At 66.5% G+C, this 52938-nt stretch carries 50 protein-coding genes, 1 tRNA gene and 2 pseudogenes (1 of these 53 running past the window's edge); 40 read left to right on the forward strand and 13 right to left on the reverse strand.

Features of this window, described 5'->3' with window-relative positions:
* Positions 1 to 117, reverse strand: the 5' portion of a protein-coding gene (locus tag AC5P6S_RS08920; RefSeq protein ID WP_005409392.1) for a DUF1993 domain-containing protein. Its footprint begins 408 nt before the window's first position; 117 of the gene's 525 nt are visible here — the first part of the coding sequence; its start codon is at positions 115 to 117; the stop codon falls past the left edge of the window.
* A 295-nt stretch (positions 118 to 412) separates the two neighbouring features.
* On the reverse strand, positions 413 to 1765 hold the full coding sequence (locus AC5P6S_RS08925; RefSeq protein WP_005409393.1) for an aspartyl protease family protein: 1353 nt from the start codon (positions 1763 to 1765) through the stop codon (positions 413 to 415).
* A gap of 234 nt (positions 1766 to 1999) precedes the next feature.
* On the opposite strand from AC5P6S_RS08925, the gene AC5P6S_RS08930 reads away from it, so the two are divergent.
* The 3 genes from AC5P6S_RS08930 (at position 2000) to AC5P6S_RS08940 (ending at position 3205) form a co-directional block, all read left to right on the forward strand.
* Positions 2000 to 2362, forward strand: a complete 363-nt coding sequence (locus AC5P6S_RS08930; RefSeq protein ID WP_005409394.1) for a hypothetical protein — start codon at positions 2000 to 2002, stop codon at positions 2360 to 2362.
* Positions 2359 to 2616 carry a hypothetical protein gene (locus tag AC5P6S_RS08935; RefSeq protein ID WP_005409395.1) on the forward strand — a complete coding sequence of 86 codons (258 nt, stop codon included), beginning with the start codon at positions 2359 to 2361 and terminating at the stop codon, positions 2614 to 2616. The genes AC5P6S_RS08930 and AC5P6S_RS08935 overlap by 4 nt, the downstream gene beginning before the upstream one ends.
* A gap of 397 nt (positions 2617 to 3013) precedes the next feature.
* Positions 3014 to 3205: a hypothetical protein gene (locus tag AC5P6S_RS08940; protein ID WP_005409397.1), complete on the forward strand. Its 192-nt coding sequence runs from the start codon at positions 3014 to 3016 to the stop codon at positions 3203 to 3205.
* 317 nt (positions 3206 to 3522) lie between these two features.
* Here AC5P6S_RS08940 and AC5P6S_RS08945 read toward each other — a convergent pair whose 3' ends face one another.
* Complete coding sequence (locus tag AC5P6S_RS08945; RefSeq protein WP_005409398.1) at positions 3523 to 3978, reverse strand: hypothetical protein; 456 nt, start codon at positions 3976 to 3978, stop codon at positions 3523 to 3525.
* A gap of 232 nt (positions 3979 to 4210) precedes the next feature.
* Between AC5P6S_RS08945 and AC5P6S_RS08950 the strand changes: the two genes are divergently transcribed.
* The 3 genes from AC5P6S_RS08950 to AC5P6S_RS08960 all read left to right on the forward strand — a co-directional run bounded on the left by AC5P6S_RS08950 (position 4211) and on the right by AC5P6S_RS08960 (position 5660).
* A tRNA-Arg gene (locus AC5P6S_RS08950) sits at positions 4211 to 4286 on the forward strand.
* A 253-nt stretch (positions 4287 to 4539) separates the two neighbouring features.
* Positions 4540 to 5022 carry a hypothetical protein gene (locus tag AC5P6S_RS08955; RefSeq protein WP_005409399.1) on the forward strand — a complete coding sequence of 161 codons (483 nt, stop codon included), beginning with the start codon at positions 4540 to 4542 and terminating at the stop codon, positions 5020 to 5022.
* 173 nt (positions 5023 to 5195) lie between these two features.
* Positions 5196 to 5660 (forward strand): GNAT family N-acetyltransferase, encoded by a 465-nt coding sequence (locus AC5P6S_RS08960; RefSeq protein WP_099497631.1) that lies wholly within the window; start codon positions 5196 to 5198, stop codon positions 5658 to 5660.
* A gap of 7 nt (positions 5661 to 5667) precedes the next feature.
* On the opposite strand, the gene AC5P6S_RS08965 is transcribed toward AC5P6S_RS08960, so the two are convergent.
* Positions 5668 to 6228 carry a GNAT family N-acetyltransferase gene (locus AC5P6S_RS08965; RefSeq protein ID WP_005409401.1) on the reverse strand — a complete coding sequence of 187 codons (561 nt, stop codon included), beginning with the start codon at positions 6226 to 6228 and terminating at the stop codon, positions 5668 to 5670.
* 146 nt (positions 6229 to 6374) lie between these two features.
* Between AC5P6S_RS08965 and AC5P6S_RS08970 the strand changes: the two genes are divergently transcribed.
* The gene (locus tag AC5P6S_RS08970; protein WP_005409402.1) at positions 6375 to 7268 is read left to right on the forward strand and encodes an AraC family transcriptional regulator; all 894 of its coding nucleotides are present in this window, start codon (positions 6375 to 6377) and stop codon (positions 7266 to 7268) included.
* Here the strand turns inward: AC5P6S_RS08970 and AC5P6S_RS08975 are convergent.
* Positions 7216 to 8046 (reverse strand): universal stress protein, encoded by an 831-nt coding sequence (locus tag AC5P6S_RS08975; protein ID WP_005409403.1) that lies wholly within the window; start codon positions 8044 to 8046, stop codon positions 7216 to 7218. The two genes, AC5P6S_RS08970 and AC5P6S_RS08975, sit on opposite strands and share 53 nt — an antisense overlap.
* 172 nt (positions 8047 to 8218) lie before the next feature.
* Here AC5P6S_RS08975 and AC5P6S_RS08980 point away from each other — a divergent pair, with 172 nt between their 5' ends.
* On the forward strand, positions 8219 to 8785 hold the full coding sequence (locus tag AC5P6S_RS08980; RefSeq protein ID WP_005409404.1) for a TetR/AcrR family transcriptional regulator: 567 nt from the start codon (positions 8219 to 8221) through the stop codon (positions 8783 to 8785).
* Between the two features lie 31 nt (positions 8786 to 8816).
* On the opposite strand, the gene AC5P6S_RS08985 is transcribed toward AC5P6S_RS08980, so the two are convergent.
* Together AC5P6S_RS08985 and AC5P6S_RS08990 are read right to left on the reverse strand one after the other, a co-directional pair.
* Positions 8817 to 9176, reverse strand: coding sequence for a response regulator (locus AC5P6S_RS08985; protein ID WP_012480014.1), 360 nt, complete (start codon positions 9174 to 9176; stop codon positions 8817 to 8819).
* Complete coding sequence (locus AC5P6S_RS08990) at positions 9166 to 10329, reverse strand: two-component system sensor histidine kinase NtrB (protein WP_394253808.1); 1164 nt, start codon at positions 10327 to 10329, stop codon at positions 9166 to 9168. The genes AC5P6S_RS08985 and AC5P6S_RS08990 overlap by 11 nt, the downstream gene beginning before the upstream one ends.
* A 151-nt stretch (positions 10330 to 10480) precedes the next feature.
* Between AC5P6S_RS08990 and AC5P6S_RS08995 the strand changes: the two genes are divergently transcribed.
* The 5 genes and pseudogenes from AC5P6S_RS08995 to AC5P6S_RS09015 all read left to right on the forward strand — a co-directional run bounded on the left by AC5P6S_RS08995 (position 10481) and on the right by AC5P6S_RS09015 (position 16614).
* Positions 10481 to 13582 (forward strand): hybrid sensor histidine kinase/response regulator, encoded by a 3102-nt coding sequence (locus AC5P6S_RS08995; RefSeq protein WP_012480016.1) that lies wholly within the window; start codon positions 10481 to 10483, stop codon positions 13580 to 13582.
* Positions 13579 to 14403, forward strand: coding sequence for a CheR family methyltransferase (locus AC5P6S_RS09000; protein ID WP_005409408.1), 825 nt, complete (start codon positions 13579 to 13581; stop codon positions 14401 to 14403). Before AC5P6S_RS08995 ends, AC5P6S_RS09000 begins: the two co-directional genes overlap by 4 nt.
* Positions 14403 to 14978, forward strand: a complete 576-nt coding sequence (locus tag AC5P6S_RS09005; protein WP_005409409.1) for a chemotaxis protein CheB — start codon at positions 14403 to 14405, stop codon at positions 14976 to 14978. Before AC5P6S_RS09000 ends, AC5P6S_RS09005 begins: the two co-directional genes overlap by 1 nt.
* Complete coding sequence (locus AC5P6S_RS09010) at positions 14975 to 16108, forward strand: hybrid sensor histidine kinase/response regulator (protein WP_043035068.1); 1134 nt, start codon at positions 14975 to 14977, stop codon at positions 16106 to 16108. The genes AC5P6S_RS09005 and AC5P6S_RS09010 overlap by 4 nt, the downstream gene beginning before the upstream one ends.
* Before the next feature lie 83 nt (positions 16109 to 16191).
* A pseudogene (locus AC5P6S_RS09015) lies at positions 16192 to 16614 on the forward strand (BLUF domain-containing protein).
* A 15-nt stretch (positions 16615 to 16629) separates the two neighbouring features.
* On the opposite strand, the gene AC5P6S_RS09020 reads toward AC5P6S_RS09015, so the two are convergent.
* Entirely contained in the window at positions 16630 to 16950 is a 321-nt protein-coding gene (locus AC5P6S_RS09020; RefSeq protein WP_043035069.1) for an ArsR/SmtB family transcription factor, read from the reverse strand.
* Between the two features lie 86 nt (positions 16951 to 17036).
* Here AC5P6S_RS09020 and AC5P6S_RS09025 point away from each other — a divergent pair, with 86 nt between their 5' ends.
* The 3 genes from AC5P6S_RS09025 to AC5P6S_RS09035 all read left to right on the forward strand — a co-directional run bounded on the left by AC5P6S_RS09025 (position 17037) and on the right by AC5P6S_RS09035 (position 19006).
* Positions 17037 to 17474: a YeeE/YedE family protein gene (locus AC5P6S_RS09025; RefSeq protein ID WP_043035070.1), complete on the forward strand. Its 438-nt coding sequence runs from the start codon at positions 17037 to 17039 to the stop codon at positions 17472 to 17474.
* Complete coding sequence (locus tag AC5P6S_RS09030) at positions 17471 to 17884, forward strand: DUF6691 family protein (protein ID WP_005409414.1); 414 nt, start codon at positions 17471 to 17473, stop codon at positions 17882 to 17884. The genes AC5P6S_RS09025 and AC5P6S_RS09030 overlap by 4 nt, the downstream gene beginning before the upstream one ends.
* Before the next feature lie 69 nt (positions 17885 to 17953).
* The gene (locus AC5P6S_RS09035) at positions 17954 to 19006 is read left to right on the forward strand and encodes a linear amide C-N hydrolase (RefSeq protein WP_012480021.1); all 1053 of its coding nucleotides are present in this window, start codon (positions 17954 to 17956) and stop codon (positions 19004 to 19006) included.
* On the opposite strand, the gene AC5P6S_RS09040 is transcribed toward AC5P6S_RS09035, so the two are convergent.
* Positions 19003 to 19782, reverse strand: coding sequence for a DUF6491 family protein (locus AC5P6S_RS09040; RefSeq protein WP_414489474.1), 780 nt, complete (start codon positions 19780 to 19782; stop codon positions 19003 to 19005). The two genes, AC5P6S_RS09035 and AC5P6S_RS09040, sit on opposite strands and share 4 nt — an antisense overlap.
* 81 nt (positions 19783 to 19863) lie before the next feature.
* On the opposite strand from AC5P6S_RS09040, the gene AC5P6S_RS09045 reads away from it, so the two are divergent.
* Together AC5P6S_RS09045 and AC5P6S_RS09050 are read left to right on the forward strand one after the other, a co-directional pair.
* Complete coding sequence (locus AC5P6S_RS09045) at positions 19864 to 20562, forward strand: helix-turn-helix transcriptional regulator (protein ID WP_065183931.1); 699 nt, start codon at positions 19864 to 19866, stop codon at positions 20560 to 20562.
* A 119-nt stretch (positions 20563 to 20681) separates the two neighbouring features.
* Entirely contained in the window at positions 20682 to 21632 is a 951-nt protein-coding gene (locus tag AC5P6S_RS09050) for a DMT family transporter (protein WP_414489475.1), read from the forward strand.
* A gap of 9 nt (positions 21633 to 21641) precedes the next feature.
* On the opposite strand, the gene AC5P6S_RS09055 is transcribed toward AC5P6S_RS09050, so the two are convergent.
* Complete coding sequence (locus tag AC5P6S_RS09055; protein WP_181501337.1) at positions 21642 to 21962, reverse strand: hypothetical protein; 321 nt, start codon at positions 21960 to 21962, stop codon at positions 21642 to 21644.
* A gap of 27 nt (positions 21963 to 21989) precedes the next feature.
* Here AC5P6S_RS09055 and thrA point away from each other — a divergent pair, with 27 nt between their 5' ends.
* The 3 genes from thrA to thrC are packed head-to-tail and all read left to right on the forward strand — an operon-like array spanning position 21990 to position 26721.
* Positions 21990 to 24494, forward strand: a complete 2505-nt coding sequence (thrA, locus tag AC5P6S_RS09060; RefSeq protein WP_111196607.1) for a bifunctional aspartate kinase/homoserine dehydrogenase I — start codon at positions 21990 to 21992, stop codon at positions 24492 to 24494.
* Positions 24491 to 25405, forward strand: a complete 915-nt coding sequence (locus tag AC5P6S_RS09065; RefSeq protein ID WP_111196605.1) for a homoserine kinase — start codon at positions 24491 to 24493, stop codon at positions 25403 to 25405. The genes thrA and AC5P6S_RS09065 overlap by 4 nt, the downstream gene beginning before the upstream one ends.
* Before the next feature lie 29 nt (positions 25406 to 25434).
* Complete coding sequence (gene thrC, locus AC5P6S_RS09070) at positions 25435 to 26721, forward strand: threonine synthase (RefSeq protein ID WP_065183927.1); 1287 nt, start codon at positions 25435 to 25437, stop codon at positions 26719 to 26721.
* A 15-nt stretch (positions 26722 to 26736) separates the two neighbouring features.
* Here the strand turns inward: thrC and AC5P6S_RS09075 are convergent.
* A pseudogene (locus AC5P6S_RS09075) lies at positions 26737 to 27477 on the reverse strand (Crp/Fnr family transcriptional regulator); the annotation flags it as partial.
* A 126-nt stretch (positions 27478 to 27603) separates the two neighbouring features.
* Between AC5P6S_RS09075 and hisS the strand changes: the two are divergent.
* The 19 genes from hisS to cueR all read left to right on the forward strand — a co-directional run bounded on the left by hisS (position 27604) and on the right by cueR (position 48833).
* Positions 27604 to 28998: a histidine--tRNA ligase gene (hisS, locus tag AC5P6S_RS09080; protein ID WP_065183925.1), complete on the forward strand. Its 1395-nt coding sequence runs from the start codon at positions 27604 to 27606 to the stop codon at positions 28996 to 28998.
* A gap of 311 nt (positions 28999 to 29309) precedes the next feature.
* A complete protein-coding gene (locus tag AC5P6S_RS09085; protein WP_005416326.1) occupies positions 29310 to 29618 on the forward strand; it encodes a YerC/YecD family TrpR-related protein in 309 nt (102 codons plus the stop codon).
* 34 nt (positions 29619 to 29652) lie between these two features.
* Positions 29653 to 30564, forward strand: a complete 912-nt coding sequence (gene hisG, locus AC5P6S_RS09090) for an ATP phosphoribosyltransferase (RefSeq protein WP_012480030.1) — start codon at positions 29653 to 29655, stop codon at positions 30562 to 30564.
* Positions 30561 to 31856, forward strand: a complete 1296-nt coding sequence (hisD, locus tag AC5P6S_RS09095) for a histidinol dehydrogenase (RefSeq protein WP_012480031.1) — start codon at positions 30561 to 30563, stop codon at positions 31854 to 31856. The genes hisG and hisD overlap by 4 nt, the downstream gene beginning before the upstream one ends.
* Positions 31853 to 32947: a histidinol-phosphate transaminase gene (gene hisC, locus AC5P6S_RS09100; RefSeq protein ID WP_005409427.1), complete on the forward strand. Its 1095-nt coding sequence runs from the start codon at positions 31853 to 31855 to the stop codon at positions 32945 to 32947. Before hisD ends, hisC begins: the two co-directional genes overlap by 4 nt.
* Positions 32944 to 34017: a bifunctional histidinol-phosphatase/imidazoleglycerol-phosphate dehydratase HisB gene (hisB, locus tag AC5P6S_RS09105; protein ID WP_005409428.1), complete on the forward strand. Its 1074-nt coding sequence runs from the start codon at positions 32944 to 32946 to the stop codon at positions 34015 to 34017. The genes hisC and hisB overlap by 4 nt, the downstream gene beginning before the upstream one ends.
* Entirely contained in the window at positions 34014 to 34616 is a 603-nt protein-coding gene (gene hisH / locus AC5P6S_RS09110) for an imidazole glycerol phosphate synthase subunit HisH (RefSeq protein WP_087803382.1), read from the forward strand. Before hisB ends, hisH begins: the two co-directional genes overlap by 4 nt.
* The gene (gene hisA / locus AC5P6S_RS09115; protein WP_065183922.1) at positions 34613 to 35347 is read left to right on the forward strand and encodes a 1-(5-phosphoribosyl)-5-[(5-phosphoribosylamino)methylideneamino]imidazole-4-carboxamide isomerase; all 735 of its coding nucleotides are present in this window, start codon (positions 34613 to 34615) and stop codon (positions 35345 to 35347) included. The genes hisH and hisA overlap by 4 nt, the downstream gene beginning before the upstream one ends.
* Positions 35341 to 36117 (forward strand): imidazole glycerol phosphate synthase subunit HisF, encoded by a 777-nt coding sequence (hisF, locus tag AC5P6S_RS09120; RefSeq protein ID WP_005409431.1) that lies wholly within the window; start codon positions 35341 to 35343, stop codon positions 36115 to 36117. The genes hisA and hisF overlap by 7 nt, the downstream gene beginning before the upstream one ends.
* Complete coding sequence (gene hisIE / locus AC5P6S_RS09125) at positions 36107 to 36727, forward strand: bifunctional phosphoribosyl-AMP cyclohydrolase/phosphoribosyl-ATP diphosphatase HisIE (RefSeq protein WP_005409432.1); 621 nt, start codon at positions 36107 to 36109, stop codon at positions 36725 to 36727. Before hisF ends, hisIE begins: the two co-directional genes overlap by 11 nt.
* Positions 36728 to 36881: 154 nt before the next feature.
* The gene (locus AC5P6S_RS09130; RefSeq protein ID WP_005409433.1) at positions 36882 to 38471 is read left to right on the forward strand and encodes a calcineurin-like phosphoesterase C-terminal domain-containing protein; all 1590 of its coding nucleotides are present in this window, start codon (positions 36882 to 36884) and stop codon (positions 38469 to 38471) included.
* A gap of 36 nt (positions 38472 to 38507) precedes the next feature.
* Positions 38508 to 38792: a hypothetical protein gene (locus AC5P6S_RS09135; RefSeq protein WP_065183921.1), complete on the forward strand. Its 285-nt coding sequence runs from the start codon at positions 38508 to 38510 to the stop codon at positions 38790 to 38792.
* A gap of 84 nt (positions 38793 to 38876) precedes the next feature.
* Positions 38877 to 39899: a glucokinase gene (locus tag AC5P6S_RS09140; RefSeq protein WP_065183920.1), complete on the forward strand. Its 1023-nt coding sequence runs from the start codon at positions 38877 to 38879 to the stop codon at positions 39897 to 39899.
* A 51-nt stretch (positions 39900 to 39950) separates the two neighbouring features.
* Positions 39951 to 40949: a glycosylasparaginase gene (locus AC5P6S_RS09145; RefSeq protein ID WP_065183919.1), complete on the forward strand. Its 999-nt coding sequence runs from the start codon at positions 39951 to 39953 to the stop codon at positions 40947 to 40949.
* Positions 40946 to 41677 (forward strand): copper homeostasis protein CutC, encoded by a 732-nt coding sequence (locus AC5P6S_RS09150; protein WP_012480042.1) that lies wholly within the window; start codon positions 40946 to 40948, stop codon positions 41675 to 41677. Before AC5P6S_RS09145 ends, AC5P6S_RS09150 begins: the two co-directional genes overlap by 4 nt.
* 291 nt (positions 41678 to 41968) lie before the next feature.
* The gene (locus tag AC5P6S_RS09155; protein ID WP_065183918.1) at positions 41969 to 42436 is read left to right on the forward strand and encodes a hypothetical protein; all 468 of its coding nucleotides are present in this window, start codon (positions 41969 to 41971) and stop codon (positions 42434 to 42436) included.
* Between the two features lie 297 nt (positions 42437 to 42733).
* Positions 42734 to 45691: a TonB-dependent receptor plug domain-containing protein gene (locus AC5P6S_RS09160; protein WP_495204563.1), complete on the forward strand. Its 2958-nt coding sequence runs from the start codon at positions 42734 to 42736 to the stop codon at positions 45689 to 45691.
* Positions 45692 to 45864: 173 nt separating this feature from the next.
* Positions 45865 to 48366, forward strand: coding sequence for a heavy metal translocating P-type ATPase (locus AC5P6S_RS09165; protein ID WP_495204564.1), 2502 nt, complete (start codon positions 45865 to 45867; stop codon positions 48364 to 48366).
* A gap of 11 nt (positions 48367 to 48377) precedes the next feature.
* Positions 48378 to 48833 carry a Cu(I)-responsive transcriptional regulator gene (gene cueR, locus AC5P6S_RS09170; RefSeq protein ID WP_005409440.1) on the forward strand — a complete coding sequence of 152 codons (456 nt, stop codon included), beginning with the start codon at positions 48378 to 48380 and terminating at the stop codon, positions 48831 to 48833.
* 80 nt (positions 48834 to 48913) lie between these two features.
* Here cueR and AC5P6S_RS09175 read toward each other — a convergent pair whose 3' ends face one another.
* Both AC5P6S_RS09175 and AC5P6S_RS09180 read right to left on the reverse strand, forming a co-directional pair.
* A complete protein-coding gene (locus AC5P6S_RS09175) occupies positions 48914 to 49108 on the reverse strand; it encodes a heavy-metal-associated domain-containing protein (protein ID WP_005409441.1) in 195 nt (64 codons plus the stop codon).
* Between the two features lie 201 nt (positions 49109 to 49309).
* A complete protein-coding gene (locus AC5P6S_RS09180; protein ID WP_495204565.1) occupies positions 49310 to 52387 on the reverse strand; it encodes a TonB-dependent receptor in 3078 nt (1025 codons plus the stop codon).
* Positions 52388 to 52938: the final 551 nt, after the last annotated feature.

The raw sequence follows: 52938 nt of genomic DNA on the forward strand, positions 1-52938 counted from the left end.
CAAGTTGCCCGGATCATATCCGAGGGTCTTGGCGTGGGCCTCGGCCTTTTCCAGTTGACCTCGGAGGGCGCGGAGCATCTGTGCTGAGCCACAAACGTTCAGTTGATGAATGGACATCGGGCTACCTTGTTCGCTGGAAACCTAGGCGGAATCGCTGGACCTTAGCAATTCGACGATCTTCTTGGCTCGGATGCATCGGGTTCACTGGACAGAACGGGCATAGAACATACATTTTTGGCTGACTTGAGGGGTGGCCAGACATCCCTGTATGGGTCTAGCGTTTTTGGTTCGGCGCGGCGCTTGGGGCCGCAGGCCGCTCAACCGGGGCGCGTGAGGAGCGGCTCGCCGACAAAGAGTCGAGCCAGGCTCGACCCTGCGATTTTGGCAAATTGACGATTTCGTCCAGCGCCGATCAGTCGCCGGTGGGCGGCGCGGTAACTGGCTTCGGTGGCAACAGCGGCGGTGCTTCGGGAACGGCAACTGGGCAACCGTAGGTGCCAGCAACATCCATGTACAGGCTGTAACGCTGGGTTGAAGCAAAACCCAAGCGCCACTCGGGATTGAACAACGGCCTAGGCCCAGGTGAAAGGCCTATGTCCATCGGGAGATTCAGAACTTCGTCGCCAATCATCACCGGCGTGGTTGCTTCCACGTACTGGATATCTTCGCTGCCTTCGGTGGTGATCACGTTCTTGCGCCGTATAGCAGCTGCCGGTGGGCGGGCGGGCAGCGTTCCGCGCGCCTGGAAGCCACCGTTGAATCCGGTATCCACCTTGACCAGCACATTCTGCTTGCCGGCACGGATCGGATAGCGGACGTCATACGCATCGCCCCACAGCGAGGATAGTGTCGCCATCCGTCGCGCGCATGGCACCGGGCTGGCAGCGGCCTGGATCACAAGGGCGTTTTGGTTGATACGCACCCGTCCAAGCGCGCGCAACACGTCCAGGCCGATGCGCGGTAGATCGTCCTTGCCCAGCACTGCAAAGGAGATATCGCGCACCAGAACACTTCCGATGTCCAGAGTCACCGGCGACGCCAGCGCATACACCGCCCCAGCCTTTCCATCGGCAACCATGAAACCTTCGGTGAGTTCCAGCCCGAGTTCGGCTGCCAGCGTGCGCCCGATGCGCGAATGCGCTGCGCCACTGTCCACGTGTACGCGCAGCTCGCGCTCACCGGCCTTAGTGCGCATCTTCAGGCTGAGTGTCGGCAGTTCGTTTTGCAATTGGATGGGAACATGGATATCGCTTGGAGGTGTTTGTGCCGCCAAGGCAGTGCGTGGCCAAGCTGTGAAGCGCTCGAAATGCGGCTCGCTGATGCCCGCTAGGTGGATGTCGCCCGCTTGCTGTTTGAGCATTGGGCGGATATCGCGGTCCAGCAGCGTTCGAACTTGGATCATCTGCGTCGCCCATCCGGCAATATCGCCCCGGATGAGCAAGTTGCCTGCCAAGGAGGCTGCACATAGGTACTCGATGCCTTTTACCTGTTCGCGGGGCTCGTTGGCCACCGCCTGAAGACATTGCTCGGCGGCCTTGCTGGAGCGGTCGATTTCGCCGCGGACACGGTAGAAGCCTGTCTGGCCAAGCAGCCCCTTAGCGCCCTGCGTCTTGCCCATCGCCTGCAGCGCGCCCAGTTCAGCACGGCGTACGCTGCGGGTATAGCCGTAGGGATCGCTCAGTTCACCCTCGGGTGTGTCGGCTGTCGCAGCTGAAGCCACTGCCGTAACGAATAATGCACTCACGCCCCACCAGCGTCGATTCATTGAGGTTGCTCCCTTCTACCCGGTTGGAACCTAGCATGGCGGCCATCACGACTTCCATCGCCGCCGCTCGACCCCTGAACGACGGTATATGGGTTGCCTCGTGGATCAGCAGGGACATGGTCCGGGCGGGCCGTTCCGCTGGTGCAGCAGCTACGCAGCGCCGCGCCGGTTCAGATCCAGTGGACACTGGGCAGTGCTCCAGCCATAGTCTCGGCTTGCCAATGGACGCGCCCCATGAGCATCCTCAATGTTCTGATCAGCCGTGACCAGCTTGTCATTGCAGTAGATACGCTTGCGGAGGATGCGCTTACCGGCGCCCACTCTGCTGGTGCCAAGATGCTCCTGATACCGCAGCACAACGTGCTGCTGGCGGCGAGAGGTGCGGCCCAGTTTTTCCTGAAGACCTACGAGCTGGTCCTGCAGGCCAGCTTCCGTGCGGATTTCTCCATTGAGAAGCTGTCCGCCGAGATGGGATCTGTAATGGACCAGCTATGGCTGAACTACGAGAAGGCCGCGGCGGAGGCTGACCTGCCAATCGAACAGCTGGGGGGACCGAGATCATCCTGGGCGGTTGGTCGTCGGGAAGTGGCAGGATGATGGCCACTGCCTATACCAAGAGCGACAGTCGGCGCGCGACCACGGTCCAGCCGATCGGTGGCCAGTTCGCGTCACCAGGTGACCCACTCAAGGGCATCGCGCCCAGCATGCTGCAGGACGATCTGATGACAGCAGGGCGGCTGCAGGCCCACTACCTCAATGAGCAGATTGGTCGGCAAGTGGCCGGCGGCCGTCTGCTGATCGGCTTCTTGCAGCAGGGCCAAGCTGTGGTGAAGGACCTAGGACCGATCTGACGCTTGAGGCTAGGTAGCTGGACGAATCGGCTGCACATGGCCAGACAGTAGCGCCAGTGGCGTGACGGAAGCGGCAGGAATATGCTCTGGTTCAAAAACCGGAGGGCGTATGGGCATCATCGACTCGACTCACTATCGATTGACCTGCAAGGCCTGCGGAACCGTCGACACCCCATCGGCGCATCAAAAGGGTTCTGGTTACTCCGGGGGGAGCTGGAGTGGCCCGGACTCCAAAGTCTTCTCCCTGCGGACCGAACCATCGTACGGCGAGGACGTCATTAAGTCCGCGTCATGCCCCTGCGGTGGCGAGGTAGAAGTGGTCATCACCCGGACTGGTCCCTGACCGGATCCTGTCCCCGTCGCAGGCTTTGCGACGGCCGGCCGTATCCTCCCGGCCATGCGCTCTTCCCACGGCTTCCGCACCACCCCGATCCCCTCTGGCTGGGTCCAGACCGGTGAGCGCTGGGCGCTCTGGTACAACGGCCGCGAGACGGCCAGCGTCACGCCGGATGGCGGTTCTGGGGTCCGGCTATGGATGGAAGGCCAGAAAATGTGGCAGGTGAAGAAAGTGCGCGCCGCCAACGTCTGACAGGCAAAGCGCTACGCCGAGCGCTGGTGTGCCGCCAGGCTGTATCCCGACCTGCCTCTGCGCCAGGCCGTTGCCCGGCTGACCGATAGCAGGCCCATCATGCCGACGGAACCGCTACGGGCATTACCTTCGACCCGCGAGCAACAGCAGCAGGCCCAGCGATTGGACGAGGCGGCAGCGGCTGCGTCCGCCCGAGTGATGGCGGCACTCCAGCCGGTCCGCCCGCAGGCGGAGGCCAATCCCAGGGCGACGGATCCGAGAAAGGGGCGACGGAGTCCGCGCTGGGATCATTACCCAAAGGTGTGAGGGATGTGAGCCTATGGGGCCCGCACTTGGAAATTCATCTCTCTCGCGTAATCAAGTCCCTTGCCCTGGAGGGTGTAGGCGGGTCTAAAGGTCTCTTCGCTGATCTGCCAATGCACCCACCCCTGTTCGTCCAGTTGCTCTAAGGCCTGCTGGACGTCTGAAACGGGGTACTTGTTCTGCATGACCTGGCTTAGCTGCTCGACCGTCAGGTGCCTGTGGTCATGGAATCGCAAGCCCTGAACGCAGTTGCGTTGAATCCCATTCGGCTTGAACTTACGCTCAGTTGCGCGCTTCAAAAGCTTGGCAACTGCGCCTGGCTGCCGAGGGGCGGGTTGTTTCTCTGATGTTAGCTTTCGCCACAGTGCGGACGCTGCCCATCCAGCCGACAACCCGATAACGAAAACCCACAGGAAGTCCCATGGATGCTGCTCGATAACGGGCCAGTGGCCCCTCAATTCGTCGATCATTCATCCCCCTGATGACGCCAGAATCTGAGCGCTTGTCGCTCCGCAATCCTTGGCGTACCCCCAATTCTATAGGCATTTTATGCCCATGGAAATTGCAATTTGCGGAGCGATTTGCATGGTTAAGTTGCTGTATTTAAAGGGGTAGTGCTGGAGCATCCCAAGCTACTGTTTGGAGTGGCTGCAGCCGTCAGGCCCGCCCCGTTTGGCACAGCTTTGGCACAAATTGCCCTTTGACCGTTGGTACGTATAGGTAGATCGCCCCCCTCCTAAGGGGAAGTTCGCCCGTTCGAATCGGGCCGGGGTCACCAGAATCAGTCACTTGCGACGATTGGTGATCGAGTGGCGCTCCTTGTTCCACGGCACCTTCCAGTGCTTTGGTCGCAGTGGTCACAATGGCCAGTCAACAGGCGGCGCTCGCCACGAAGCCGTCTTCCCCTTCAGGCATCGGGTGCGCAGAAGGGCCCAGACTGTCGAGCCTGTCATATTTGCCCGTATACCTGCGGGGTAGACTCGGTTGGCACGCATGAGGCGTGCACTACGCCAATACCGAGGACGATAGTCATGTTGAAGGGATTGAAACCTCTCACCGCTGCTGCCGTGTGCCTGCTCGGCCTGTCCGCCTTTGCCCAGAGCGCTGCTGCGGCACAATGGGTAGACAGCGGCCGCACCGCGTACGTAAAGACCAGTTTCTTCGGCAGTTTCGCCTACCACACCTGCGACTCCAGCGGTGCGCAGATCCAGGGGTACCCGGGTAGCTGCGGCAGCGATGCCGGCAGTGGCTGGACGTCCAACTACACGGCTTCCAGTGACCTTGCCAACAGTCAGCTCATGGCCTGCAACCACAATCCGTTCCAGCTCGGCTCGGCCTGCTACGGCCTGGCGTATGCGATCAATGGCCAAGCGTACGCTGGCGGGCTGCCTGCCGCCTGCAATCTTGGCGCGCGCGCGGTGGTCACCGCGTCCAGCATGGAAACCGTCGAGATCCAATACGAAGAGCTCGACGTGGACACCATCGAGTCGGCACGCGAGTACGTCTGCCGGTAAAGCGCCGACAGGTCGCCGCCGTCGAGTGCGGCGGCTTCCTGCAGGGGACATCCGTCTTACGCACTGTTACCGCAGCCCAGTTCGCGCAAGCACGTCCGCTGCAAGCGCCTGATCATCAGCCTCCAACCCAGGCAGCGGCCGCGGCAGGTTGACGGGACCACACAGGCTTCCATATGCCCGCACAGTTGCAACCGGTTCAACCTCGGCATTATCCGCGTATCGCTGGCTGGCTCGATTCGGTTGCAGCGACGCAACGCTGGGCTGGCCCGGGCGTTGCGTTTCCTCTGCTGCCTGAGGCATTCGCACAGGCTCTTGAACTGGCCGAGCGCCCGGGTTGGGTGCTGTTGGACGGGGAGGGTGCGTGCATGGGGTTCGGCCAGTACTGGTTGACCGCGCCCGGCACTGCCCACCTGGGCCGCATCATTGTCTCGCCGCAGGCGCGTGGGCGCGGCCTGGGCCGGGTGCTGATGCAGTTGTTGTGTGCCGAGGCCCTGCGGTCGCCGGATGTGCAGCGCCTGAGCCTGCGTGTCTATCGTGACAACGTCGCGGCGGTCGCGCTCTACCGCGATTTCGGCTTCCAGCCGGTGGAAGATGCCTCGACGCCGGAACTGTTCTTCATGCAGCGCAGCGACGGCTGAGCCGTGATCATGTGGGTAGTGGTACGGTCTGCTGTGCCTGCCATTCCCTGGCGGTGATGCGGCTGATGTGTTCGGTGCGGTAGTCGGCGAGAAAGCGGTTGAACTGGTTGACCTCGGTGTGGTGATGGCGGAAACCGCATTTGGCCTGCGCGCTCATCGATTGCAGGTTGTCGTCGAAGTAGCCGCACCACAACGCGTCCAGCTGCAGATCCAGGAAGGCATGCCGCATCACCTCACGTACAGCTTCGGGTACCAGGCCACGACCCCAGTACGGTACGCCGATCCAGTAGGCGATCTCTCCCTCGCGCTCGCCCAAGCTGAAGTTGCTGTCTGCACCGATCAGGATGCCGACGCATCCGATGGCACGCCCGTTCTCGCGGCTCTGCAGGGCGTAGACCTCCGGTCGGTTGAACACGGTGCGGATGATGTCGGCACTCTCCTCTACGCTGGCATGCGGTGGCCAACCGGCAATGGGCCCCACACGCGGGTCGCGGGCGTACTCGTACAGATCGGCGGCGTCACTGTCGCGCCAGGGGCGCAGGATCAAGCGTTGGGTGGCCAGTTGCATGGCGGGTCCGTCGGTGGAGAGAGAGTGCACAGGCTAGGTTTCGACGGGCGGGGAGCACAGGGCGGGACCTTGATGGTTTCGGTACTTTTCACAACTTCTTCGTTCGGGCGGATATGCTCTGCCGCGATATCCCAGTGGATCGGCCCATGGATCGCATTCCCCAGCTTCTGGAACAGGACGAATCCATGCGCCTGGAAGTCAGTACGCTGGCTGAAGGCTTGGGTGTTCCGCTGTCGTTCGGGCACGCCTATCTGACGGTGCTGGTGTGCGTGTCCGGGCGTGCGCGGTTCGCACTGAACTTCCGCGAAGTGGCGGTGCAGCGGCACGACGTACTGGTGCTGGCGGAGGATACGCTGGCGCTGCTGCGGCAGCGTTCGCGCGGCTTCCTTGCGGTGGCCTGCCTGGTGCCGAAAGCGCTGGCCTCGGAGGTGGCCTATGTGCTGCCCAATGCACTGTTCAAGTTCCTGCACGAGCACCCTCATTGTGTACCGTCACCGCTGGAGGTGCCGCTGCTGCAGGGTTGGCTGCAGCAGTTGATGGATGCCCAGCACAACGGTGGCCGCCATCGGCACGTGATGCTGCGCAACCTGCTGCAGACCTTTTTCCTGAAGTTCGCCACACTGCTCCCGGCATACTACGAGGCGGCGCCGCAGGTCGGCCGACGCGAGCGCCTGGCCTGGAGCTTCTGGGAACTGGTCGGCCAGCGCAGCACGCGCCAACGCGACGTGCAGTCCTACGCCGAGGCGCTGTGCATTACCCCGTTCTATCTCTCGCAGGTGACCCGGGAATGCTTCGGCGAAACGCCGAAGGCGTTGATCGACCGCCAGGTGGTGCTGGAGATCAAGGCGCTGCTGAGCTACAGCGAACTGCCGATCGGACGCATCGCCGAACGCCTGTGTTTCGAGGACGCGTCCTACCTGTGCCGCTATTTCCGGCGGCACACCGGCCAATCGCTGACCGGCTACCGCCGGGCGGGGCAGGGCGGTATCAGTGCGATACGAACAAGGGCGCCGGTACTTCGGCGAGCAGATCCTCGGTGACCCCGCCGAGCACGCGCTCGACCACGCGACTGCGGCTGTAGGGCCCCAGCACCAGCAGATCGGCTTCGGCATCAAGTACATGCTGGCGAATGGTGGCAGCTACGCCCCCTTGGCTGGAGCTGATCGCCTGGATCTCCACTTCAACGCCGTGCCGCGCCAGATGCTGGGCCATTTCAGCGCCGGGTGCCGCTTCAGCCTTGGGCGTGTCGACCATCAGCAGGTGCACGGCCTGCGCCCGGGCCAGAAGAGGCAGGGCATCTGCCACCGCACGACGTGCCTGCTTGCTGGCATTCCAGGCCACCACGATACGCCGGCCGACCTGCTCGCCCTTCCAGTGCGGCGGCACCAGCAGCATCGGTACCCCGGTCTGGCGAAGCGTGCCCAGTGGATGCCAGCCGGAGGGCGCGCCTGGTGTGTGCGGATAGCCGGCGATGATCAGGTCGCAGTACAGCGACTGCAGCGCCAGGTCGGCGCCACCCAGGTAGTCCGAGACGATGCGCAGTTCGGTGCTGATCTGCAGCGGCTCGGACACGGCACGCAGGTTCTGCATCAGCTGTGCGGTGCAGGCGGCATCCGCGCGGGCCTCGTGGTCCAGCGCGGCGGCGATGCCGGCACCGCGCGCGAAGCCGTTGGCGATGTCGGTGGGATGCAGGGCCGTGGAGACTGCGACCAGATGCGCCTGCTGGGCCTGCGCCAGGTCGGCGGCGATGTTGAGAACGCGGTGCCCGGTGTCGCTGGCGTCGAACAGCACGGCGATATCGCGTAGTGGGTGCAGCATGGCGTTGTCTCCCTCGATGCCTGTGACGCGTTCCCTGCCGTGCACCGACCCGGGTGCACCGGACGCACCCCCGTTGTAGCGCATTCGTGATTCGTGTGAATCATATTTGATTCAATTTATTAATTGATGATTCATGCTAGCGTGAGGGCCAGCCCACACCCCATCGCTTTTCATGCGACCTGCCGCAGCACGTACACGACGCGACCTGCCCCATGCGCTGGCGGCCACCCTGGTCAGCCATCCACGCTGCACCCTCAGCGAACTCGCGCGCGGGGCGGGCATCAGCCGCGCGACCCTGTACCGGTTTGCGCCTACCCGGGAGGCGATCGACGAGGCCCTGTTCGCGGCCGGTTTCGAGCGCGTGGAAGCGGCGGCGGCCTGGTTCGACCAGGGCGGTGATGCACGCCACGTGCTGGAGCAGGTCACCGCCACGCTGCTGGCGGACTGGGAGCTGGTGACGCTGCTGTTCGCACGGATGATGGAAGAACAGCAGCGCCTGGGCGACCTGCACCTGCTGCCGGAGCGCTGGGCGCCGATCGGCGAGCGCTTCGAGGCCTTCTTCCTGCGGGGTCAGGCGGCCGGAGAGTTCAACGTCGGTTTCACCGCGGTGTGGCTCGCGGACTTCTACTGGAGCTGTTTCTACGGCATCACCTGGTCACTGGCACGCGGTCGGCTGGCGCCGGCAGCGGCAGCCTCTACGCTGCTGGCGTCGTTCCAGCGGGGGGCGATGATGGGTTGACCGCAGGGGTTTCCTGCGGGGGCGCCGTGGCTTACGCCTGCCTGAGCAACTGCACCAGCTGGCGCAGGCGATAGGGCTTGGGCAGGAACTCCACCTGCTCGGGCAGCGGCGGCAGCTGCGAACGGGCATAGCCGGACGAGAGGATCATCCGTGCCTGCGGCTGTTCGCGTGCCACATGCTCGCTCAGCTCGATGCCGGACATGCCGTTGGGCATGCTGACGTCGCTGAACACCACGTCGAAACGTGCTTCGCCCTTGAGCAGTTCCGCCGCCTCGTGGCCATCGGCGGTCGTGGCCACATCGATGCCGAGTTCGCGCAGGGCCAGGCCGATCATTTCACGCAGATCGGTCTGGTCTTCCACCATCAGTACGCGGATCGGGTCATCGGTCATCGGCAGGGTCCTCCATTGCGGGTAGCAGCAGGCTGACCGTGGTGCCGACACCGGGCGTGGTGGACACGTCGACGAAGCCGCCGCTCTGGGTAGTGAATCCGAACACCTGGCTCAGGCCCAGGCCGCTGCCTTTGCCGATGTCCTTGGTGGTGAAGAAGGGCTCGGTGGCCCGTTCGGCGATGTCGGCCGCCATCCCGTGGCCTTCATCGCAGACGCTGAGGGTGACATAGCCACGTTGCAGCGTGGAGTCCGCGTCCGGGTCGAGGCGATGCTCCAGCGCGGTGCCGATCAGGATGCGACCGCCTTCAAGGGTAGCATCGGCGGCATTGGCGACCAGATTGGCCAGCGCCGTCTGCAGCTGCGCCGCATCGGTGTTGACCGCAGGCAGGCCGGGTGCCAGCTGGGCATCCAGCATCACCGTGGACGGGCAGGCGCGTTGCAGGTCCGGCAGCCACTGCTGTATCAACACGTTGATATCCAGTGGTTCGCGGATCAGGGTCTGGCCAGTGCTGAACGCCAGCAGCTGGCGGGTCAGCAGCGCACCACGATCGGTCGCGCTCTGCGCAGCATCGAGCAGCTCGGCGGCGCGCGCATCGTCACCGCCAACGCGCAGGGACAGCAGGTCAAGTGCGTTGCCGATGGTGGTCAGCAGGTTGTTGAACTCATGCGACAGGCCGCGGCTGAGTCGGCCGACGGCCTCGAACTGTTGGGTATTGCGCAGCGCTCGTTGGGCATCACGCAGCAGGCGCTGTGCCTGCCACTGCTCGGTGATGTCGCGGGTGATCTTGACGTAGCCGAGCAGCTCACCCGCTTCAATCACCGGCTCGATGACAACACTGGCACGGAACGACGAGCCATCGCGGCGTACCCGCCAGCCCTCATTGGCAACGTGGCCATGCTGCGCTGCATGGCGGAGCAGGCGTTGCGGTTCTCCTGCCTCGCGGTCGGCGGCCAGGTAGAAGCGACCAAAGTGGGTGCCCACCACTTCATCGGCTGAATAGCCCTTGATGCGCTCCGCACCCGGGTTCCAGCTGCAGACGATGCCATCCGGATCAAGCAGGTACAGCGCATGGTCGCGCACGCTGTCGATCAGCAGTCGCAGTTGGCGGGAAGGGTCCGTCAGCACGGACGTCGTAGAGGCGGCAGCGTCCACGTAAAAATAAGTGTTACCCCTGTGAGGGACGTGAAGCTAGGCATTCAAGTGTGAAGGAGGCGTGGAGGCGGGACACGTGCCATTTGTCCTGTGCGGCTGAATACGACACGGAGTACCATCACCCACCCTTTTTGTTCTGGAACCGACCTGCATGCGTCCTGGTGCGACTACGCGTGACCGCTGGATCTGGATGACGTCCGCCGTGCTGCTGGCTGCGACCATCGCATTGGAGCTGGTGGTACCGCTCGGTTATGCGGTATGGCTGGCGTATTTCCTGGCCGTGGGCGTCACGGTGTTCCAGCGCAGTGCGCGCGCGCCGTTCATCGTGGCTGTGCTCGCCTGCGTCCTGCTGGTCATCGGTTTCAACATCGCCCCGGCCAGCTCGAACTCGGCGTTCTCGCTGGTCAACCGAAGCATCGGTGGTTGTGCGTTCCTGATGATCGCGCTGATCGTCTCCCGCGCGATCCAGGCACGCCGGGACGCAATGCGGGCGTTGTGGCTGCAGGAGGCCGAGAACGCGGTAGCGATGAGCCTGCGCGGCGACCTCGGCCCGGAGCAGATTGCCGAGGCGGCAGCCACCAGCCTGGGCGCGCAACTGGAGGCCGACGTCGGCGCCGTGTACCGGCTGGAAGGCGGACGACTGCAGCTGACCGGCGGCCTGGCGTTGCCGTCCGGCATGCCGGCGTCGCTGGCATTGCAGGAGGGCGTGGCCGGGCAGGTGGCGCGGGATGAGTGCATCCGTCACCTGGAGGGCAGCGACGACGCCGTACTTGAACTGCAGACCAGCCTGGGGCGGTTGCCGGTGCGCGAGCGCATCTTGGCGCCGATCAGCAGTGACGGCACCGTGGTAGGCATCGTCGAGCTGGGACGCGCCCGGGCGGGTGCGCAGCGCGACCTGGATCGCGAGCTGCTGGAGCGCTGCGCCGAGACCATCGGCATGGCGCTGCGTGCATCGCTGCTGCGCGCACAACTGGTGGTGCTGCTGGAGGAATCGCAGCGCCAGGGCGAGGAGCTGCAGGCCCAGCAGGAAGAGCTGCGCGTGGCCAATGAGGAACTGGAAGAGCAGAGCCGCAGCCTGCTGCAGTCGCAGAGCCATCTGGAAGAACAGCAGGCCGAGCTGGAACAGAGCAACGTCCAGCTGGAAGAGCGGACCCACGAGCTGGAGGCGCAGAAGCAGGCACTGCTGGTCGCGCAGAGCCAGCTGGTGCGCAACAGCAACGAACTGGCCGCGACATCGCGCTACAAGTCCGAGTTCCTGGCCAACATGTCGCACGAACTGCGCACGCCGCTGAACAGCTCGCTGATCCTGGCCAAGCTGCTGGCCGACAACAAGGACGGCACGCTCACCGAAGAACAGGTGAAGTATGCGCGTGCGATCCTGTCGTCCAACAACGATCTGCTGGCGCTGATCAACGACATCCTGGACCTGTCGCGCATCGAGGCCGGCCACGTCGAGCTGGCTGATGAAGTGGTGGTGACCGACAGCGTGCTGCAGCGCCTGCGCGAGACTTTCGAGCCGATGGCGCGGCAGAAGGGCCTGGCCCTGCAGATCGAGGCCGATGCGCTGGCGCCGAGCCAGCTGGTGGTCGACAGCCAGCGCCTGCAGCAGATCCTGAAGAACCTGCTGGCCAATGCGGTGAAGTTCACCGAGCATGGAAAGGTCAGCCTGCACGTGCGCGCGGCCGGCCAGGGGCGCATCCGTTTCGAGGTCTGCGACAGCGGTATCGGCATTGCCCGCGAGCAGCTGCAGGTCATCTTCGAAGCCTTCCGCCAGGCCGATGGCAGCACCCGTCGCCGCTACGGTGGCACCGGCCTGGGGCTGTCGATCTCGCGCGATCTGGCCGAGCGCATGGGCGGCAGCATCCAGGTCGACAGCGAACCGGGCCGTGGCAGCTGCTTCATTCTGGAACTGCCGTTGCAGGGCGCGCCCGCGTCGAGCGCCGCGGACATCGCCGCAGCCCCCGTGGCCTCGCCGGTCGCGGCCGCTGTGCCGGCGATGCAGGTGCCAGCAAGGGCTCCGGTGGCGCCGACGACGACGGTGCCCAGCGTGGCCGACGACCGCGGTCGTCGCCAGCACCCGGGCCGCCTGATCCTGGCCGTCGAGGACGACGCTACGTTCGCCGAAGCGCTGGTGGCCCTGGCCCATGAACTGGATTTCGACTGCGTGGTGGCCGGGACGGCCGAAGAGGCGCTGGCCCTGGCCGGCGAACTGCGACCGAACGGCATCCTGCTCGATATCGGCCTGCCGGACGTGTCCGGCCTGAGCGTGCTGGAGCGCCTGAAGCGCAACCCCGATACCCGCCATATCCCTGTGCACGTGGTCTCGGCAACGGACCGCAGCCAGGTGGCGCGCGAGCTCGGCGCGATCGGGTTCGCGATCAAGCCGACCACGCGCGAGCGCCTGGTGAGCGCCATCGAGCAGCTGGAACAGACCAGCCAGCGCGACGTGCGGCGCCTGCTGATCGTCGAGGACGACAGCGAGCTGCGCCACAACCTGGAACTGCTGCTGGGCCGTGATCAGCTGCAGATCGTCGCCGTGGGAACGCTTGCTGGCGCGCTGGAGCAGCTCAGCACGGTCACCTTTGATTGCATGGTGATGGACCTGTCACTGCCTGACGGCAGCGGCTACGACCTGCTCGAACACATGGCCGGCAACGATGACGTCGGCTTCCCGCCGGTGATCGTCTATACCGGCCGCGCGCTCGGTCGCGAGGAAGAACAGCGCCTGCGCCGCTATTCCAAGAGCATCATCATCAAGGGCGCGCGTTCGCCCGAGCGCCTGCTGGATGAAGTCACCCTGTTCCTGCACAGCGTGGAAGCCAGCCTGCCCACCGACCAGCAGCGCCTGCTGCGCGAGGCGCGCCGTCGCGACACCGTGCTCGATGGACGCACCGTACTGCTGGCCGAGGACGACGTGCGCAACATCTTTGCGCTGTCCAGCGTGCTCGAGCCGCTGGGTGTGACGCTGGAGATCGCGCGCAATGGGCAGGAGGCAGTGGACCGCCTGGCCGAGCGCGAAGTCGACCTGGTGCTGATGGACATCATGATGCCGGAGAAGGATGGCCTGGCCGCGATGCGCGAGATCCGCGCGCAGCGTCACCTGCAGGACCTGCCGATCATCGCGCTGACTGCCAAGGCCATGCCGGACGACCGTGAGCGTTGCCTGCAGGCGGGCGCCAACGATTACATCGCCAAGCCCATCGACGTCGACAAGCTGGTCTCGCTGTGCCGGGTCTGGTGCTCGCGGCAATGAACGAACAGGCGCTGTTCGACCTCGAACTGAAGGTCCTGCTGGAGGCGCTGTACCAGCGCTACCACTACGATTTCCGCAGCTATGCGGTGTCGTCGCTGCGCCGACGCATGCGCCAGGCGATGCAGCGCTATGAGTGCGAGCGGCTGGTCGACCTGCAGTACCGGCTGCTGCACGAGCCGGACCTGTTCGCCCAGGCCATGCAGTTCTTCACTGTGCAGGTCTCGGAGATGTTCCGTGACCCTGCGTATTTCCGTGAGCTGCGCGAGCAGGTGGTGCCAGTGCTGCGTACCTATCCCTCGGTGAAGCTGTGGGTGGCCGGCTGCAGCACGGGCGAGGAAGTGTGGTCGCTGGCGATCCTGCTGCATGAGGAAGGCCTGCTCGAGCGCAGCATCGTCTATGCCACCGACATCAATCCGGCCGCGCTGGCCACCGCCGAGGCGGGCGCCTATGGCATCGACCGGATGGCCCAGTTCAGCCGCAACTACCTGGCCGCCGGTGGCACCGCGTCGCTGTCGGACTACTACGCCACCGCCTACGATGGTGCGGTGTTCGACCGCCAACTGCGCCGCAACGTGGTGTTCGCCGACCACAGCCTGGCCACCGATACCGTGTTCTCCGAAGTGCACCTGGTGTCGTGCCGCAACGTGCTGATCTATTTCAACCGCGACCTGCAGGATCGTGCCGTCGGCCTGTTCCGCGAAGCGCTGGTGCACCGGGGCTTCCTTGGCCTGGGCAGCAAGGAGTCGCTGCAGTTCGGGTGCCACCACGATGCCTTCGAGGTCTGTTCGCGAGAGCACCGCCTGTACCGGAAGGTGGCCTGATGACGCTGCCGGTGCGTCCGGCCGTGCTGGTGATCGGCGCGTCCGCCGGTGGCGTGGCGGCCCTGCAGGCGGTGCTCGGTGCACTGCCGGCGAAGCTGCCGGTACCGGTACTGGCCGTGCTGCACCTGCCGCGTGACCGTACCAGCCGCATCGCCGAGGTGCTGGCGCCGTACTGCGCGTTGCCGGTGCGCGAAGCCGAAGACAAGCAGCCGTTGCAGCCGGGCACGGTGACGTTCGCGCCGCCGGATTACCACCTGCTGGTGGAGGACGAGGGGGCGGTGGCGTTGTCGGTGGATGCACCGGTGCTGTTTTCCCGTCCGGCCATCGATCCGCTGTTCGACTCCGCTGCGGCGGTGTTCGGCGCGCAGGTATTGGCCCTGCTGCTGACCGGTGCCAGCAGTGATGGCAGCGAGGGCGTTGCCGCCGTGCGCCGTGCCGGTGGCCATGCCTGGCTGCAATGTCCCGAGGAAGCCGAGGCGTCGATGATGCCCGCTTCCGCCCTGCAGTACGCCGGCGCCGATGCCGTGCTGCCCCTTGAACTGATGTGTCGCCGCCTGAAGGAGTTGTTTGCATGAACCTGTTGCCACCGGAACCTGCGCAGTCGCGGACCCCGGTCAACCTGCTGATCGTCGATGACGTGCCGCAGAACCTGGTAGCCATGCAGGCCCTGCTGCAGCGCGAAGGGGTCAACCTGCTGCTGGCCGGCTCGGGCGCGCAGGCGTTGGAGCTGCTGCTCGAGCACGAGGTGGCATTGGCCCTGCTTGACGTGCACATGCCGGAGATCGATGGCTTCACCCTGGCCGAACTGATGCGCGGTTCGCATCGCAGCCGCGACGTGCCGATCATCTTCCTGACCGCCTCTCCGGATGATCCCCTGCGCGTGTTCAAGGGCTACGAAAGCGGTGCGGTCGATTTCCTGCACAAGCCGGTGGCGCCGCAGGTGATCCTGAGCAAGGTCAACGTCTTCATCGAGCTGTACCAGCAGCGGCAGCTGCTGAAGGCGCGCAACGAGGCACTGGAGCGCGCGCTGAAGCTCAACGAGACGATGGCTGCCGTTTTGACCCACGACCTGCGCACGCCGTTGTCGGCGATCCTGCTGTGTGCCGACAAGCTGGCGCTGGAGCTTCCGGAAGACAACGCAGGCGCGCAGCAGACCCTGCAGTACCTGGAAGCCAGCACCCTGCGGATGGCGCGGATGGTCGAGCAGCTGCTGGATTTTTCGCGGATCCGCAGCGGTGGCCTGAGGCTGGAGGCAAGTGCCTGCGATCTGGCCGACGTGACGCGCGCGGTAGTCGCCGAGGCGGGCAGCGCGCATGGGGCGGACCGGATCCACCTGGACCTGCAGGGAGACACGCGGCTGCAGGGCGATCTGGATCGCCTTGGCCAGGTCGCCGCCAACCTGGTCGGCAATGCGCTGACCCATGGCAGCGAGGCGAGGGTGGAGGTGGATGGGCGCGACCCGCGCGGCGTACTGCTGCGGGTCAGCAACGCCGGCCGGATCGATGACGCGCTGTTGCCGCGACTGTTCGAACCGTTCAAGGCCAGCTTCCACCAGAGCAAGGGCCTGGGCCTGGGCCTGTACATCGTCGATCAGTTCGTCCGCGCGCACGGCGGGCGCATTGCGGCCCGCAACGAAGCGGGCCAGGTGGTGTTCGAGGCAATGCTGCCACGACGCTGCGACGGCACGGTCTTGGCGGCAACCTGAACGCTTCGGCCAGCGTTTCGGCGGACTGAGGCGGACTGGTCCGCAACTGCCAGCGTGGGCGCCTATTCTGTCAGGGAAGCGCCATGCCATTGCGCGCCATCGCCTACGTCAGCCGGGCGCTGCCGGACCTGTCCGCCGAGTGCCTGCATCGGCTGGTGGAGGACGCGGCACGATTCAACAAGCTGGCAGGGTGACCGGCGTGCTGCTGCGTGATGGCGAGCGTTTCCTGCAGTACATCGAGGGGCCACCGGATGGCATCGATCTAAGAGTGCATCCTGCAGGCAGGAAGCCACATCGACATCACCGGACTGGGACGCGGCCGCCTGGGCCAGCGCCAGTTTCCCTATTGGCCGATGCGTTCGCTGCCGGTCGACGCGTCAATGCTGCGCCAGCTTTCCTGCAGTGACCGGTCCGGATTCTCCCGGCGCCTGCAGGGCGATCGTTTGGCACCGACGCCAGTGGACCTGCTCGGTCAGGTGGTGCAGCCGGCGCTGCACGCAGGCTGATGGTCTGCGCCGGATTCAGCGCGAAGCAGCACCGCAGTACGCCGCATGCAGCGCCTGCAGCACGCCCAGTGCGGGCCCTTCAAGAACCCGGTAGTGGATCGCCTGCGCTTCGCGCCGGGTCGCCACGATATCCAGTCCGCGCAGCACCGCCAGATGCTGTGACAACGCCGATGCGCTCAGGCCGGTCAGTGCCTGCAGTTCCGGTACCGACGCTTCACCTTCCACCAGGCGGCACAGCACCCGCAGCCGGGCCGGGTGGGCCAGGCTTTTGAGCAGCGTGGCTGCCTGCGACGCGTGTTCGGCCATCGCGGCGCTGTCGAGCTGGGTCCGGGCCATGGTTGACCATTTTGTTTAGAATGATCTAATTTAGAATAATCTAAACAAATGGGCAATCCCATGTACGGCAGCGAAGAGGGCAGGGCATGAACCTGCCATGGAGTGCGGCGGCAGGTGGTGCGTTGATCGGCGCCGCCGCGGTGCTGTTGCTCGCCACCATCGGACGCGTGGCGGGCATCAGCGGCATCACCGCAGGCAGCCTGCGCGCAGGCAAGGGCGAGCGTGCCTGGCGCTGGGCCTTCCTGGCCGGCCTGACCGCATCGGCGGGGCTGGTGCTGTGGTGGCAATCGGTGCCCGAGGCATCGCCGCGTGCGCTGCTGCGTGATGCGCTGCCGGCATGGCAGTTGATGGGAGCCGGCCTGCTGGTCGGCTTCGGTACGCGGCTGGGCAACGGCTGCACCAGCGGTCACGGTGTGTGCGGCATGGCCCGCGCTTCGAAGCGATCGCTGGCGGCCGTGCTGGTGTTCATGGCCTGCGCGATGCTGACCACCTTCCTGGTCCGTCATGGCGGAGGCCCAACATGAGCCGCGCAGTCTGGGCCGCCGGCGCGGCGGGCGCATTGTTTGGCATGGGGTTGGCACTTTCGGGAATGACCGACGCGCGTCGTGTCCTCGGCTTCCTCGACATCACCGGTGACTTCGATCCCACGCTGCTGTGGGTGCTGGGCTCGGCGCTGCTGGTCAGCGCGATCGGGCAGCGGTGGGTGTTGCGGCGACAGCAGCCGCTGTACGCAGACCGCTTCCGGCTGCCTGTTACCCGGCGTGTGGATGCTCGCCTGCTGCTGGGTGCCGCGCTGTTCGGGATCGGCTGGGGCTGGGCGGGCTATTGCCCAGGCCCGGCCATCGCCGGGGTGGCCGTGGCGTCGCGCGAAGCCCTGTGGTTCGTGCCTTCGATGCTTGCAGGATTCTGGCTGCACGACCGCTTCGTCCGTTGAGGCTTTCACCCCTGTCTCACCCTGCCTGGGGTCCTATCTTCGGATCACGGGGAAAAGGAGTGCAACGACATGGCACGGATGAAGTGGATGGGAAGGGGAATGCTGGCGGTCGCGCTGGCCGCAGCCGTGGCACCGGCACTGGCCTGCACGCGCGCGGTGTACCTGGGTGACAACGGCGATGTGATCACCGCGCGCTCGATGGACTGGAAGGTCGATGTGGCGACCAACCTCTACATACTGCCGCGCGGCATTGCGCGCACCGGCCAGGCCGGCCCGAAGTCGCTGGCGTGGACCGCGCGCTACGGCTCGGTGGTGGCCACCGGCTACGACGTGTCGACCACCGATGGCATGAACGAAAAGGGCCTGGTGGCCAACCTGCTGTGGCTGGTCGAATCGGAGTATCCGCAGCAGCGTGGCAACAAGCCGGGCCTGGCGATTTCGCTGTGGGCGCAGTATGTGCTGGACAACTTCGCTACCGTGGAAGAGGCGGTCGCCGCGTTGAAGCGCGAGCCGTACTCGATCGTCACCGACAAGGTGCCCGGTGAAGATCGGCAGGCGACGCTGCACCTTTCGCTGTCCGATGCCAGCGGCGACAGTGCCATCGTCGAGTACATCGGCGGCCGCCAGGTGATCCACCATGACCGGCGCTACCAGGTGATGACCAATTCGCCGATCTTCGAGCAGCAGCTGGCGCTCAACAGCTACTGGCAGCAGATCGGCGGCACGGTGATGCTGCCGGGCACCAACCGCTCTGCTGACCGTTTCGCGCGCGCCTCGTTCTACATCAACGCCATTCCCAAGGCCGAGGATCCGGTGGAGGCCCTGGCCAGCGTGTTCAGCGTGATCCGCAACGCGTCGGTGCCGTATGGCATCACCACGCCGGGTGAGCCGAACATCTCATCCACGCGCTGGCGCACCGTGGCCGACCACAAGCGGCGGCTGTACTTCTTCGAATCGGCATTGACCCCGAACACCTTCTGGGTCGATCTGAACAAGGTCGATTTCGCCGGCAAGGTACTCAAGCTCGACCTCGGCAAGGACCAGCGCAATACCTTCGCCGGTGATGCACTGGGCCAGTTCGTGCCCAGCGCACCGTTCGCCTTCCTCGGCGTCGACGGTTAGTTCGACGCCTGGCTGGAGGCCGGGTAGACCGCCTGGATCGTGCAGCTGCCGCGCGTGTACTGCGGCAGCGGGGCGATGCTTTCACCGCGCAGATCGTCTGTCTCGAATTCGGCAGTCATGATCCGATCGCCGGGATTGCCACAGATCAGGCCGTTCTGCAGGCCCGAGTGGAAGCTCAGCTGCGGCGCGCGGTCGAGCTGGCGGCAGTGGCTGCCGAGTTCGACCCGGTAGTAGCGATGGCCGCCATTGCGGCGCGGATTGGTCTCCACCAGCATGCCCTGCGGGTCGGATGACCAGGCACGCACGTTGCGCGTGGCAAAGCAGTAGGACGGTGAGCCGCCGAAGCTGCGACGCACCTCCTTGCGTTCGCGGATGGTCACGGCAGGCAGGGTAGCGGTGCGCAGGCGGCCGCTGTCGCGGGCGACGCTGGCATAATCGCGATTCTGCAGCGGGGTGACCGCGCTGATGGTGCATCGGCGGCCGTCGACCACGACGCGTTCGCTGGGGCGGCCGCAGGCCCAGCCGGCGGGGGCTTCCAGTTTCAGTGAGGTGGCACCGCGGACGCCGGGACAATCTTCGTTGAAGTCGATCCGAAAGGGCTGGCCGGAGGCGGCGCGCAGTGCGATCGAGCGCGGTGATGCCTGCTCCACTTCCTGTACGCCGACAGCGTCCATGCAGTGCGGGGCCGGTGGCGTACGCTCCTGTGCGGAGACCGAAGCTGCGAGCGCCAGGCCGAGGCCGGTGGCGAGCGCCAGGGACACCTGCTGATGGGTCATGTCCTGCACTCCCTGCGTTGGATGACGGATCGACTATAGCAACGGTTTGCACGGCCGTTGTTACACGCGCACACTGCAAGGATGGGCGCCATCTTCCATCTGCGGCACTACGGCCAGGCCACCGGCCTGGACCGCCATGACTACGCGCAGTGGGTGCTGCCAGTGCAGGGTGAACTGCAGTTCGAAATGGAAGGCCGCGGAGGTCGGCTGGACGTGCTGCAGGGGGCATTCGTGGCCGCCGGTGAGGCGCATGACCAGATGGCTGATGGTCCCAATGGTTTCGTGATCGTTGACTGTCCTCCGGGCGTACTTGATGACGGCACGCAGGAGCATCTGTGCCGGCAGCGCTGGCTGCATCTGCCGCTGGCATTGCGCCGACGCCTGGCTGAGGTGCAGGCAGGGCAGTCGATGCCGGCGCTGCTGCCGCAGTTGCTGCAGGTATTTGCACCTGCCGGCAGTGGCGCGCGCATGCAGGGTCTGTGTGCGGCGGTCCAGGCCGACCCCGGGCAGGCGTGGCCGGTGGCGCGCATGGCGGCGTTCGTCGGGGTCAGCGAGAGCCGTTTGCATGCGCTGTTCCGGCGGGAGTTCGGGCTCAGCCCGCAGGCCTGGCTCAGCGCAAGCCGGTTGCGTTGGGCCAAGCACCAGCTGCGCACCAGCGTGGCGCCAATCAGCGATATCGCGCTGGCCGCGGGCTATTCCGAGCAGAGCGCACTGACCCGTGCGCTGCGCCGCGAGTGCGGCCAGACTCCCGCAGCGTGGCGCCGGGGCGCCGGACTGTAGGGTCGAGCCACGCTCGGCTTTGCGCACGCGCGGCCGGTCAGGGCAATAGCCTCGGTCAAGAGCGCCCGCTTGCCAGCGCTTACACTGCGCGGCCTGTTCTCTCCCCCCGAAGAACCCGAATGCGCAACAACCCGATGGCCCTGGGCATCGCCAATGGCGTGGCCGCTGGCGCGCTGTGGGGCGTGGTTTTCCTCGCGCCCGCCGTGCTGCAGTCGTTCAACGCCCTGCAATTGTCGGCCGGCCGCTATCTGGTCTACGGCCTGATCGCCGTAGTACTGCTGCTCCCGCGCTGGAAGCGGCTGGCACCGCAGCTGGGTCGCGCCGAATGGATCGGGCTGCTGTGGCTGAGCCTGGCCGGGAACCTGGTGTACTTCCTGCTGCTGGCCACGGCGGTGCAGTGGGCTGGCGGTGCGGCGGCGTCGCTGATTGTCGGCCTGATTCCGGTGGTGGTCACCCTGGTCGGCGTGCGCGAACAGGGTGCAGTGCCTTTGAAACAGCTGCTGCCGGCACTGGGCCTGTGCGTGCTGGGCGTGGCCCTGGTTGGTTGGGAAGCACTGATGTCCGAGCACCTGGCAACCCCGTGGCGGCAGCGCCTGATCGGCCTGCTGTGCGCGTTCGGCGCGCTGTTCTCGTGGGCGTTGTACTCGATCGGCAACAGCCGCTGGCTGGCGCGTCGACCGGACTTGTCCAGCCACGACTGGTCGCTGCTGACCGGCGTCACCACCGGCGGCCTGGCCCTGCTGCTGGTGCCGATGGCCTTCATCGGCCACACCAGCGGGCACACGGCGGCGCAGTGGAGTGGTTTCTGGGCAATCAGTGCCGGTGTGGCGGTGGTGGCCTCGATCCTCGGCAATGCGTTCTGGAACCGCGCCAGCCGCCTGCTGCCGCTGACCCTGACCGGCCAGATGATCGTGTTCGAGACGCTGTTCGCGCTGGCGTATGCCTTCGCCTGGCAGCAGCGCTGGCCTTCGCTGCTGGAAGCGCTGGCGATCGTGTTCCTGGTGGCCGGCGTGATGCTGTGCGCGCATGCCCATCGTACTCCACGGGCGATCGCCGAACATGCCGGCTGAATGCGTGCGTCAAGCGTGCTGATGCTGTCTTGGTCTCAGATGCAACCAAATGCCGGCACGTTGAGCGATGATCGCGGCGCTGGCTTTTTGCATCGCAGCACTTGACAGCAGGCCGGCGCTCAGTGTTTTCTGTGCGTCATGGTTCTTGATGCCGCCCACGCCAGCCTGATCGCTCCCGCCACTGCGGGCCGTTCGACTGCGCCGGTCGCCACCACCACCATTACCACCACCACCGTCACCACTGCCCTGGTGCGGCCCGTCGTCTTCGTGTAACTCCCGAAAACCACGGCCCCGCACCATACAGGTGGCGGGGAAACTCGACACCTGCATGCGACGGGGCCTCCTGCCGAGGTCTGCATGTCTTCCCACGCCCCCGCTCATCCCGTTGCCCCGGCCGATCTGGCTGCACCGTCCATCGTCGTGCACAAGTTCGGTGGCACCTCGGTGGCCGATGCCGAACGCTACCGCCATGTTGCGGGCCTGCTGCTGGCCCGTCCCGAATCGCTGCAGGTCACTGTCGTTTCGGCAATGAAGGGCGTCACTGACGCGCTGATCGAGCTGGCCCAGCTGGCGGCCAAGGGCGACGAAGCCTGGCGCGAGGCCTGGCATGCGCTGCGCGCGCGTCACCGTGGCGCCGCCGTGGCCCTGTTGGGCGAGCAGGTGGGCGAGACCGTCGAATGGATCGACGCCCGCTTCGATCAACTGGCCGAAGTGCTGGCGGCGCTGGCGGTGATCGGCGAGCTGCCGCGCGAAGTACTCGACCGCGTGCAGGGCCTGGGCGAAGTATTCTCCGCGCAACTGCTTGGCACCCACCTGCGTGCCTTGGGCGAAGACTGTGCGGTACTCGATGCACGCGACGTGCTGGTGGTCGGGCATGGCGAACTGGGTGTGGATGTCGACTGGGAGTCCAGCGCGGACCGCCTGGACAAGTGGCGCCTGCGGCATCCGCAGATGCGCCTGGTCGCCACCGGTTTCGTTGCCCGTGACCGCCATGACCGCATCACCACGCTCGGCCGCAATGGCAGCGACTATTCCGGCGCGATCTTCGCCGCGTTGTTCAATGCCGATGAACTGCACATCTGGACCGACGTCGACGGCGTGCTGTCGGCCGACCCGCGGCTGGTGCCCGAGGCGGTGCAGCTGGAGTCACTAAGCTACGACGAGGCCTGCGAGCTCGCTTATTTCGGCGCCAAGGTGGTGCACCCGCAGACGATGTCGCCGGCCATCCGCCTCGGCCTGCCGATCTTCATCCGCAATACCTTCCAGCCGGCGCATCCGGGGACGCGCATCAGCGCCGAGCGCTCGCCGCGCGGGCCGGTGAAGGGCCTGACCCTGAGCCCCGGGCTGTCCCTGTTGAACCTGGAAGGCACCGGCCTGATCGGTGTGCCCGGTACCGCCGAGCGCGTGTTCGCGGCGCTGCGCCAGGCGCAGGTGTCGGTGGTGATGATCTCGCAGGGTTCGTCAGAGCATTCGATCTGCTGCGTGGTGCGCGCTGCCGAAGCGGCGCGTGGCCGTGAGGCACTGCTGCACGCGTTCGCGCATGAACTGTCGGTAGGGCAGGTGCAGCGCGTGCAGGTCAGTGAGGGCGTCAGCGTGCTGGCGGCAGTGGGTGACGGCATGGCCGGCCAGCCCGGTGTGGCGGCGCGCCTGTTCGAGGCGCTGGGACGCGCGCAGGTGAACATCCTGGCGATCGCGCAGGGCTCGTCGGAGCGCAATATTTCTGTGGCGGTGGACAGTGCCGATGCCACCCGCGCATTGCGGGCCGCACATGCGGGCTTCTGGCTGTCGCCGCAGACGTTCGCGGTCGGCGTGATCGGGCCGGGCAACGTCGGCGCGGCACTGCTGGACCAGCTGCTGGCGGCCCGCCCGCAGCTGCTGGCCAAGGCCAATGTGGATCTTCGCCTGCGCGCGCTGGCCTCGCGTTCGCGCATGCGGCTGGAAGTGGATGGCCTGCACGCCGATTGGCGGGAGGCATTGCAGGACGCGGGCGAGCCCAGCGACCTGGATCGCTTCACCGAACATCTGCTGGCCGCGCACCTGCCGCATGCGGTGGTGATCGACTGCAGTGGCAGCGCCGACGTGGCCGAGCGCTATGAGGGCTGGCTGGCTGCCGGCATCCACGTGGTGACCCCGAACAAGCAGGCCGGTGCTGGCCCGCTGCCGCGCTACCAGCGCATCCGTGCTGCTGCGGCGGCCAGTGGTGCGCGCTTCCGCTACGAAGCCACGGTGGGCGCGGGCCTGCCGGTGATCACCACGCTGCGTGATCTGGTCGATACGGGCGACGAGGTGCTGGCGATCGAAGGCATCTTCTCCGGCACGCTGGCGTGGCTGTTCAACCGCTTCGACGGCAGTCAGCCGTTCTCGCAGCTGGTCGCGCAGGCGCGGTCGATGGGCTACACCGAGCCGGACCCGCGCGATGATCTTTCGGGCGTGGACGTGGCGCGCAAGCTGGTGATCCTCGCCCGCGAGGCCGGCCACGCGCTCAGCCTGGAACAGGTACAGGTGGAAAGCCTGGTGCCGGCGCTGCTGCGCGACGGCAGCGTGGATGACTTCATGGCGCGGCTGGGCGAGTCCGATGCCAGCCTGTTGCAGCGGTTGCAGGACGCGCGGGCGCGTGGCGCGGTGCTGCGCTACGTGGCACGGCTGGGCGCTGACGGTGCCTCGGTGGGCCTGCAGGAACTGCCCACCGACCACGCCTTCGCCAACCTTCGGTTGACCGATAACGTGGTGCAGTTCCGTACCCGTCGCTACTGCGACAACCCGTTGGTGGTGCAGGGTCCGGGGGCCGGCCCGGAAGTCACCGCCGCCGGTGTGTTTGCCGACCTGCTGCGGGTCGCGGCCGGTGAAGGAGCGCGCCTGTGATCGCACGTGCGTTCGCGCCGGCCTCGGTGGCCAACGTGGCGGTGGGCTTCGACATTCTTGGTCATGCCATCGCCGGTGTTGGCGATACCGTGAGCGTGGGCCGCATCGAGGAACCGCTGGTGCGCATCGAAGCGATCCGTGGCAGTGCGGTCGAGCTGCCGCTGGAGGCCGCCGGGAACACCGCGGGCGCTGCGCTGATGTCACTGCGCGAAGGCCTGGGCCTGGACTTCGGTTTCGCGGTGGAGATCGACAAGGGCATTCCGTTCGGTTCCGGCATGGGCGGTTCGGCAGCGTCATGCGTTGCGGCGCTGGTTGCCGCCAACGCGCTGCTGGATGTACCGCTGTCGCGCGAGGCGCTGTATCCGTTTGCGCTCGATGGCGAGGCGGTGGCCAGCGGTGGCCGCCACGGCGACAACGTGGGGCCGCTGCTGCTGGGTGGTCTTGCGCTGTGTACGGCCGACCGCCTGCTGCCAATTCCTGTGCCGGCGGCCTGGCACAGCCTGCTGGTGCATCCGCACGCGGTGCTGGAAACACGCCGTGCGCGCCAGGTGCTGCAGGGCAGCTACGCGCTGGGTGAATTCGTGGCACAGAGTGCGAACCTCGCGCTGGTACTCAGTGGTTGCCATCGTAGTGATGCGGCGCTGGTGCGGGCTGGATTGCGCGATGTGCTGGTCGAACCACGGCGGGCCGGCCTGATTGCAGGTTTCGAAGCAGCCCGCGATGCGGCGCTGTCGGCCCATGCAATGGGTGCGGGCATCTCCGGTGCCGGACCCAGCGTGTTCGCCTGGTTCGAGGACGCCGACCAGGCCCGCGCCGCTGCCGCACCGGTGCAGGCGGCATTTGCCGCCGCCGGTTTCGACAGCGATGCCTGGGTGTCGCCGCTGGATGCACCGGGAGCCCGCTTGTGCTGAATCCTTCCCCTTTACTGGATACCGAACCCATGCAATTTGTTTCGACCCGGGGTCAGTCCCCGGCCGTTGGCCTCAGTGCGGCGATCGCTGCAGGATTGGCGCCCGATGGAGGGCTGTATGTTCCGCAGGTGCTGCCGGCGCCACGTGAGCTGCGGGCCGGCGCAACGCTGGCCGATACCGCCGCCGATCTGCTGGCACCGTTCTTCGCAGGTGATGCTCTGGAGGCGGCGCTGCCATCGATCTGCCGCGAGGCGTTCGACTTTCCGGTGCCGCTGCGTCCACTGGGCGGCGGTGACCATGTGCTGGAGCTGTTCCATGGGCCGACGGCGGCGTTCAAGGATATCGGTGCGCGCTTCCTGGCCGGAACACTGTCGCGGCTGCAGGCCGGCAAGGACCGCGACCTGACGATCGTTGTCGCCACCTCTGGCGATACCGGTGCCGCCGTGGCGGCAGCCTTCCACCGCCAGCCGGGCGTGCGTGTGGTGGTGCTGTACCCGGATGGCCGCGTGTCACCGCGCCAGGCGCATCAGCTTGGCTGCTTCGGCGACAACATCCAGGCGCTGCGTGTGGCCGGGGCGTTTGACGATTGCCAGGCCATGGTCAAGCAGGCGCTGGCCGACCGTGACCTGCAGGCGCAGGTGCCGCTCAGCTCGGCCAACAGCATCAGCCTGGGCCGGCTGCTGCCGCAGATGAGTTACTACGCACATGCGGCGTTGACCCATTACGCAGCGCATCGTCGTCGGCTCAACCTGGTGGTGCCGACCGGCAATCTGGGCAATGCGATGGCCGCAGTGCTGGCGCGCGCGCTGGGCGTTCCGATCGGGCAGATCGTGCTGGCGACCAATGCCAATGCGGTGCTGCCGGCGTACTTCAACGGTGGCGACTATCAGCCGCAGGCCAGTGTGGCCACGGTTGCCAACGCAATGGATGTGGGGGCGCCCAGCAACTTCGAACGTCTGCGCTGGCTCTATCACGGTGATGATGCCGAGCTGCGCGCCGCCTTCCGCGCGTTCGCGGTGGATGACGTGACCATCCGCGCGACAATTGCGGCCGCGCATGCCAGTAGTGGCGAGCTGTTCTGCCCGCACACGGCGACGGCGGTGAAGATGTTGCAGGACCTGCGCGCGCGCGGCGCCAAGGGCGACTGGGCGGTGGTGGCTACCGCACATCCGGCCAAGTTCGAGGCAGTGGTGGAGCCCTTGATTGGCGAAGCAGTGGCCGTGCCGCCGGCGCTGGATGCGTTGCTGCAGCGGCCCGCGCACGCGGAACCGTTGGCTGCGGAGTATGCGGCGTTGCGTGAGGTGTTGCTGCGTTGATCGAAGGCATCTGGGGTTGCCGGCCAGCGTGCGCAACCCGTCCTCGTCGAGGATCTCCACTACGTTCAGGTGGGGCAGGGCGATCAACCCCTGCTGGCGCAGCTTGGTGAAGGTACGGCTGACCGTTTCCATGGTCAGGCCCAGATGGTCGGCGATGTCGCCACGCCCCATCGGCAGCGAGACGCGCAGGCCATCGCCACCCAGCTTGGCCTCGCGCGCGGCCAGGCGCAGCAGGAAGTCGGCCACTTTCTCGGCCGGCTGCAGCCGCGCCAGTGCCAGCGCGGCATCCTGCGCGGCGTCCAGCTCCTGGCAGGCACGCTGCAGCAGCTTGCGTTCCAGGTGCGGGAAACGGCTGCGAAGCGCCTTCATCTGCGGCAGCGCGACACGGCATACGCGGCTGTCTGCGATGGCCTCGATATCGTAGCGGTGGTGGTCACTGCCGCTCAGGCCCAGGTAGTCGCCAGGAAGCACGAAGCCATTGATCTGGCGGCGGCCATCGGCCAGGGTGCGCACCAGGCGCAGGGCGCCGCCGGTCAATGTATAGACATGGTCGCGCTCTTCGCCGGTGCGGGCCAGGGTACTGCCCATGCTGACCTGCAGGGAAACGGTGACCTGTTCCAGTGCCTGCACTTCATCGGGCGACAGCGCCGAGCACACCGCGAGGTGGCGAACCGAGCAGTGCAGGCAGTCCAGCGTGTTGCAGGACGGCGAGGCGGGATCGTTGGTGGCGGGCGGAGCGCCGGAAGGCCGTGACATGTTGCGGGGGCGTATCGCGGGCGGGGAGGGCCTTATGATACTTCAAGCGGCCGTTCGACCCTGCCCGAGGCGGGGGCGCTAGAATGTCGCCCCCTCCCACGTCCCGTTCCAGCAGGAGTTCCGCCCGTGATCAAGCCCCGTACCCCGCCCGGCACCCTTGAACTGTTGCCGCGCGAGCAGATTGCGTTCCAGCGCATGCTGGACGTGATCCGTCGCAACTACGAGCGCTTCGGGTTCCTGCCGGTCGAGACGCCGGTGTTCGAGCTGTCCGACGTGCTGCTGACCAAGTCCGGTGGCGAAACCGAGCGCCAGGTGTATTTCGTGCAGTCCACCGGTGCGCTGGCCAACGCCGCCGAATCGGGTGACCGTTCGCTGCCGGAAATGGCGCTGCGCTTCGACCTGACCGTGCCGCTGGCGCGCTACGTGGCCGAGCACGAGCATGAACTGACCTTCCCGTTCCGTCGCTACCAGATGCAGCGGGTGTACCGCGGCGAGCGCGCCCAACGCGGCCGCTTCCGTGAGTTCTACCAGTGCGACATCGACGTGATCGGCAAGGACAGCCTGAGCGTGCGATACGACGCCGAAGTGCTGGCGGTCATCCACGCGGTGTTCTCGGAACTGCGCATCGGTGACTTCAGCATCCAGCTGAACAACCGCAAGCTGATGCGTGGCTTCTTCGAGAGCCTGGGCGTGGCCGAGGGCGAGCGCCAGCTGGCAGTGCTGCGCGAAGTGGACAAGCTGGACAAGCGCGGCGCCGATTACGTGCGCGAGACGCTGGTGGGCGAGGGCTTCGAGATTGCGGCCGAGCAGGTCGAGAAGATCCTGGCGTTCGTGGCCGTGCGTTCGCAGGGCCATGCCGATGCACTGGCGCAGCTGGCCACGCTTGAAGCCGACGCCGGTTCTTCGGAGATCCTGCGTACCGGCGTCGCCGAACTGCGCGAAGTGCTGCAGCTGGTGCAGGCGCTGGGCGTGCCGGAAACCGCGTACTGCCTGAATTTCTCCATTGCGCGCGGCCTGGACTACTACACCGGCACCGTCTACGAGACCACGCTGACCGACCACCCGCAGATCGGTTCGATCTGCTCGGGCGGCCGCTACGAAGACCTGGCCAGCCACTACAGCAAGTCGAAGCTGCCGGGCGTGGGCATCTCCATCGGCCTGTCGCGCCTGTTCTGGCAGCTGCGCGAAGCCGGCCTGATCGATGGCATCGAGGGCAGCAGCGTGCAGGCGCTGGTGGCGCTGATGGACGAGCAGGGCATGCCGCAGTCGCTGGACATCGCGCGCCGCCTGCGCGCCGGTGGCATCAATACCGAAGTGCAGATGGAGCCGAAGAAGATCGGCAAGCAGTTCCAGTACGCCGCCAAGGCCGGCATCCGCTTCGTGGTGCTGGCCGGTGAGGACGAGCTGGCGCGCGGCGTGGTGGCAGTGAAGGACCTGCTGCGCGAGCAGCAGTTCGAGGTCTCCCGCGACGAGCTGGCCAGCACCCTGCAGGTCGAGCTGGAGCAGTCGAAGGTGATGTAACGGCCCCTGGCAGCATGCAGCGCTTCAATGAAACGCCCACCAATTGGTGGGCGTTTTCGTTTCCGGGCCCCGTTCCGGGGTCAGAGCCGTTTCCCTCTGGAAAACAGATCCGACCCCGGCCGTCCCAACAGCTCGCGACCACCTGTCGAGGGCGGGGTCGGTCCGGAACCCAGCTGTGCCGATGCTCCGGCCTCTGCGGGTGCGGGTGCAGGGCAGCAGCCCTGCCGCCCCTCAACCCTCGATTTGACGCACTGCGCAAGAATGCGCTAATGTACTAACGCGCTATTACATTGATGCATGGAAACGACCCCGTGAAAGCCCGCCCCGAAATTGCCGCCAAAGACCCGAAGGCCGACCTTGAGGCCCTGGCCCGGGCCTTTGCCGCCCTGCGCGAGCCGGAACAGGTCGAGGCCTTCCTGCGCGATCTGTGCACACCGGCCGAGCTGGAAGCCATGGCCGACCGCTGGAAGGTGGTGCCGCTGCTGCAGCAGGGCGTGCCGTATCGCGAGATCCACGAGCGCACCGGGGTCAGCGTGACCACCACCGGACGGGTGGCGCGAACGCTCGAGCATGGCCATCGAGGCTATGCCGCCGCCATCGACCGCCTTGCTTCGCGCTGATCCGCGCCCCGTTCCGAACTTCGAGACCTCCCCCATGAGTGCAACCCAGGCAGCGCCGGCACGAGACCGGCTGCGTATCGCCATCCAGAAGAGTGGCCGGCTGGCCGAGCCCGCCCGCAACCTGCTCAGTGCCTGTGGCCTGAGCTGGCGCGAGAGCCGCGACAAGCTGTTCTGCTACGGCGAATCGCTGCCGGTGGACCTGCTGCTGGTGCGCGACGACGACATCCCCGGCCTGATCGCCGACGGCGTTTGCGACCTCGGCATCGTCGGCCGCAACGAGCTGGACGAGCAGGCTGCGGCACGTCGCCAGATCGGCCTGCCGGATGCCTACCAGGCACTGCGCGGACTGGGCTTTGGCCAGTGCCGGCTGATGCTGGCGGTACCCGAGGAGTGGCAGTGGCAGGGACCGGCGCAGCTGGCCGGTGCCCGCATTGCCACCAGCTACCCGGCCATCCTCAAGCAATGGCTGGCCGAACAGGGCGTGGACGCACAGGTGGTCGAGCTGTCCGGGTCGGTGGAAATCGCCCCGCGCCTGGGTACCGCCGACCTGATCTGCGATCTGGTCTCCAGCGGCGCCACGCTGCGCGCCAACCAGCTGACCCCGGTGCACAACCTGCTCGACAGCGAGGCGGTGCTGGCCGGTGCGGTGCGCGTGCCGGATGATGCACGTGCATCGCTGCGCGCGATGCTGCTGCGCCGCCTCGACGGCGTGGTGCAGCGCCAGGACCGCAAGCTGTTGATGTTCCGCGCCAGCGAGGATCGCGTCGACGCGCTGGCGCAGCTGCTGGCCGATGCCGAGCCGCTGGTGCGGCTGCCGGCCGACGGCGGCGCACTGCGCCTGCAGACCATGTGCCCGGGCCCGCTGAGCTGGCAGCGCATGGAGGAACTCGAGCGCGCCGGCGCGCAGGGCTTGATGGTACTGAGCGTGGAGCGGTCGCTGGCATGAACCGTCTGATCTGGTCCCGACTTGATGAGGCCGCGCGCAGTGCGGCACTGACCCGCCCGGTGCAGACCGTGGCGCAGCAGACCCGCGATGCGGTGGCTACGCTGATTGCACAGGTGCGCGGGCAGGGCGATGACGCGCTACGTGCGATTACCGCACGTTTCGACGGCGTCGAGCTGCCATCGTTCGAAGTGAGCGAAGCCGAGTTCGCAGCGGCCGATGCCGCCGTCCCCGCCGAGCTGCGCCAGGCGATGGTCGAAGCTGCCGAACGCATCGCCCGTTTCCACGCCGCCGGCATGGGTACGGGGTATGCCGTGGAAACCGCACCGGGCGTGGTATGCGAACGCATGCTGCGCCCGATCGGCCGGGTGGGCCTGTATGTGCCGGCCGGCAGCGCACCGCTGCCGTCCACCGCGTTGATGCTGGGCGTGCCCGCGCAGCTGGCCGGCTGCCCGCAGGTGGTGCTGTGCACGCCGCCACGCGCCGACGGCACGGCCGATCCTGCGGTGCTGGTGGCCGCACGCCTGACCGGTGTGCAGCGCGTGTTCAAGCTGGGCGGCGCCCAGGCCATCGCTGCGATGGCTTACGGCACGGCCAGCATTCCGGCCTGTGACAAGCTGTTCGGGCCGGGCAACAGCTTCGTCACCGAAGCCAAGCAGCAGGTCGCACAGGACGGCGCCGCCGCCATCGACATGCCGGCCGGTCCCTCCGAAGTGCTGGTGATTGCCGATGCAGGTGCAAACCCGGCGTTCGTTGCAGCCGACCTGCTGTCGCAGGCCGAGCACGGCCCGGATTCGCAGGTGCTGCTGCTGACCGACGATACCGCGATGCTGGCGGCGGTCGAGGCTGAAGTCGAGCGCCAGGTGGCCTTGCTGCCGCGCCAGCAGATCGCACGCCAGGCGCTGTCGGCCTCGCGGCTGATCCAGGTCGATTCGTTGGACGAAGCCTTCGCGATCAGCAACCGCTATGCACCGGAGCACCTGATCCTGGCATTGCGTGATCCGCGTGCGTGGCTGGACAAGGTGCAGGCGGCCGGCTCGGTGTTCCTGGGTGATTACACCCCCGAGGCACTGGGCGACTACTGCAGCGGCACCAACCACGTGCTGCCCACCGCGGGTGCCGCACGTGCCTACAGTGGTGTCAGTGTGGCCAGCTTCCAGAACCTGATCAGCGTGCAGAGCGCCAGCGCCGCCGGCCTGGCAGCGATTGGCGGCTGCGCGCGCATCATCGCCAGTGCCGAAGGCCTGGATGCACATGAACGTGCGGTCGCAGTGCGCATGGAGGTGGCAGCATGAACGCGGCTATCGATGATGTGCTGGCACTGGTTCGCCCGGATCTGCAGGCCTTCGCCGGCTACAGCTCGGCGCGCAGCGCGGCGGTGCAGGGCGAGGTCTGGTTGAACGCCAATGAATCGGCCTGGGCCAATCCCGCTGATGCCGCGGGCAGCAGCCGGCGCTATCCCGAACCGCAGCCGTTGGCATTGCGCGAGGGACTTGCGGCGCTGTACGGCGTGACGCCACAGCAGCTGCTGATCGGTCGCGGCAGCGACGAAGCCATTGATCTGCTGGTGCGTGCCCTGTGCGTGCCGGGCCGCGATGGCGTACTGGTCACGCCGCCGGTGTTCGGCATGTACGCCGTCTGCGCACGCCTGCAGGGCGCCGCATTGATTGAAGTGCCGCTGGTGGACAGCGAGGATGGCCTGCGCGCCGATCTGGATGCGGTGATCGACACCGCCAGGGCGCGCAATGCCAAGCTGGTGTTCCTGTGCGCACCGTCGAACCCGGCCGGCAGTGATATCGCCCTGGACGAGGTCGAACGGGTGGCGGTTGCGTTGCGCGGGCAGGCACTGGTGGTGGTGGACGAGGCCTATGTCGAGTACGCGCAGCGTCCGTCGGCGACCACGTTGCTGGCCGTGCACGCCAACCTGGCGGTGCTGCGCACGCTGTCGAAAGCACACGCACTCGCGGCCGCGCGCATTGGAACGCTGATCGCCGCGCCGGAACTGATTGCCGTGCTGCGCCGCTGCCAGGCGCCGTATCCGGTGCCGACCCCGTGCGCGGAACTGGCCGTGCAGGCCCTGCAGCCGGCCGCGCTGGCACGCACCGCCGAGCGCGTGGCCACGGTCATCGCCGAGCGCGAACGCCTGCGAACGGCACTGGCCAGCCTGCCCGGTGTACGCCGGGTGTACGCCTCGTCCGGCAACTACCTGCTGGTCCGCTTCGCCGATGCGCAGGCGGCGTTCGATACGCTGCTTGCTGCAGGGGTGGTGGTGCGCGACCAGCGCGCCGCGCCGCAGCTGGGCGATGCGCTTCGCATCAGCATCGGCAGCCCGGAAGAGAATGACCGCGTGCTCGCGGCCCTGTCGGCGCGGAGGGCCGCAGCATGACCCCGATCCTGTTCATCGACCGCGACGGCACCCTCATCGAGGAGCCGTCCGATTTCCAGATCGACGCCTACGAGAAGCTGCGCTTCGTGCCGCAGGTGATCCCGGCGCTGCTGAAGCTGCGGGATGCCGGCTACCAGTTCGTGATCGTCACCAACCAGGATGGCCTGGGCAGCGACAGCTACCCGCGTGCCAGCTTCGATGGCCCCAACGAGCTGATGCTGCAGATCTTCGAAAGCCAGGGCATCACTTTCCGTGACGTGCTGATCGACTGCAGCTGGCCGCACGACAATGCGCCGACCCGCAAGCCGGGCATCGGACTGATGACGGCTTATCTGCAGGACCGCAGCATCGACTGGGCGCGTTCGGGCATGGTCGGCGATCGCATCACCGACCTGCAGTTTGCCGACAACCTCAACATCCGCGGTTTCCAGCTGCGCACCGCGCAGTTTGGTGGCGAGTGGGATTGGCCGGGCATTGCCCATGCGCTGGCCGATGCGCCGCGCACCGCCGTGGTCCAGCGCAACACGAAAGAAACGAAGATCCGCGTCGAACTGGACCTGGATTGCGCGGGTGATGCACGCATCTCCACCGGCCTGCCGTTCTTCGACCACATGCTGGAACAGATCGGCAAGCACGGTGGCTTCGCGCTGGACATCCAGGCCGAGGGTGACCTGCACATCGACGAACACCACACCATCGAGGATACGGGGCTGGCCCTGGGCCAGGCGCTGCGCGAGGCGCTGGGCGACAAGCGCGGCATCGGCCGCTACGGTTTCACCCTGCCGATGGACGAGACGCTGGCCAGCGCTGCGCTGGACTTCAGTGGCCGCCCGTACTTCGTGTTCGAGGGCGAGTTCAAGCGCGAACGCGTGGGCGATATGCCGACCGAGCTGGTGCCGCATTTCTTCCGCTCGCTGTGCGATGCCAGCGGCCTGAACCTCAACCTGCAGGTACGCGGCGACAACGATCACCACAAGGTGGAGGCGTGCTTCAAGGCCCTGGCCCGCGCGCTGCGTCCGGCGCTGGCCCGGCAGGGCACGGCACTGCCGAGCACCAAGGGGGCGCTGTGAGTGACGTTGCGCTGATCGATGCCGGCGGCGCCAACCTGGGCTCGGTGCGCTACGCACTGGAGCGCCTGGGTGCGACTGTGCGGCTGGTGCGCGATGCGGACGGTCTGGTCGGTGCGCAGCGGGTGATCCTGCCCGGCGTCGGCGCCGCCGGTCCCGGCATGCAACACCTGCATGCGCAAGGCCTGGTGGAACCGCTGCAGCGACTGGAGGTGCCGCTGATGGGAATCTGCCTGGGCATGCAGCTGCTGTTCGAACGCTCCGAGGAGGCGGGTGTGGAGACACTGGGACTGATTCCCGGCGTGGTGCGCAAGCTGGTGCCGGCCTGCGGCATCCGGGTGCCGCACATGGGCTGGAACCGCCTGCTGCCGCTGCGCGAATCGCTGCTGCTGCGCGGCGTGCCGGAGCGTGCCAGCGCCTACTTCGTGCACAGCTACGCCGCGCCCCTCAATACCCACACCGTCGCTGCCTGCGACCACGGCGGCCTGTTCACTGCCGTGGTGGAGCAGGGGCGTTACTACGGCGCACAGTTCCACCCCGAGCGCTCCGGCGAGACCGGCTCGCTGATGCTGCGCAATTTTCTCGAGGGCACTGCTGCATGAGTTTCATCGTCTACCCCGCGCTGGATATCCGCGACGGCCGCGTGGTGCGGCTGCGCCAGGGCGACTACGCGCAGGAAACCTCGTATGGCGACGATCCGTTGCCACGCGCGCAGGCCTTCGCCGCGCAGGGTGCGCAGTGGATGCATCTGGTCGATCTGGACGCTGCGCGCGCCGGTGGCTATACGCTGGCGCCGCTACTGTCGTCGATCCGCGCGCAGACATCGCTGCAGGTGCAGACCGGCGGTGGCGTGCGCGGCCGCGACGATGTGGCGCGCATCCTCGATGCCGGCGCCGGTCGCGTGGTGGTCGGCTCGCTGGCGGTGCGTCGCCCCGATGAAGTGGTCGGCTGGCTGGAGGAATTCGGCGCCGATCGCATCACGGTTGCGCTGGACGCGCGCCAGGATGCACAGGGGCAGTGGCAATTGCCGGTGCACGGTTGGACCGAGAACGCCGGAGTGACCCTGGATGACCTGGCCCAGCGCTACGCGCGCGCCGGCATGCGCCACCTGCTGTGCACCGACATCGCCCGTGACGGCATGCTGGCCGGGCCCAATATCGACCTCTATTGGCACCTGTCCGGCTTGTTGCCGGGTGTGGCGGTGCAGGCGTCCGGTGGCATCCGTGACGTAGCCGATGTGGCCGAGGCCCGTGCCGCCGGCTGCGGCGGTGCGATTCTCGGCAAGGCACTGCTGGAGCAGCGCATGGACCTGGCGGAGGCACTGGCATGTTGAGCCGCCGCATCATTCCCTGCCTGGACGTGCGCGATGGCCGCGTGGTCAAGGGCGTGCGCTTCCGCGACCACGTCGACATGGGCGACATCGCCGAGCTGGCGCAGCGCTATCGCGACCAGGGGGCGGACGAGCTGGTGTTCTATGACATCGGCGCCAGCCCCGAGGCGCGTTCGGTCGACGTGGCGTGGATCGAGCGCATCGCGCGGCTGATCGACATTCCGTTCTGCGTGGCCGGTGGCATCGACAGTGTGGAAACCGCGCGCCGCGTATTGTTCGCCGGTGCCGACAAGGTGTCGATCAACTCGCCGGCGCTGGGGCGCCCGGAGCTGATCACCGAGCTGGCGGACGAGTTCGGCGTGCAGTGCGTGGTGGTGGGCGTCGATTCGGTGCGCGAGGCCGACGGGCAATGGCGGGTGCGTCGTTTCAGCGGCGATCCGGACAAGACCCAGGCGGTGCCGCTGCGCACCCTGGACTGGATCGTCGAAGCACAACGGCGTGGCGCGGGCGAGATCGTACTGAACTGCATGGACAGCGATGGCGTGCGCCGTGGCTACGATGTCGTGCAGCTGCAACAGGCGCGGGCACTGTGCCAGGTACCGTTGATCGCCTCGGGCGGTGCCGGTGCGATGGAGCACTTCGCCGAAGCCTTCGACCAGGCCGACGTCGACGGCGCGCTGGCCGCCAGCGTGTTCCACAGCGGCGCCATCGCCATTCCAGAATTGAAGCGCTACCTGCGCGGACAGCAGATCGAGGTGCGGGATGTCTATTGAAGTCAGGCCGTCGTTGGACGCATTGCAGGCGCTGGACTGGGCCAAGGGTGACGGCCTGCTGCCGGCGGTGGTTCAGGATGCCGATACCCTGCAGGTACTGATGCTCGGTTATGTCAGCGCCGAATCGCTGGCGGCCACGCTGGCCATCGGCCACATGACCTTCTTCAGCCGCAGCAAGCAACGGTTGTGGACCAAGGGCGAGCAGTCCGGCAACGTGCTGGTGGTGCAGTCGATCAGCGTCGACTGCGATGCCGATACTTTGCTGGTGATGGCACGGCCGGCGGGGCCAACCTGCCACACCGGTGCAGAGAGCTGCTTCGACCAGGCGCCGAAGGATTTCCTGGGCGGGCTGGGCCAGCTGGTGGCGATGCGTGAGGCGCAACGCCCGCCGGGCAGCTACACCACCAGCCTGTTCGAGGGCGGCATCCGCCGTATCGCACAGAAGGTGGGCGAGGAGGGCGTGGAGACCGCCCTGGCGGCGGTGGCGCAGGATGATGAGGCGTTGCTGGGCGAGGCCTCGGACCTGCTGTACCACCTGCTGGTGCTGCTGCGCGCGCGCGGGCTGTCGCTGGATGATGCGCGCGCGGTGCTGGAAAAACGCCATCGTTGACGTGTGGTAGTGCCAGCCGCTGGCCGGCAAGCCCCGGATGCCCGACGTTCATGAGGCTGCCGGCCAGCGGCCGGCACTACCGGCATGCGTCATCGCGTGCGCGATGTCATCAACGGAATCTACAATAGGCGGTCTTTCTTTACCCGGACCGCCCATGAAACTGCCTGCCGCCTGGCTGTGCTGCCTGTTGCTGACCTCGCCGGCCTGGGCCGCGGACACCGTGGTCACCGGCAAGGTCTATCTGGAGCGCGACGGCAAACCCGGCCGCGGTGCGACCGATCCGGGCCTGGCCGGCGTGCAGGTCTCCAACGGCGAGGCCATCGTCAAGACGGCTGCAGACGGCAGCTACAGCCTGCCGGTGCGTGATGGCCAGACCGTGTTCGTGATCAAGCCCGATGCGTATTCCTTCCCGAAAGCGGCCGACGGCCTGCCTTCGTTCTGGCGGCACTATCGCCCGAACGGTTCGCCGGCGTTGAAGTACGGCGGCATCGCCGCGACCAGCGACGTCACCCGCAACTGGGATTTCGCCCTGCAGTCGGATCGCCATGACAGTCGGCGCGGCTTCCAGATGCTGGTGTTCACCGATTCGCAGACCGCCAGCCTGAAGGATATCGGCTACTACCAGCAGTCGATCGTCGCGCCATTGGTGGGACAGACCAAGGCGCGCATGGGCACCACCCTGGGTGACATCGTCAACGACGACCTGACCCTGTATCCGGCGATCAACAAGGTCACCACCGGACTTGGCGTACCGTGGTTCCATGTGCCGGGCAACCACGATCTCGACTTCGATGCGGCCAGCGACGAACACTCGCTGGACAGCTGGCGCAACATCTACGGTCCGGACACCTACGCGGTGGAAGAGGGCGGCGCCAGTTTCGTGTTCCTGGACGACGTGGTGTACGACCCCAAGGCCAAGCCGAAGTACATCGGCGGCCTGCGCGAAGACCAGTTCGCCTTCCTCACCAGCTACCTGAAGGGCCTGCACAAGGATCGCCTGCTGGTGCTGGGCATGCACATCCCGCTGTTCGACGCGGCGCCGGGGCGCGAGACCTTCCGCCATGCCGACCGCCAGCGCCTGTTCGACCTGCTGAAGGACTTCCGCAACGTGCTGGTGCTCAGCGGCCACAGCCACACCCAGCAGCACGTCTACCATGGCAAGGCCGAGGGCTGGAACGGCGACAAGCCGCTGCACGAATACAACGTCGGCGCCAACTGCGGTGCGTTCTGGTCAGGCGTGAAGAATGCCGCCGGCGTGCCGGACAGCACCATGAGCGATGGCACGCCGAAGGGCTATGCGTTGCTCGACGTGGCCGGCAATGGCAGCTACAGACTGCAGTACCGCGTGGCCGGAAAACCGGCCAGCGAGCAGATCGGCCTGCATGCGCCGAAGGTGCTGCGCCAGGGCGCCTACCCGGCCTGGGGCATCTATGCCAACGTCTACATGGGTGAGGATGCCAGCGTGGTCGAGTACCGCGTCGATGGTGGCGCCTGGCAGCCGATGAAGCAGGTCAGCCAACCCGATCCGCGCCTGGTGGTGGAGAACGTGGCCGACGATCTTGCAATCAGCCTGCGTGGCTACGACCGCTCGCCGGAGGCCACCGCATCGCCGCACCTGTGGCGTGGCGCGCTGCCGACCGATCTGGCCGTGGGCAGCCACAAGGTCGAGGTACGCTCCACCCAGCCTGATGGTGCAGTGTTCACCGCCACCACCAGCTACAGCCTGCAGACTGCCCAGCCCTGATCCACGGCGCCGCTGCCCAACGCGAAAGGACCCCGCATGGATATCCGCTTCATGGCCGGCACCACGCCGGTGACCCTCAGCCGCCACTGGTTCACCGGCGCGATGCTGCTGCAGAGCGCTACCGAGAAGGTCTGGGTGCAGCACCCGCTGCATCCGGGCACCCACTTCTCGTTCTCGCTGGTACAGTCGTGGCTGCGCCACATCGCCGGCCATGAAGTGCTGGTCGAGCGCACCCGGCCGCTGCTGGTCGCCGGCTTCCGCCCGCAGCGGCTGCGCGTGCTGGTGGATGGTGTGCAGGTGGCCGAACAGGAAGGCATGTAGGCCAACCTGAACCATCGGCGCGCTAGGCAAAGCCGCCCCGATGCCTGAGAATCGGGGCGATTCAATCGATCCAAGCAGGCCAGCGTGACCATCGCAGCAGCGTCCCCGGTTTCCTCCGACTCCGCCCGCGGCGGTCTTCCACGCCGTCTGGTCGTTGCCGATGTCGGCGGCACCTTCGCCCGCCTTGCGCTGGCTGAAACCCAACCCGGCCAGGCGCCGCTGCTGGGCAGCCATCGCACCTATGCCTGCGCCGAGCATCTCAGCCTGGCGGCGATCCTGGCCGATTTCACCGCAGGCCTTGGCCAGCCGGTGCAGACCGCGGTGGTGGCCATCGCCGGACTGCTCGATGGCGATGTGCTGATCAATTCCAACCTGCCATGGACGGTTTCGCTGTCGGCCACCCGCGCGCAGTCCGGGTTGGGCGAACTGCAGCTGATCAACGATTTCGAGGCGGTGGCGCTGGCCATCCCTTATCTGCAGCCGGACACGCTGGTGCCGCTGAACGGCGATGCTGATCCGGCGCAGGCATTCCCGGCGCTGGTGCTGGGTGCCGGTACCGGCCTGGGCGCCGCACTGCGCTTTGCCGACGGCGAGCGCCCGGTGCTGGCCAGCGAGATCGGCCATGCCGCGCTTGGCGCCGGCAACGCGCTGGAACTGCAGGTGCTGGGCAAGCTGCTGCAGCGCTGGTCGCACGTGGACAACGAGCGTGTGCTGTCGGGCAGTGGCCTGATGAACCTGTACCCGTGCCTGTGCGAGCTGCGCGGTGCCACCGCGGTGTGGACCAGCACCGAAGCGCTGATCGGTGCCGCCCGCAGCGGCGAGGATGCACTGGCGGTGGAAACGCTGCAGGTGTTCTGTGCCTGGCTGGGCAGCCTGGCCGGCGACGCGGCGATCGCCGTCGGTGCGCGCTCGGTGTACCTGGCCGGGGGCATTTCCGCGCATGTGCAGGATTTCCTGGCCGATGGCCGCTTCCGTGAGCGCTTCCTCAACAAGGGCGTGCTGACCGAGGTGCTGCGCCAGGTGCCGGTATGGCGAGTGGAGCACGGCCAGTTGGGCGTGCTCGGCGCAGCGGTCTGGCACGCCGCACGGCAGCCCACGCACGACTGATCGGCAGGGTCGGCATCGGGCCGGCCGTGCATTGCAGACTGGGAGGGGAAGATGGTGGATCGCAGGCAGTTCCTGCAGGCCGGTGCACTGGCTGCAGGCATGGTGGCTTTGCCGGGCGTGCAGGCGCGCACGCAGGGTGGGGCCAAGGTGGTTTCGACCTGGGACTTCGGCGTACCGGCCAACCAGGCCGCGTGGAAGGTACTGGCGCAGGGCGGCAGCGCGCTGGATGCGGTGGAAGCAGGCGCACGCTGGGCCGAGAGCGAGCTGTGCAACCCCACCGTCGGCCATTGTGGCAACCCGGATCGCGACGGCGTGCTGAGCCTGGACGCGAGCATCATGGATGGCGATGGCCGTTGTGGCGCCGTGGCCGCGCTGGTCGACATCCTGCATCCGGTGTCGGTGGCCCGCAAAGTGATGGAGAACAGCCCACACGTGCTGCTGGTGGGCGAGGGCGCGCAGCAGTTCGCGGTGCAGCAGGGTTTCGAGCGCAAGCACCTGCTGACGCCGCAGGCCGAAGCGGCCTGGCGCGAGTGGCTGAAGACGGAGAAGTATCAGCCGCAGATCAACGCCGAGCGCCGTGGTATTCCCGGCAACAGCGACAACCACGACACCATCGGCATGCTGGCGCTGGATGCCAAGGGCCACCTTGCCGGTGCCTGCACCACCAGCGGCATGGCCTGGAAACTGCACGGCCGGGTCGGCGACAGCCCGATCATCGGTGCCGGCCTGTATGTCGACAACGACGTGGGCGCGGCCACTGCTTCGGGCGTGGGTGAAGAGATGATCCGCAACGCCGCTTCGTTCCTGGTGGTCGAACTGATGCGCCAGGGGCGCTCGCCGGCACAGGCCTGCCGTGAAGCCATCGACCGCGTGGTGCGCAAGCGCCCCGAAGCGAGCAGGACACTGCAGGTCTGCTTCCTGGCCATGAACAAGCAGGGCGAGGTGGGCGCCTACGCGTTGCATCGCGGCTTCGTCTACGCCGTGTGCGATGGGCAGCGCCAGGATGACCTGCGCGACTCGCCGTCGATCTACACGAGCACCCAGGCGTGAGCACGCGGCTGACCCTGGAGGTTGCCAGTAACTCGCTGGCCTCGGCGCTGGCCGCCCAGGCCGGCGGCGCCGACCGCATCGAGCTGTTCGACAACCTGGCCGAGGGTGGCACCACGCCGTCGTTCGCCACCATCGCGCTTGCGCGCGAACGCCTGTCGATTCCGCTGTTCGTGCTGGTGCGACCACGCCCGGGCGACTTCCACTACGACGCGCTGGAAACCGAACTGATGCTGCGTGACATCGCGCAGTGCCGCGCGCTCGGCTGCGATGGCGTGGTGATCGGTGCGCTGGATGTGCAGGGCGGCATCGACGTGGCGCTGTGCCGTGAACTGGTGCAGGCTGCCGGGCCGCTGCAGGTGACCTTCCATCGCGCCTTCGATGCCGCCCGCGATCTGCCGGCGGCACTGGAACAGGTGATCGAACTGGGTTGCCAGCGCGTGCTGACCTCGGGCGGCCAGGTCAGTGCCGAGGCCGGTGCCGATGTGCTGGCGGGCCTGGTCACCCAGGCGGCGGGACGTATCACGGTGATGGCCGGCGCCGGGCTGGGCCCGGCCAATGTCGCCGCCGTCGCACGACGCAGCGGCTGCACCGAACTGCACGCCTCGGCCAAAGGCCTGCGGCGCTCGGCCATGCAGTTCCAGAACCCGGACCTGCGCGGGCTGGACCCGGACTGGAGCCAGACCGCCACCGCGACCGTGGCCGCACTGCGTCAGGCCCTCGACGGCTGATCGCAGGGCCGGGGTCGGATCCCTTCGCAGAAGGGCTCCGACCCCGCTGCGGAACGCGCACCGGTTGCCGAAAAGTGACGCTTCTGACGTGCGCGGATGGCCAGTCAGTCTGCCAAACATCGGAACGCAGGGGCCTCTGTGTTTCCGGGTAGACGATCAAGCCAGGATTATTGACAGTGGGGTCCAACTCCCCGTGGCAATGATCCTCCTTCCGCATGCCTCGATTGCTCCTGCTATTTCTCTGTTTGCTGCACACCGCCGCAATAGCTGCAGAGGAAAGACAGCCCCCCAGTGTTTATCTGGAAGGCGGTCGGACCCGAGGGCGGCGGCATCGACGATTTGCTGGGCGGCGTGACGCTGGCACCCTCTGCTACAGGCGTGTTCGTCGACGCACGGGTACATCGGATCGGGGAGAAGCGCTTTCGCGCGCTCTATCAGGTGTTCGATTCAAACGCTTCCAACCCGATGGGGCGCTGTGGCGCGGGGCGTGAGATCCATCTGTTCGTCTACGAATTGACCCTGCCGAAGCCCATTGAGCGCGGCAGGGTATTGATCAGCAGCTGCCTTGAGACCCTGTCTCTGGCGAGCCAGAACTCAGGGCGACCCCACAGTGAATCCGACTTTTCCTGGGTCATCTGGCAGGGCGACGGGTTCACCATCGAGTGGTGGGGTATCAGACACAGAGGCGATGCGTCGAGCCGCTACGCCCTCCGAAATGGCCACTTCGTCCCGACTCGATCGGGTGAGGGGAATCGCTGAGGGCGGACAAAACCGTTCCGCGCGCGATTGTCGCGATCGTGTCATTGACGTGTGCGCTGTTCTCTCAGCGATGTTTCGCAACCCTTTGATTGTTCTGGATGCCGGCAGCCGATAGCGGCATTTCCTCGGGCATTGCTGCATCGCCGCATGCCCGGCGTGGTTCAGCTGTGCTTTAGTTTGGATCGATCCACAGGGGAGGGTGTCGGGACGGTCTTGAACCGATCCAGGTGCCCGGATCAGCCGTAGCGCCGCGCCACCACCCGTCCGTGCGTCCACACTTTCGAAGAGCAACCACCCATGGCTCAGATCGTCCGCAAGCGTCGTCACCTGCTGTCCCAGGCCCTGGTCCTGGCCCTGTTGCCCCTGGCTGCCAGCGCGCAGGAGGCTGCCAGTTCATCCACCAAGGATCTCGACGCGGTCACCGTCACCGGCTCGCGCATCAAGCGCGCCAGCGTCGAAGGCCCGGCACCGGTCAACGTGATCACCGCCGCGCAGATCCAGAAGGAAGGCTTCGTCAGCGTGTACGACGCGCTGAAGACCCTCACCGAAGCGACCGGCACTGTTGAAGCCGCCTCGCAGTGGGGCTCGCACACGCCCAATGCCAGTGGCCTGAACCTGCGCGGGATGGGCCCGAACCGCTCGCTGCTGCTGGTCAACGGCCGTCGCGTGGCCGACTACCCGCTGCCCTATGGCGGTGAAACCAACTTCTCCAACTACGGCAACATTCCGGCCGCGGCGGTGGAGCGCATCGAAGTGCTGACCGGTGGCGCCTCGGCCATCTATGGGTCGGATGCGATCGCCGGCGTGGTCAACGTCATCCTCAAGACCAACTACGACGGCGACGAGGTGCGCGTGCGTGGCGGCACCTCCACCGAGGGTGGGCGCGACACCTGGGACCTGTCCTGGGCCGGCGGCAAGACCGGCGACAACTGGAGCGTGACCTACGCGCTGCAGTACACCAAGCGCGATCCGTTGTTCGGCCGTGACCGCCCGCAGATGGACGACGCCGATGATGCGCCGTACCCGTCCTGGAACATGGAACAACGCAAGGTCGGCTTCCGTCCTACCGCCGGTCTGGCGCTGATCGATCCCACCACGGGCCAGCGCCTGGCGCCGCCCACCGGCACCTGCGAGAAGTTCGGCAGTGAGTACTACACTGCCGATCGACTGGTCTACAACTACGCCGCCAACACCATCACCAACACCGGCCGCCTGTGCGGCATGAGCGCCGACTACGCCAACTGGCTGCTCACCGGCGGCGCCGAGAACGTGTCCGGCAACCTGTATGCCACCTTCGATTTCAGCAATGACCTGCAGGCCTGGACCAATCTGGCGGTCTACCGTTCCGAAGCGATCTGGGGCACCAATCCGCCCGGCGTGTCGCTGGTCGACGATGACAACGGCTACTACTGGGACGCCAACCGCAACCGTCCGATTCTTGGCGTGCGCCAGTTCACCCCGAATGAGGTTGGCGGGCTGGATACGTTGCGCAACACCAACCGCGAACTGTCCTGGGACTGGAGCGCCGGCCTGCGTGGCCGCCTCGCCGACCGCTTCGACTGGAGCGCCGCGGTGGGGCGCTCGTACTACCGCGTGGAAGAACGGCAGAACGTGGTCGACAAGCAGAAGTCGTACGACTACTTCCTCGGCCCGAAGCTGGGCACCACGGCCGATGGCGAGGCGATCTACGCCTTGAACGAATCGCGCTGGTGGAATCCGCTGACGCCGGACCAGTACTGGCAGATGGGTACGGTGGCGAAGAACCGTGCGGCGTCCTGGGTCAACCAGGCCTCGGCGGATATCACCGGCGAACTGTTCCAGGGCTGGGCCGGCCCGATCTCGTTCGCCGCGGTGGCTGAAGTCGCGCAGCAGGGTTATCACCTCAGCCCCGACCCACGCGCAGGCATCGACTTCGACCTGCAGAACGTCGATCGCGGTGGCGGCGAGCGCACCCGCTATTCGGCCGGCGTCGAATTCAAGATTCCGCTGCTGGACAGCGTGACCGCCACTGCGGCCGCGCGCTATGACCGCTATGGCAACTACAAGGCCGACGACAGCAGCGAAGCACTGAACATCGGCAGCCAGAAGGAAACCACCTGGAACGTCGGCCTGGAATGGCGCCCGGTTGAATCGTTGCTGGTGCGTGGCTCCTATGCCACCAGCTTCCATGCGCCGGACATGCATTACCTGCTGGGCCAGCCGAGCAGCTCCGAAGTGCAGACCTATGACCGCCTGCGCTGCATCCAGAGTGGCGCGTACCTGGTCAACAACTGCGGCGTGGGCAACACCGATGTCTGGTACACCTTCGACGTGAACCGGCGTGGCACGCCGCTGCTGCGCTCGGAAACCGGTGATTCGTGGACGGTCGGTTTCGTCTGGGACGTGATGCCGAACCTGTCGGTCAGTGCCGACTACTGGGCGATCAAACTGGAAGACATGATCGTCGACGTCGGCGCCGATGAGGTGCTGGCCAGCGAGGCCGGCTGCCTGACCGGCAAGAACATCGATGGCACGCCATGGGCCAATCCGGCCGGTGGCGAATACTGCGCCGGCATCCTGGCACGCGTGAACCGTGACAGCAGCGGCCGCTTGGTGTCGATCGAGCGCGGCCCGTTCAACCTGGCCAGCCGCGAAGTACGTGGTGTCGACCTGACCGCACGCTATCGCCTGGAAACCGCGCAGTGGGGCAGCTTCCAGCTGGGCCTGAACTACACCAACCAGATCTCGACCAAGGAACAGCGCTACGCCAACGACCCGAACCCGGAACGCCGCGACCGCGACCTGCGCAGCAAGCTGCGCGCGAGCCTGGCCTGGCAGCACGGCAACTGGAATGCCAATGTCTATGCCGACCGCGTGGGCTCGGTGCCGGGCGTGCGCTACCACTGGGGCACCGACCGCCTGGACAACCCCGGCGGCTGCCTGCCGTTCGCCGACGGCTACGTGCCCAGCGACAGCCCGTCGCTGAACTGCCTGGAGCCGGCGACACGTCCGGACGGCTCGCCGAACCCGAACCCCAATGCCGGGCAGCAGACGGCGCGCTACTACGGTCGAGTGGGGCCGTTCATCACCTGGAACTTCAACGTGGGCTACCAGGTGACCGAACACGCGAAGGTAAACGTGTACGTCAACAACGCCTTCAACTCCGCCAGCTGGAACCACAAGGACCCGTACAAGCTGGATTACGACTTCGCCCCGACCCGCCTGCTTGGCGCGGTCGGCCGCGAGTTCGCGTTGGAGTACGTGTTCACCTTCTGAGCAGACCCGCAGGGGGCGCCGGGCTTGATCCGCCTGGCGCCTCCGTCCGCTCGGTAGTTCCACGCCATGCGTGGATGAACCCCATCATGAACCCCGGGGTGGCTGGATTTGACCTTCCCACGATGGCAAGGTTTAGCCTGTCCGCATCCAGAAGGAACCCCGGGAATCCGATCATGAGCACGCCCCGCGCCACTGCAGCCCCCGCAAGCCCTGCCACCATCAGCCTGCCCATCGAGGGTATGACCTGTGCCAGCTGTGTCGGCCGGGTCGAGGTGGCGCTGTCCAGGGTCGAAGGCGTGGGCAGTGTTTCGGTCAATCTGGCCACCGAGCGCGCGGATATCCGCCCGTCCGGTCCGGTCGATCGGGCCGCGTTGATCCAGGCGGTGGAGCGGGTGGGCTACGACGTGCCCCCCGCCACCGTTGAACTGGCCGTGGAAGGCATGACCTGCGCCTCCTGCGTGGGCCGCGTGGAGCGCGCGTTGCTGGCGGTGCCAGGCGTGAGCCAGGCCAGCGTGAACCTGGCCACGGAGCGTGCGACCGTGCGCGGCGTGGCTGATACGGCCGCCTTGGTTGCGGCCATCGACAAGGTCGGCTACGCCGCCCGCCCGATCGAGGCCGGTGTGCAGTCCGATGATGAAGCCGCTGAAAAGAAGGATGCCGAGCGCGCCGAACTGAAGCGCGACCTGATCGTGGCGACCGCGCTGGCGCTGCCGGTGTTCGTGCTGGAGATGGGCTCGCACCTGATTCCCGGCATGCACGAATGGGTGATGGCCACCATCGGCATGCAGGCCAGCTGGTACCTGCAGTTCGTACTGACCCTGCTGGTGCTGGCCATTCCCGGCCGCCGTTTCTACCAGAAGGGGTTCCCGGCACTGCTGCGGCTGGCGCCGGACATGAATTCACTGGTAGCGGTGGGCACCGCCGCGGCGTTTGGCTACTCGGTGGTGGCGACCTTTGCACCGCGGCTGCTGCCGCCGGGCACGGTGAACGTCTACTACGAAGCGGCAGCAGTCATCGTCGCGCTGATCCTGCTCGGCCGCTTCCTCGAGGCCCGCGCCAAGGGCCGTACCTCCGAAGCGATCAAGCGTCTGGTCAACCTGCAGGCCAAGGTCGCCCATGTGATCCGTGACGGCCGCACCGTCGACATCCCGGTCAATGAAGTGCAGAGCGGCGACATGGTGGAAGTGCGGCCGGGCGAGCGCGTGCCGGTGGATGGCGAGGTGGTTGAAGGCCGCAGCTACATCGACGAATCGATGATCAGCGGCGAGCCGATCCCGGTCGAGAAGCAGCCGGGCAGCAGCGTGGTGGGCGGTACGGTCAACCAGGAGGGCGCACTGACGGTACGTGCCACGGCGGTGGGCGCGCAGACCATGCTGGCGCAGATCATCCGCATGGTCGAACAGGCGCAGGGCTCGAAGCTGCCGATCCAGGCGGTGGTCGACAAGGTCACGCTGTGGTTCGTGCCGGCGGTGATGCTGGCCGCGCTGGCGACCTTCGCAGTCTGGCTGATCTTCGGCCCGTCGCCAGCCCTGAGCTTCGCGCTGGTCAACGCGGTAGCGGTGCTGATCATTGCCTGCCCGTGCGCGATGGGGCTGGCCACGCCGACCTCGATCATGGTCGGTACCGGCCGTGGCGCTGAAATGGGCGTGCTGTTCCGCAAGGGCGAGGCGCTGCAGCTGCTGAAGGACGCGCAGGTGGTGGCGGTGGACAAGACCGGTACGCTGACCGAGGGCCGCCCGCGCTTGACCGATCTGGAGATCGCCAGCGGTTTTGATCACGGCACGGTGCTGGCGGCGGTGGCGGCGGTGGAGTCGCGCTCGGAGCATCCGATTGCCCGCGCCATCGTCGATGCAGCCACCGAGCAGGGCATCGCGCTGCCGTCGATGGTCGATTTCGAATCGGTCACCGGCATGGGCGTGCGTGCCAACGTTGATGGCGCGCGGGTGGAGGTCGGTGCCGATCGCTTCATGCGCGACCTGGGCGTGGACATCACTTTGTTTGCGACGCTGGCGGCAGAGCTGGGCACTCAGGGCAAGTCGCCGCTGTATGCCGCCATCGACGGCCGCCTGGCCGCAATCATCGCGGTATCCGATCCGATCAAGCCGAGCACGCCGGCCGCAATCGCGGCACTGCATCAGCTTGGCCTTAAGGTGGCGATGATCACCGGTGACAATGCTGGTACCGCGCAGGCGATCGCGCGCCAGCTCGGCATCGACGAAGTGGTGGCCGAGGTGCTGCCGGAAGGCAAGGTCGAGGCGGTGCGCCGCTTGAAGGCCACACATGGCCATGTCGCCTTCGTCGGCGACGGCATCAACGATGCGCCGGCGCTGGCCGAGGCCGATGTCGGCCTGGCCATCGGCACCGGCACCGATATCGCGGTCGAGTCGGCCGATGTGGTGCTGATGTCGGGCAACCTGCAGGGCGTGCCGAATGCCATTGCACTATCGAAGGCAACGCTGGGCAACATCCGCCAGAACCTGTTCTGGGCCTTCGCTTACAACACCGCATTGATTCCGGTGGCGGCCGGCGTGCTGTATCCGGTCTGGGGCGTGCTGCTGTCGCCGGTGTTCGCGGCCGGTGCGATGGCACTGTCCAGCGTGTTCGTGCTGGGCAACGCGCTGCGCCTGCGCCGCTTCCAGCCACCGATGGCGGATGCCGCCGCAGCGACCCATTGAAGGAGATCCGTATGAACATCGGTGAAGCTGCCAAGGCCTCCAGCGTGTCGGCGAAGATGATCCGCTACTACGAACAGATCGGTCTGATTCCCGCCGCTGATAGAACCGAGTCGGGCTACCGGGCGTATTCGCAGGCGGACATCCACCGTCTGCGCTTCATTCGCCGCGCGCGCGATCTCGGCTTCCAGGTGGCCGAGATCACAGATCTGCTGGGCCTCTGGAACGACACCTCGCGGCACAGCGCCGACGTGAAGCACCTGGCCGAACAGCACATTGCCGATCTGGAACAGCGCATCGAGCACATGCGGCAGATGGCCGACACGCTGAAATCGCTGATCAGTTGTTGTGCCGGCGACGAGCGGCCGGAGTGCCCGATCCTGCAGCGGCTGGGTGAGGATGATCAGACGCCGGTGCCGGTCGATACCGCGAAGACCGGTGCGGTGCGGCGGCGTACGCACAAGCATTGACTCGATATCGCATGCATGAAAAAGCCCGCCGGGTGCAGCAGCACCGGGCGGGCTTTTCTGTGTGAGACGGGGGCAGGGGATCAGGCAGTACGCGGCGGGAAGCCGGCGTCGTTCACTGCGGCGAAGACGTCTTCCTGCGATGCGGTGGTCTGCACCTTGACCAGGCCGGTCGGCGGGTCGGCGACCACGCTGGCGTTGGGATCGATCTGCTGGATCGCACGGGTCACGCTGCGCGCGCAGCCGCCGCAGGTCATGCCATCGACATGGAATTCCATCTGTAGCTCCTTCGGTGCTCTTGGGGTGGAGTCAGTGTGCACCTTCCAACGATGGCAGGGTCAAGCGCCGGGCTGAACGACAGGCAAGGCGCCGACAAAAAACGGCAGCCACCTGTACCAGCGCGGCTGCCGTGGAGGAACGTCCCCGCCAGGGCGGGGCGTGGGTTGCACCGGGGCGCGCCTGGGCAACCCGGTGTTGCCTTAGAACTTCCAGGTAGCGCCGAAGTACAGCTGGCGGCCTGCATAGGTATTGGAGATCAGGCGTGCCTTGGTGTCGCTTCCCAGGTGCACGCGCTGCTCGGACTTGGTGGCATTGATCACCGAGGCGGTCAGGGTCCAGTCCGGGGTCAGGTTGTAGGCCACGTTCAGGTCCAGCTGGTCATACGGCTCGGTGTAGACGGTGAGGCCATTGTTGAGCCCACCGACCACCTGGCCGCGACGGTTGAACGAGGCGCGCGCGATGAACTTCTCGTTCTCGTAGAAGACCGTCACGTTGGCCTGGTTCTTGGCGCTGCCGACCAGCGGCGAGGAGCCGATTTCCTGCCCGTCCAGAACAATGGAAGCCAGGTTGGTGTCGTTGTAGGTGTAGTTGGCCTGCACGCCGAAGCCGAAATCGAAGGTGTACTGGCCATACAGCTCGACGCCCTGCGACACACCATCGCGGCCATTGGCCTGGGTCTCGTAGCGCTGCACGTTCACCGCTTCACCGTTGATGACCATGGGCGTGTCGCGCACCACCGGCAGGGTGAAGTTGTCCACGTTCTTGCGGAACAGGCTGACGCCGGCGACCGCGCCCGGCTGGAAGTACCACTCCAGGCCCAGGTCGAACTGGGTGGCCTTGAACGGCTCCAGCTGCTTGTTGCTGCCCTGGCCGACCCAGCCTGCGGTCGATGCGCCACCGGCAACGCGGCGATCATTGACGTACTCCTCGCTGTAGTAGCTCAGTGCGCCCGGTGCTGCGATGTCGGTGTAGCCAGGGCGGGCGATCACCTTCGATGCGGCACCACGCAGCACCAGCGTGTCGGTGATGTCCCATGCAATGTTGAAACTCGGCAGCACGTCGGTGTAGGTGCGGTCCACGCCGATCAGGCTGTAGGTCTTGCTCTGCGCCAGGTCATGCGGCAGGCGCACGAAGCCGCTCTCGCAGCTGTAGGTCGGGTAGGCCGCAGCGGCGGGATCGGTGCACGCCATCGGCGCGCCGGACGCGTTGTCCAGGAAGTAGTCGTTGAACTTCTCGATCGAGTCGGAAGACTGCGCGAACTGCTTGGTGCGCACCACACGCACGCCGACATTGCCGCGCAGGCGCTCGGTGCGGAAGTTGGCCTGGAAGTAGCCGGAGTAGATCTTCTCGTTGACGTTGTAGACGAAGTCTTCCTCGGTACGGTTGTGCGAACCACCGTAGGTCTTGTTCAGATAGTCGATGTACGCCGGGTAGTTGATGCCCGGGAACACATTGGCATTGAAGCCACCGGCAATGTTGCTGATCGGGTTCGACAGGAAGAAGCCGGGCTGCGCATCGCCGGCAGTCGGATCGCAGCCACTCTGGTAGCGGCTGTTGTCATAGTCGGCCGGGTCACGGCCCGGGCATACCCAGTAGGTGTTGCCGGTGTTGCGGTGGACCTTGCCATCACGGTACTTGGCACCGAACTGGATCGAATCCAGCCAACCGGACTCGAACAGCTTGGTCACGTCGGCCTGGAAGTAGTTCTGCTTGACCTCGGTGCGCTTCCACGACGAATCGGTCGAGCCGGTGTCGACTTCGGCGATGCCGTTCATCAACTGCTGCTGCAGGTCGGGCGAGAAGGTGGCAGACGGCGTGCCGGTCAGGTCCCATGCGCTGTACTGGTTACCGGACAGGTAGTCGTTGCCGACCTTGCGGCGCGGCTTGGCCGACATGCGGAAGTTCATCGACGGACCACCTTCAGACCAGGTGCGGCCACCGGTGAACGAGGCCTTCCACAGCGGGCTGATGTCCCAGTCGATGGTCAGGTCGGCGGTCTGCGACAGCGCCTTTTCCTTGCTGTAGCCACCGGTCAGCTGCGGTGTCGGAATCGTGCAGTCGTCCGGGCCCCAGCCGCCGGGCTTGAGGCCGGCGGCCTTGGCCTGGTCTTCGCTGCAGTAGTAGGTCTTTCCGGCCAGCTTTTCGAACTGGGCACCGGTGACGGTGTTGCCGCTGGGGTCGAAATCCAGGCCGTTGAGCAGGCGGCCGCCGGCCCAGTTTCCATCGCCGTTGAAGCGGGCCATGCTCCATTCCGGAATCTTCAGCATGTTCTGGGTGTAGTCACCCTGCAGCTCGAAGCGGAAGTAGTTGGCGGTCATCGTGACGTTGTCGACCGGCTTGAACTGGAAGGTCAGCTGGCCGCCCTTGCGCTCGCGCTTTTCTTCCTTCACGGCGAAGTTGACCGAGGTCGGCATGAAGAAGTCGCTGTAGTTGCCGCCGGTCTGGTTGTTGAAGCCGGACTTGCCCCACCAGTAGTGGATGCCGTCCTGCTGCTGCACGTTGCCATAGGCGTCGCGTGCCTTGCCGGCGCCGTACCACTGGTAGTCCTCGGTGCTGGCTTCCATGGTACGGGTCGTGCGCTTCTGCTGCGTCACGCCGACCAGCACGCCGAAACGCTCATCCTTGCTGTGCCACGAATACAGGGCCGAGGCCTGCGGGTCGATATCGTGGTGGGTATCGGAGGAGGTGCCCTCGAGCGTGACGAAGCCCGAGTTGGACTCCATGTCCAGCGGACGGCGGGTGTGCAGGATGACCGTACCGCCGATGCCGCCTTCGTCGATGCGTGCTTCCGGCGACTTGAACAGCTCGGCGCTGGACAGCATGTTCGACGGCAGCAGGGTGTAGTTGAACGAACGGGTGGCTTCGTCGTTGGTTTCCGACGTGGCCACGTAGTTGCCATTCAACTGGGTCAGGGTCAGGTCCGGCGCAAGGCCGCGCACGCTGACACTCTTGCCTTCACCACCGCTGCGGGTGATGACCACGCCGGGCACGCGCTGCAGTGCGTCGGCCACGTTCTTGTCGGGGAACTTGCCGACGTCCTCGGCGGTGATCACTTCGACAACGGCGTTGGCGTCGCGCTTCTGCTCAAGGCTCTTTTCGATGGCGTAGCGGTAGCCGGTGACCTGGACGCTGTCCAGGTTGGTGGCTTCCTGCGAGCCGCTGGTGGTTGCCTGCTGCGCGGCGGCGCCGGCCGGAACGACGGCGGCGGCCAGGGCCAGCGCGATGGCCAGCGACAGTGCGTCCTGGCCATGCGTACGTGTTGAATGCTTCATTCCCATCTCTCCCTCTCTCCTGGATTGATCCGGTGACGTGGCACGGACAACTTGAATCGATCTAATTTGAAGTGACATTGTCGCTATCGCTATCGCCATGCAGTGGCAGTTGCACCGTGCGCGTGGCCTGGTACGTCCTGTTGCCGCTCCCCCAACTCCCGGCCATCGCAATGTCGTCTTGGATCGATCTAAGCGATGGGCGGGCGTTTTTTAGCATGGGTCGCCCGTGGGCGCATGCTGCTCCGCAATATGGTACTGGCGTGGCGAAGGGATGACGGTTTGCTGAAAACAGTGAAATCGTTTTCGTGCGCAGGGGAGGGTGGGTCGGCAGGGCTGCGCCCTGCACCCGCGGTGTGCCGGCCGCTGGCCGGCAACAACCCAAAGCCAAAGCGGCTCTGGTTTTCTGCTGGTTTGGTGGGGCGGTGTGGGCTGGCAGGACACGCCGTAAACCCCCCTTCCGGGGTCCGGCCCAGCCGCTGGCGGCTGTGCGTTCGGGCGCTTGCGAAGCAGTGCTTCGCAAGCAAAGCGCCCTCACCCCTGGGGGCTCGATGGCGCCA

This window comes from Stenotrophomonas sp. YJH_SMC_119 (genome assembly GCF_059368315.1).

Coding starts and splice junctions, on each gene's coding strand:
- AC5P6S_RS08925 (WP_005409393.1), bottom strand. CDS start 1,765: ATGAATCGACGCTGGTGGGGCGTGAGTGCATTATTCGTTACGGCAGTG.
- AC5P6S_RS08930 (WP_005409394.1), top strand. CDS start 2,000: ATGAGCATCCTCAATGTTCTGATCAGCCGTGACCAGCTTGTCATTGCA.
- AC5P6S_RS08935 (WP_005409395.1), top strand. CDS start 2,359: ATGATGGCCACTGCCTATACCAAGAGCGACAGTCGGCGCGCGACCACG.
- AC5P6S_RS08940 (WP_005409397.1), top strand. CDS start 3,014: ATGCGCTCTTCCCACGGCTTCCGCACCACCCCGATCCCCTCTGGCTGG.
- AC5P6S_RS08945 (WP_005409398.1), bottom strand. CDS start 3,978: ATGATCGACGAATTGAGGGGCCACTGGCCCGTTATCGAGCAGCATCCA.
- AC5P6S_RS08955 (WP_005409399.1), top strand. CDS start 4,540: ATGTTGAAGGGATTGAAACCTCTCACCGCTGCTGCCGTGTGCCTGCTC.
- AC5P6S_RS08960 (WP_099497631.1), top strand. CDS start 5,196: ATGCCCGCACAGTTGCAACCGGTTCAACCTCGGCATTATCCGCGTATC.
- AC5P6S_RS08965 (WP_005409401.1), bottom strand. CDS start 6,228: ATGCAACTGGCCACCCAACGCTTGATCCTGCGCCCCTGGCGCGACAGT.
- AC5P6S_RS08970 (WP_005409402.1), top strand. CDS start 6,375: ATGGATCGCATTCCCCAGCTTCTGGAACAGGACGAATCCATGCGCCTG.
- AC5P6S_RS08975 (WP_005409403.1), bottom strand. CDS start 8,046: ATGCTGCACCCACTACGCGATATCGCCGTGCTGTTCGACGCCAGCGAC.
- AC5P6S_RS08980 (WP_005409404.1), top strand. CDS start 8,219: ATGCGACCTGCCGCAGCACGTACACGACGCGACCTGCCCCATGCGCTG.
- AC5P6S_RS08985 (WP_012480014.1), bottom strand. CDS start 9,176: ATGACCGATGACCCGATCCGCGTACTGATGGTGGAAGACCAGACCGAT.
- AC5P6S_RS08995 (WP_012480016.1), top strand. CDS start 10,481: ATGCGTCCTGGTGCGACTACGCGTGACCGCTGGATCTGGATGACGTCC.
- AC5P6S_RS09000 (WP_005409408.1), top strand. CDS start 13,579: ATGAACGAACAGGCGCTGTTCGACCTCGAACTGAAGGTCCTGCTGGAG.
- AC5P6S_RS09005 (WP_005409409.1), top strand. CDS start 14,403: ATGACGCTGCCGGTGCGTCCGGCCGTGCTGGTGATCGGCGCGTCCGCC.
- AC5P6S_RS09010 (WP_043035068.1), top strand. CDS start 14,975: ATGAACCTGTTGCCACCGGAACCTGCGCAGTCGCGGACCCCGGTCAAC.
- AC5P6S_RS09020 (WP_043035069.1), bottom strand. CDS start 16,950: ATGGCCCGGACCCAGCTCGACAGCGCCGCGATGGCCGAACACGCGTCG.
- AC5P6S_RS09025 (WP_043035070.1), top strand. CDS start 17,037: ATGAACCTGCCATGGAGTGCGGCGGCAGGTGGTGCGTTGATCGGCGCC.
- AC5P6S_RS09030 (WP_005409414.1), top strand. CDS start 17,471: ATGAGCCGCGCAGTCTGGGCCGCCGGCGCGGCGGGCGCATTGTTTGGC.
- AC5P6S_RS09035 (WP_012480021.1), top strand. CDS start 17,954: ATGGCACGGATGAAGTGGATGGGAAGGGGAATGCTGGCGGTCGCGCTG.
- AC5P6S_RS09040 (WP_414489474.1), bottom strand. CDS start 19,782: ATGACCCATCAGCAGGTGTCCCTGGCGCTCGCCACCGGCCTCGGCCTG.
- AC5P6S_RS09045 (WP_065183931.1), top strand. CDS start 19,864: ATGGGCGCCATCTTCCATCTGCGGCACTACGGCCAGGCCACCGGCCTG.
- AC5P6S_RS09050 (WP_414489475.1), top strand. CDS start 20,682: ATGCGCAACAACCCGATGGCCCTGGGCATCGCCAATGGCGTGGCCGCT.
- AC5P6S_RS09055 (WP_181501337.1), bottom strand. CDS start 21,962: ATGCAGGTGTCGAGTTTCCCCGCCACCTGTATGGTGCGGGGCCGTGGT.
- thrA (WP_111196607.1), top strand. CDS start 21,990: ATGTCTTCCCACGCCCCCGCTCATCCCGTTGCCCCGGCCGATCTGGCT.
- thrC (WP_065183927.1), top strand. CDS start 25,435: ATGCAATTTGTTTCGACCCGGGGTCAGTCCCCGGCCGTTGGCCTCAGT.
- hisG (WP_012480030.1), top strand. CDS start 29,653: ATGAGTGCAACCCAGGCAGCGCCGGCACGAGACCGGCTGCGTATCGCC.
- hisD (WP_012480031.1), top strand. CDS start 30,561: ATGAACCGTCTGATCTGGTCCCGACTTGATGAGGCCGCGCGCAGTGCG.
- hisC (WP_005409427.1), top strand. CDS start 31,853: ATGAACGCGGCTATCGATGATGTGCTGGCACTGGTTCGCCCGGATCTG.
- hisB (WP_005409428.1), top strand. CDS start 32,944: ATGACCCCGATCCTGTTCATCGACCGCGACGGCACCCTCATCGAGGAG.
- hisA (WP_065183922.1), top strand. CDS start 34,613: ATGAGTTTCATCGTCTACCCCGCGCTGGATATCCGCGACGGCCGCGTG.
- hisF (WP_005409431.1), top strand. CDS start 35,341: ATGTTGAGCCGCCGCATCATTCCCTGCCTGGACGTGCGCGATGGCCGC.
- hisIE (WP_005409432.1), top strand. CDS start 36,107: ATGTCTATTGAAGTCAGGCCGTCGTTGGACGCATTGCAGGCGCTGGAC.
- AC5P6S_RS09130 (WP_005409433.1), top strand. CDS start 36,882: ATGAAACTGCCTGCCGCCTGGCTGTGCTGCCTGTTGCTGACCTCGCCG.
- AC5P6S_RS09135 (WP_065183921.1), top strand. CDS start 38,508: ATGGATATCCGCTTCATGGCCGGCACCACGCCGGTGACCCTCAGCCGC.
- AC5P6S_RS09145 (WP_065183919.1), top strand. CDS start 39,951: ATGGTGGATCGCAGGCAGTTCCTGCAGGCCGGTGCACTGGCTGCAGGC.
- AC5P6S_RS09160 (WP_495204563.1), top strand. CDS start 42,734: ATGGCTCAGATCGTCCGCAAGCGTCGTCACCTGCTGTCCCAGGCCCTG.
- AC5P6S_RS09165 (WP_495204564.1), top strand. CDS start 45,865: ATGAGCACGCCCCGCGCCACTGCAGCCCCCGCAAGCCCTGCCACCATC.
- cueR (WP_005409440.1), top strand. CDS start 48,378: ATGAACATCGGTGAAGCTGCCAAGGCCTCCAGCGTGTCGGCGAAGATG.
- AC5P6S_RS09175 (WP_005409441.1), bottom strand. CDS start 49,108: ATGGAATTCCATGTCGATGGCATGACCTGCGGCGGCTGCGCGCGCAGC.
- AC5P6S_RS09180 (WP_495204565.1), bottom strand. CDS start 52,387: ATGGGAATGAAGCATTCAACACGTACGCATGGCCAGGACGCACTGTCG.